58 protein-coding genes, 1 other RNA gene and 1 pseudogene (2 of these 60 running past the window's edge) are annotated in these 57,101 nt (G+C 39.3%); 31 read left to right on the forward strand and 29 right to left on the reverse strand.

The genetic code is table 11. From position 1 onward, the window contains the following. Together BQ7314_RS04640 and BQ7314_RS04645 are read left to right on the forward strand one after the other, a co-directional pair. On the forward strand, positions 1-878 hold the 3' portion of the coding sequence (locus BQ7314_RS04640; protein WP_174482542.1) for a thymidine phosphorylase family protein. Its footprint begins 658 nt before the window's first position; the window shows 878 of its 1,536 coding nt (coding positions 659-1,536); its start codon lies off the left edge, out of view; it ends in the stop codon at positions 876-878. Between the two features lie 15 nt (positions 879-893). Then, the gene (locus BQ7314_RS04645; protein ID WP_174482543.1) at positions 894-1,769 is read left to right on the forward strand and encodes a ribose-phosphate diphosphokinase; all 876 of its coding nucleotides are present in this window, start codon (positions 894-896) and stop codon (positions 1,767-1,769) included. Positions 1,770-1,861: 92 nt separating this feature from the next. On the opposite strand, the gene BQ7314_RS04650 is transcribed toward BQ7314_RS04645, so the two are convergent. The 3 genes from BQ7314_RS04650 to BQ7314_RS04660 form a co-directional block, all read right to left on the reverse strand. Further along, on the reverse strand, positions 1,862-2,590 hold the full coding sequence (locus BQ7314_RS04650; RefSeq protein WP_174482544.1) for a ceramidase domain-containing protein: 729 nt from the start codon (positions 2,588-2,590) through the stop codon (positions 1,862-1,864). A gap of 191 nt (positions 2,591-2,781) precedes the next feature. Next, the gene (locus BQ7314_RS04655) at positions 2,782-3,276 is read right to left on the reverse strand and encodes a LysM peptidoglycan-binding domain-containing protein (RefSeq protein ID WP_174482545.1); all 495 of its coding nucleotides are present in this window, start codon (positions 3,274-3,276) and stop codon (positions 2,782-2,784) included. 21 nt (positions 3,277-3,297) lie between these two features. Beyond that, on the reverse strand, positions 3,298-3,867 hold the full coding sequence (locus BQ7314_RS04660) for a DUF937 domain-containing protein (protein ID WP_174482546.1): 570 nt from the start codon (positions 3,865-3,867) through the stop codon (positions 3,298-3,300). Between the two features lie 351 nt (positions 3,868-4,218). On the opposite strand from BQ7314_RS04660, the gene BQ7314_RS04665 reads away from it, so the two are divergent. Beyond that, positions 4,219-5,487 (forward strand): DUF3754 domain-containing protein, encoded by a 1,269-nt coding sequence (locus tag BQ7314_RS04665; protein ID WP_174482547.1) that lies wholly within the window; start codon positions 4,219-4,221, stop codon positions 5,485-5,487. Positions 5,488-5,500: 13 nt separating this feature from the next. Further along, positions 5,501-6,685: an LBF_2804 family protein gene (locus tag BQ7314_RS04670; protein ID WP_174482548.1), complete on the forward strand. Its 1,185-nt coding sequence runs from the start codon at positions 5,501-5,503 to the stop codon at positions 6,683-6,685. Positions 6,686-6,804: 119 nt separating this feature from the next. On the opposite strand, the gene BQ7314_RS04675 is transcribed toward BQ7314_RS04670, so the two are convergent. After that, positions 6,805-7,365 (reverse strand): NUDIX hydrolase, encoded by a 561-nt coding sequence (locus BQ7314_RS04675; protein WP_174482549.1) that lies wholly within the window; start codon positions 7,363-7,365, stop codon positions 6,805-6,807. A 390-nt stretch (positions 7,366-7,755) separates the two neighbouring features. Beyond that, positions 7,756-7,956 carry a hypothetical protein gene (locus tag BQ7314_RS04680; protein WP_174482550.1) on the reverse strand — a complete coding sequence of 67 codons (201 nt, stop codon included), beginning with the start codon at positions 7,954-7,956 and terminating at the stop codon, positions 7,756-7,758. A gap of 405 nt (positions 7,957-8,361) precedes the next feature. On the opposite strand from BQ7314_RS04680, the gene BQ7314_RS04685 reads away from it, so the two are divergent. Continuing rightward, positions 8,362-8,661: a hypothetical protein gene (locus tag BQ7314_RS04685; RefSeq protein WP_174482551.1), complete on the forward strand. Its 300-nt coding sequence runs from the start codon at positions 8,362-8,364 to the stop codon at positions 8,659-8,661. Positions 8,662-8,703: 42 nt separating this feature from the next. Here BQ7314_RS04685 and recB read toward each other — a convergent pair whose 3' ends face one another. The 4 genes from recB to gshB all read right to left on the reverse strand — a co-directional run bounded on the left by recB (position 8,704) and on the right by gshB (position 17,260). Beyond that, positions 8,704-12,222, reverse strand: coding sequence for an exodeoxyribonuclease V subunit beta (gene recB, locus BQ7314_RS04690; RefSeq protein WP_245394912.1), 3,519 nt, complete (start codon positions 12,220-12,222; stop codon positions 8,704-8,706). Further along, positions 12,212-15,352 carry an exodeoxyribonuclease V subunit gamma gene (gene recC / locus BQ7314_RS04695; protein WP_174482552.1) on the reverse strand — a complete coding sequence of 1,047 codons (3,141 nt, stop codon included), beginning with the start codon at positions 15,350-15,352 and terminating at the stop codon, positions 12,212-12,214. The genes recB and recC overlap by 11 nt, the downstream gene beginning before the upstream one ends. 82 nt (positions 15,353-15,434) lie before the next feature. Then, positions 15,435-16,301, reverse strand: a complete 867-nt coding sequence (locus BQ7314_RS04700; RefSeq protein WP_174482553.1) for an energy transducer TonB — start codon at positions 16,299-16,301, stop codon at positions 15,435-15,437. A gap of 2 nt (positions 16,302-16,303) precedes the next feature. Next, positions 16,304-17,260, reverse strand: coding sequence for a glutathione synthase (gshB, locus tag BQ7314_RS04705; protein ID WP_174482554.1), 957 nt, complete (start codon positions 17,258-17,260; stop codon positions 16,304-16,306). A gap of 356 nt (positions 17,261-17,616) precedes the next feature. On the opposite strand from gshB, the gene rpmB reads away from it, so the two are divergent. Next, positions 17,617-17,853 (forward strand): 50S ribosomal protein L28, encoded by a 237-nt coding sequence (gene rpmB / locus BQ7314_RS04710; protein ID WP_174482555.1) that lies wholly within the window; start codon positions 17,617-17,619, stop codon positions 17,851-17,853. 12 nt (positions 17,854-17,865) lie between these two features. Further along, positions 17,866-18,021: a 50S ribosomal protein L33 gene (gene rpmG, locus BQ7314_RS04715; protein WP_009726077.1), complete on the forward strand. Its 156-nt coding sequence runs from the start codon at positions 17,866-17,868 to the stop codon at positions 18,019-18,021. Between the two features lie 358 nt (positions 18,022-18,379). On the opposite strand, the gene BQ7314_RS04720 is transcribed toward rpmG, so the two are convergent. Next, positions 18,380-19,753, reverse strand: a complete 1,374-nt coding sequence (locus BQ7314_RS04720; protein WP_174482556.1) for a cyclic nucleotide-binding domain-containing protein — start codon at positions 19,751-19,753, stop codon at positions 18,380-18,382. Positions 19,754-20,023: 270 nt separating this feature from the next. Here BQ7314_RS04720 and moaB point away from each other — a divergent pair, with 270 nt between their 5' ends. The 3 genes from moaB to pepN all read left to right on the forward strand — a co-directional run bounded on the left by moaB (position 20,024) and on the right by pepN (position 23,762). After that, on the forward strand, positions 20,024-20,548 hold the full coding sequence (gene moaB, locus BQ7314_RS04725) for a molybdenum cofactor biosynthesis protein B (RefSeq protein WP_174482557.1): 525 nt from the start codon (positions 20,024-20,026) through the stop codon (positions 20,546-20,548). Beyond that, positions 20,549-20,929 carry a DUF423 domain-containing protein gene (locus tag BQ7314_RS04730; protein ID WP_174482558.1) on the forward strand — a complete coding sequence of 127 codons (381 nt, stop codon included), beginning with the start codon at positions 20,549-20,551 and terminating at the stop codon, positions 20,927-20,929. Positions 20,930-21,122: 193 nt separating this feature from the next. Then, positions 21,123-23,762 (forward strand): aminopeptidase N, encoded by a 2,640-nt coding sequence (gene pepN, locus BQ7314_RS04735; protein WP_174482559.1) that lies wholly within the window; start codon positions 21,123-21,125, stop codon positions 23,760-23,762. A 111-nt stretch (positions 23,763-23,873) separates the two neighbouring features. Here the strand turns inward: pepN and BQ7314_RS04740 are convergent, their stop codons facing one another. Continuing rightward, the gene (locus BQ7314_RS04740) at positions 23,874-24,638 is read right to left on the reverse strand and encodes a YdcF family protein (protein ID WP_174482560.1); all 765 of its coding nucleotides are present in this window, start codon (positions 24,636-24,638) and stop codon (positions 23,874-23,876) included. Positions 24,639-24,811: 173 nt separating this feature from the next. Between BQ7314_RS04740 and BQ7314_RS04745 the strand changes: the two genes are divergently transcribed. The 3 genes from BQ7314_RS04745 to BQ7314_RS04755 are packed head-to-tail and all read left to right on the forward strand — an operon-like array spanning position 24,812 to position 28,292. Further along, positions 24,812-26,434 carry a sensor histidine kinase gene (locus BQ7314_RS04745; RefSeq protein ID WP_174482561.1) on the forward strand — a complete coding sequence of 541 codons (1,623 nt, stop codon included), beginning with the start codon at positions 24,812-24,814 and terminating at the stop codon, positions 26,432-26,434. Further along, entirely contained in the window at positions 26,431-27,771 is a 1,341-nt protein-coding gene (locus tag BQ7314_RS04750) for a sigma-54-dependent transcriptional regulator (protein WP_174482562.1), read from the forward strand. The genes BQ7314_RS04745 and BQ7314_RS04750 overlap by 4 nt, the downstream gene beginning before the upstream one ends. Then, complete coding sequence (locus BQ7314_RS04755) at positions 27,771-28,292, forward strand: ankyrin repeat domain-containing protein (protein ID WP_174482563.1); 522 nt, start codon at positions 27,771-27,773, stop codon at positions 28,290-28,292. The genes BQ7314_RS04750 and BQ7314_RS04755 overlap by 1 nt, the downstream gene beginning before the upstream one ends. A 266-nt stretch (positions 28,293-28,558) precedes the next feature. On the opposite strand, the gene BQ7314_RS04760 is transcribed toward BQ7314_RS04755, so the two are convergent. Next, on the reverse strand, positions 28,559-28,834 hold the full coding sequence (locus BQ7314_RS04760) for a ComEA family DNA-binding protein (RefSeq protein WP_174482564.1): 276 nt from the start codon (positions 28,832-28,834) through the stop codon (positions 28,559-28,561). A 156-nt stretch (positions 28,835-28,990) separates the two neighbouring features. On the opposite strand from BQ7314_RS04760, the gene BQ7314_RS04765 reads away from it, so the two are divergent. The 8 genes from BQ7314_RS04765 (at position 28,991) to BQ7314_RS04800 (ending at position 36,932) form a co-directional block, all read left to right on the forward strand. Beyond that, positions 28,991-29,458 carry a hypothetical protein gene (locus tag BQ7314_RS04765; protein WP_174482453.1) on the forward strand — a complete coding sequence of 156 codons (468 nt, stop codon included), beginning with the start codon at positions 28,991-28,993 and terminating at the stop codon, positions 29,456-29,458. Positions 29,459-30,038: 580 nt separating this feature from the next. Further along, a complete protein-coding gene (locus BQ7314_RS04770) occupies positions 30,039-30,611 on the forward strand; it encodes a GspH/FimT family pseudopilin (protein WP_174482565.1) in 573 nt (190 codons plus the stop codon). A gap of 17 nt (positions 30,612-30,628) precedes the next feature. Further along, positions 30,629-31,132 carry a type IV pilus modification protein PilV gene (pilV, locus tag BQ7314_RS04775; protein WP_342590394.1) on the forward strand — a complete coding sequence of 168 codons (504 nt, stop codon included), beginning with the start codon at positions 30,629-30,631 and terminating at the stop codon, positions 31,130-31,132. Beyond that, positions 31,129-31,851, forward strand: a complete 723-nt coding sequence (locus BQ7314_RS04780) for a PilW family protein (RefSeq protein ID WP_174482566.1) — start codon at positions 31,129-31,131, stop codon at positions 31,849-31,851. The genes pilV and BQ7314_RS04780 overlap by 4 nt, the downstream gene beginning before the upstream one ends. A gap of 12 nt (positions 31,852-31,863) precedes the next feature. After that, on the forward strand, positions 31,864-32,439 hold the full coding sequence (locus BQ7314_RS04785) for a pilus assembly PilX family protein (protein ID WP_174482567.1): 576 nt from the start codon (positions 31,864-31,866) through the stop codon (positions 32,437-32,439). Positions 32,440-32,472: 33 nt separating this feature from the next. Further along, positions 32,473-36,093 carry a pilus assembly protein gene (locus BQ7314_RS04790; protein WP_174482568.1) on the forward strand — a complete coding sequence of 1,207 codons (3,621 nt, stop codon included), beginning with the start codon at positions 32,473-32,475 and terminating at the stop codon, positions 36,091-36,093. 114 nt (positions 36,094-36,207) lie between these two features. Beyond that, entirely contained in the window at positions 36,208-36,495 is a 288-nt protein-coding gene (locus BQ7314_RS04795; RefSeq protein WP_174482569.1) for a hypothetical protein, read from the forward strand. A gap of 11 nt (positions 36,496-36,506) precedes the next feature. Continuing rightward, positions 36,507-36,932: a type IV pilin protein gene (locus tag BQ7314_RS04800; RefSeq protein ID WP_174482570.1), complete on the forward strand. Its 426-nt coding sequence runs from the start codon at positions 36,507-36,509 to the stop codon at positions 36,930-36,932. A 390-nt stretch (positions 36,933-37,322) separates the two neighbouring features. Here the strand turns inward: BQ7314_RS04800 and BQ7314_RS04805 are convergent, their stop codons facing one another. Further along, a complete protein-coding gene (locus BQ7314_RS04805; protein ID WP_174482571.1) occupies positions 37,323-38,144 on the reverse strand; it encodes a glycosyltransferase family 2 protein in 822 nt (273 codons plus the stop codon). A gap of 474 nt (positions 38,145-38,618) precedes the next feature. On the opposite strand from BQ7314_RS04805, the gene BQ7314_RS04810 reads away from it, so the two are divergent. Then, entirely contained in the window at positions 38,619-39,263 is a 645-nt protein-coding gene (locus tag BQ7314_RS04810; RefSeq protein WP_174482572.1) for a hypothetical protein, read from the forward strand. 44 nt (positions 39,264-39,307) lie between these two features. Here BQ7314_RS04810 and BQ7314_RS04815 read toward each other — a convergent pair whose 3' ends face one another. From BQ7314_RS04815 to BQ7314_RS04825, 3 genes are all read right to left on the reverse strand, one after another. Then, positions 39,308-40,132 (reverse strand): 5'-methylthioadenosine/S-adenosylhomocysteine nucleosidase family protein, encoded by an 825-nt coding sequence (locus tag BQ7314_RS04815; RefSeq protein ID WP_174482573.1) that lies wholly within the window; start codon positions 40,130-40,132, stop codon positions 39,308-39,310. Between the two features lie 13 nt (positions 40,133-40,145). Beyond that, a complete protein-coding gene (locus BQ7314_RS04820; protein WP_174482574.1) occupies positions 40,146-40,502 on the reverse strand; it encodes a SirB2 family protein in 357 nt (118 codons plus the stop codon). A 70-nt stretch (positions 40,503-40,572) separates the two neighbouring features. Then, positions 40,573-41,463: a hypothetical protein gene (locus BQ7314_RS04825; protein ID WP_245394913.1), complete on the reverse strand. Its 891-nt coding sequence runs from the start codon at positions 41,461-41,463 to the stop codon at positions 40,573-40,575. A 204-nt stretch (positions 41,464-41,667) separates the two neighbouring features. Between BQ7314_RS04825 and BQ7314_RS04830 the strand changes: the two genes are divergently transcribed. Then, entirely contained in the window at positions 41,668-42,591 is a 924-nt protein-coding gene (locus BQ7314_RS04830) for a branched-chain amino acid transaminase (RefSeq protein ID WP_174482606.1), read from the forward strand. A gap of 69 nt (positions 42,592-42,660) precedes the next feature. Here BQ7314_RS04830 and pyrE read toward each other — a convergent pair whose 3' ends face one another. From pyrE to BQ7314_RS04895, 13 genes and pseudogenes are all read right to left on the reverse strand, one after another. Beyond that, positions 42,661-43,302 carry an orotate phosphoribosyltransferase gene (gene pyrE, locus BQ7314_RS04835; protein ID WP_174482575.1) on the reverse strand — a complete coding sequence of 214 codons (642 nt, stop codon included), beginning with the start codon at positions 43,300-43,302 and terminating at the stop codon, positions 42,661-42,663. Positions 43,303-43,323: 21 nt separating this feature from the next. Then, positions 43,324-43,578 carry a Txe/YoeB family addiction module toxin gene (locus BQ7314_RS04840; RefSeq protein ID WP_174482576.1) on the reverse strand — a complete coding sequence of 85 codons (255 nt, stop codon included), beginning with the start codon at positions 43,576-43,578 and terminating at the stop codon, positions 43,324-43,326. After that, positions 43,575-43,745 (reverse strand): annotated as a pseudogene (locus BQ7314_RS04845) (type II toxin-antitoxin system Phd/YefM family antitoxin); the annotation flags it as partial. The pseudogene BQ7314_RS04845 and the gene BQ7314_RS04840, both read right to left, overlap by 4 nt. 1 nt (position 43,746) lies before the next feature. Then, positions 43,747-44,064 carry a CcdB family protein gene (locus tag BQ7314_RS04850; RefSeq protein WP_174482578.1) on the reverse strand — a complete coding sequence of 106 codons (318 nt, stop codon included), beginning with the start codon at positions 44,062-44,064 and terminating at the stop codon, positions 43,747-43,749. Continuing rightward, positions 44,064-44,309, reverse strand: a complete 246-nt coding sequence (locus BQ7314_RS04855) for a type II toxin-antitoxin system CcdA family antitoxin (RefSeq protein ID WP_174482579.1) — start codon at positions 44,307-44,309, stop codon at positions 44,064-44,066. Before BQ7314_RS04855 ends, BQ7314_RS04850 begins: the two co-directional genes overlap by 1 nt. A gap of 212 nt (positions 44,310-44,521) precedes the next feature. Beyond that, a complete protein-coding gene (gene hemW / locus BQ7314_RS04860; RefSeq protein ID WP_174482580.1) occupies positions 44,522-45,679 on the reverse strand; it encodes a radical SAM family heme chaperone HemW in 1,158 nt (385 codons plus the stop codon). A gap of 86 nt (positions 45,680-45,765) precedes the next feature. Further along, positions 45,766-46,500, reverse strand: a complete 735-nt coding sequence (locus BQ7314_RS15760) for an HvfA family oxazolone/thioamide-modified RiPP metallophore (protein WP_245394914.1) — start codon at positions 46,498-46,500, stop codon at positions 45,766-45,768. Positions 46,501-46,613: 113 nt separating this feature from the next. Then, positions 46,614-47,486: a succinate--CoA ligase subunit alpha gene (gene sucD / locus BQ7314_RS04870; RefSeq protein ID WP_174482581.1), complete on the reverse strand. Its 873-nt coding sequence runs from the start codon at positions 47,484-47,486 to the stop codon at positions 46,614-46,616. After that, on the reverse strand, positions 47,483-48,655 hold the full coding sequence (gene sucC / locus BQ7314_RS04875) for an ADP-forming succinate--CoA ligase subunit beta (protein ID WP_174482582.1): 1,173 nt from the start codon (positions 48,653-48,655) through the stop codon (positions 47,483-47,485). Before sucC ends, sucD begins: the two co-directional genes overlap by 4 nt. A 123-nt stretch (positions 48,656-48,778) precedes the next feature. Next, positions 48,779-49,549 carry a DUF3530 family protein gene (locus tag BQ7314_RS04880; protein ID WP_174482583.1) on the reverse strand — a complete coding sequence of 257 codons (771 nt, stop codon included), beginning with the start codon at positions 49,547-49,549 and terminating at the stop codon, positions 48,779-48,781. A gap of 227 nt (positions 49,550-49,776) precedes the next feature. Next, positions 49,777-49,954, reverse strand: a non-coding RNA gene (gene ssrS / locus BQ7314_RS04885) — 6S RNA. 11 nt (positions 49,955-49,965) lie between these two features. Continuing rightward, on the reverse strand, positions 49,966-50,265 hold the full coding sequence (locus BQ7314_RS04890; RefSeq protein WP_174482584.1) for a cell division protein ZapA: 300 nt from the start codon (positions 50,263-50,265) through the stop codon (positions 49,966-49,968). Next, entirely contained in the window at positions 50,262-50,483 is a 222-nt protein-coding gene (locus tag BQ7314_RS04895) for a TIGR02449 family protein (protein ID WP_174482585.1), read from the reverse strand. Before BQ7314_RS04895 ends, BQ7314_RS04890 begins: the two co-directional genes overlap by 4 nt. Before the next feature lie 282 nt (positions 50,484-50,765). On the opposite strand from BQ7314_RS04895, the gene BQ7314_RS04900 reads away from it, so the two are divergent. The 8 genes from BQ7314_RS04900 to pyrR all read left to right on the forward strand — a co-directional run. Beyond that, positions 50,766-51,311, forward strand: coding sequence for a UPF0149 family protein (locus BQ7314_RS04900; RefSeq protein ID WP_174482586.1), 546 nt, complete (start codon positions 50,766-50,768; stop codon positions 51,309-51,311). Positions 51,312-51,319: 8 nt separating this feature from the next. Further along, positions 51,320-52,624 (forward strand): aminopeptidase P N-terminal domain-containing protein, encoded by a 1,305-nt coding sequence (locus BQ7314_RS04905; protein ID WP_174482587.1) that lies wholly within the window; start codon positions 51,320-51,322, stop codon positions 52,622-52,624. Between the two features lie 31 nt (positions 52,625-52,655). Next, a complete protein-coding gene (gene ubiH, locus BQ7314_RS04910) occupies positions 52,656-53,870 on the forward strand; it encodes a 2-octaprenyl-6-methoxyphenyl hydroxylase (protein ID WP_174482588.1) in 1,215 nt (404 codons plus the stop codon). Continuing rightward, entirely contained in the window at positions 53,867-55,078 is a 1,212-nt protein-coding gene (locus BQ7314_RS04915; protein ID WP_174482589.1) for a UbiH/UbiF/VisC/COQ6 family ubiquinone biosynthesis hydroxylase, read from the forward strand. The genes ubiH and BQ7314_RS04915 overlap by 4 nt, the downstream gene beginning before the upstream one ends. A gap of 74 nt (positions 55,079-55,152) precedes the next feature. Next, the gene (locus tag BQ7314_RS04920; protein ID WP_174482590.1) at positions 55,153-55,707 is read left to right on the forward strand and encodes a hypothetical protein; all 555 of its coding nucleotides are present in this window, start codon (positions 55,153-55,155) and stop codon (positions 55,705-55,707) included. Between the two features lie 171 nt (positions 55,708-55,878). Beyond that, positions 55,879-56,445, forward strand: coding sequence for a YqgE/AlgH family protein (locus BQ7314_RS04925; RefSeq protein WP_174482591.1), 567 nt, complete (start codon positions 55,879-55,881; stop codon positions 56,443-56,445). Further along, positions 56,438-56,890: a Holliday junction resolvase RuvX gene (gene ruvX, locus BQ7314_RS04930; RefSeq protein WP_174482592.1), complete on the forward strand. Its 453-nt coding sequence runs from the start codon at positions 56,438-56,440 to the stop codon at positions 56,888-56,890. The genes BQ7314_RS04925 and ruvX overlap by 8 nt, the downstream gene beginning before the upstream one ends. A 3-nt stretch (positions 56,891-56,893) precedes the next feature. After that, on the forward strand, positions 56,894-57,101 hold the 5' portion of the coding sequence (gene pyrR / locus BQ7314_RS04935) for a bifunctional pyr operon transcriptional regulator/uracil phosphoribosyltransferase PyrR (RefSeq protein WP_174482593.1). It continues 314 nt past the right edge of the window; 208 of the gene's 522 nt are visible here — the first part of the coding sequence; it begins with the start codon at positions 56,894-56,896; the stop codon falls past the right edge of the window.

The following is a 57,101-nucleotide window of genomic DNA, read 5'->3' on the forward strand; positions in this document are numbered from 1 at the left end:
CTAATGTAAATATCGAACCTAGTCAGATGCTGGATATTGTGCGTCAAGAGCGGGGATGTTTATCATGGGGGGGAACGGCAAAATTGGCTCCTGTAGATGATTTGCTAATTTCTGTAGAAAGGCCCTTAGGTATAGATTCTCAAGGACAAATGGTTGCTTCTATTTTGTCCAAAAAATTAGCGGCTGGATCAACTCATTTAATTATTGATATTCCTGTAGGGCCAACGGCTAAAGTGCGTCATATGCGTCAAGCCTTGGCTCTACGTAAATTATTTGAATTTGTGGGTGATCATTTAAATATTCATTTAGAAGTGATGATTACTGATGGTAGACAACCTATAGGTAAAGGTATTGGTCCTGTATTGGAAGCGCGCGATGTTATGCAGGTATTGAATAATGATCCTAGTGCACCCGCTGACCTACGTCAGAAATCTTTATTATTAGCAGGTAGAATTATTGAGTTTGACCCTGATGTACGCGGTGGGCAAGGCTATGCAATTGCTCGAGATATTTTAGATTCGGGACGTGCTTATGCAAAAATGCACGATATTATCAAAGCTCAAGGTGAGAGTGAGATTGATTTACAGCTTGGAGAATTATGCTATCAAGTGTGTGCAGAGCGCGATGGAGTTGTTATTAGTATTGATAATTTTCAAATGTCAAAAGTTGCCCGCTTAGCAGGTGCGCCAATGGATAAAAAAGCAGGTGTGGATTTATTGAAAAAATTAGGAGATGAAGTGAAAAAAGGTGAGGCTCTATATAAAATTTATGCAGAATTCCCTGCCGATTTTAATTTTTCTACCAGTCTAGCACAACAGAACAGTGGCTATGTAATAGGAGAGAAAGAACAAATATTAAAACCATTGGTTGATTTTTAAGTAGGAATACTCATTATGTTAATGCTCATATTTCCTGATTATCAACTTCAGGCTGAACGCTTAGCGGCACGCTTAGCAATACCAACAGAAAATGTTCATATACATCATTTTCCTGATGGTGAAAGCTTAGTCCGATTACCCCCCTCATTGCCAGAGCATGTGCTTATTTGTCGTAGCCTGAATCAACCGAATGATAAATTAATTGAATTATTATTTTGTGCCAGAACTGCGCGACAATTAGGCGCAAAACGACTGACGCTGATTGCTCCATATCTCAGTTATATGCGTCAGGATATTGCTAATCAACCAGGTGAAGCAGTAAGTCAACGGATTATGGGGCAGATGCTAGCAGAGTTATTTGATGATGTTATTACCGTTGACCCCCATTTACATCGTATTAATTCCTTAGATCAGGCAATACCGATTAAAAATGCGATAAGTTTAACCGCTGCTAATGAGGTTGCTAAGTTTCTTCAGAAAAAATTAGACTATGCCTTATTGTTAGGCCCTGATAGTGAGTCAGAACAATGGGTCTCAGCTATTGCCAATAAAATTGGTTTTGATTTTGCTGTGGCGACAAAAATACGTCGGGGTGATAAACAAGTAGAAGTAAGTTTGCCTGATTTTGATTTTAGCAATCAGCCGGTGGTTATTATTGATGATATGGCTAGCACTGGTAGAACCCTATCTAAGGCAACTGAGCTACTACTAGAGGCTGGTGCGCAGAAAATTGATGCTGTGATAACCCACCCGCTATTTTGCGGTGATGCCGAAGCTCATATTTTGCAGGCAGGGGTGAAAAACATTTGGAGTACCGATAGTATTAGTCATTCGACGGCTTGTATTTATCTGGATAATTTATTGGCTGGAGCAGTTTGGGATATTTTGTAGTATTTAATTTGTTTGTTACCTCAACGATAGGAGAGGTCTTAGGTATTGTGGCCGAATGCAAATTAGAGTGTTGCAAGGACAAAATAGGGAAACTAATAACTGTGTCGTTTTTTTAGCATCAGATATACACAGTATGTCGCTGCTGCAGCTAGTAAATGTTTGATTGTATGACCGCTTAATAAGTGAGCTGTCAGCTCAAAGATAAAGCTATCATTGAGTTCAAAAACTTTGGCAAGCAGGTAGAAAAGTAAACCATAAAGCAGATAATAATTGTGGCTATACTGGCTTTTATATAAACTCAATATAAGGGGTATAGAAAGCAAAGCACCGAATTGAATAAGTGCATAAAATCGTAAATCATCCGTGTAGTACCAGTAGATGACACTAGATAAACCTAAGGAAATAGCTATAGGTAGAATAAATTTTTCATAATGGGAAGAAATGTTCTCTGCACATAAGGCTGAGAATAAACTCATAAAACAAATTGTCATCGGCAAACGATCCCAAAGCAGTGTTTGATTATTGGGCTGTAAATGGTAATAGCTTGAGCCGGGTGCAACCAAAAAAAGACCGATAAAGAATAGGTACCAAGAGATAGATATTTCTTTATTTTTCAAGACAAGAAATAAGCCTGATAGCCCAATAGTAGCGAAGGGTAGATTGCTGATAATATTGGCGAAGTTAGGTACTATAAACCACTTTCGTTGGTCAATTAAAAGGTGGTAAACAAGGTCCTGAGGAATAGGATCTGTGCTGATAACAAAAACTAGAAGGCCAGCGATAATAGTAAACAGTATAAGGCGTGGGATAGTAGATAACATTTTATAATCCCTTCTTAAGACTGAGGATGAAATAACCCCCGGAATTGGACAAAAAGACAAGTCAGTTTCGGGGGTATAAAAGTCTCAGTCCTTAGTAGTTGAATAGCGCTAGCAACTGATATTTGATAGTATTAGAAAGCACGGCCTGTCTCCAGAGGAAGGCTAGTGCTACATCAACTAAAGTGTTGCGCTTATTCATCCAAAGGAATTCTAATTTTTTGTCCTGGATAAATAAGACCAGGATCTTTAATAACTTCTTTATTAGCCTCAAAAATACGCGGGTATTCTGCCGCATTGTTATAATATTTTTTAGCAATTTTAGATAAAGAATCACCGCTTTGAATAATATAGTATTCGATATTAGCAGGCTCTAACGCGGCAACTATATCGACTTCAGTGGTAGCTTCTTCTCCTTCCTCTGTATCGGTGGTAACGTCGTTAATTTGAAATTTTGGTATGACTTTAGTAACGCCTTCAACATTTCCTGCCATTAATACGGCTATTTGTGCAGCCTCAAAAGTATTGGATTCAGCAATTAGAGTTGCTTCGCCATCTTTAAAGATGACACTAAGATTCTCTACTCCAGGATTGTTCGATAAGATATGATCGGTAATATTTTTAGCGGCATCTGCATCACTAGTAAAAAGTTTACTACCTATGTTTTTTGCAAAATCAAAAAGTCCCATATGTATCTCCGTGATAATAAATTAAAAGAATTTTTTAGCTAAATTTAGTAAATCATCAGTCACATCACCATCGTTATTTGAATCTAAAAATGAAGTGATCATACCGACAACAGGACTAGAATTACTACCCAGTAAGCTACTTAAATCTAAATTGCCTACGCCTCCGATAGAACTGTTACTGGTTTCTTTACTCAACGCCCCCATCATAGCGGTTGCGACTAAAGGTAATAATTGCTTAACGATGTCAGTACTCACTCCAGTAGATTGTGCAGTTTGAGTGGCAATATTTCGACTAACTTCTTTGCTGCCTAAGACATGTCCTAAAATTGCATTACCTTCATTGATAGCAGAAGCATCTGCTAAAGCTTGGGGGTCATCAATATACTGTTGATGGTTACCTTTACTTAAAGCACCGATTAACTGATCAATACCACCTGGTTGGCTAACATTAGCTTTAACTCCCTGAGAAAGAGCAGGTAATAATTGACCCATAACATTCTGCACATCAGTACTATTAATACCGCTATTTTTGGCTAGCTGAGCCACAAGTTGAGCACTTTGACCGCTTAAAAGTGTATCTAAAAGTCCCATTGAATCTCCTCAATATAAAAAATTTCTAGGTTATAGTCATTTACAGTGTTTTATAATTATTAAATTTAGCTTAAATCAAGAAAACACATTATTTGAATATAAAGCATTTAAGCTGTTTATACTAGCGCTATACTCAGGGGATACTGTAAAATTTTATTTATCCTAAGGGCTACCTCACTGTCATTAAGCTAAGAGCAATAGAATATGGGGCGCAGTGCTTTAGCCTGCTTTCATAGCTGAAAATAGCAGGCTAAAGCACTGCGCCCCAATGAGTTAATTCCTTAACTTAATGGCAGTGAAGGGCTACCTAGGTAGATAATAGCTTAATAAATGCACAAAATGAGGAAATTTATGCAGAATAACACCCAATATCAAGCTGATGTGTTGGAGCGCTTTATCCCGATTAGTTTAGATAGGTTGATTAGTGACTTATTAACTTCCGATTTACTACCCTTAGAGCAGCATCTTGAATTTAAACAATTCTGCTCAACTTATACCTCGTTATTCCATGCTCAATCTCACGCATATTTACAGGATTTAAAGCAACTGTATTTACCGTTTAATCCGGATCGAGATACTTTAATAAACCCTCAAGAAAATTCTGGTAAAAAGTTAGCGTACTTAAAAGATAAGCTGTACGCTATTTTAGAAGATGCTAATTATGAGCGAATTTCAGAGGATGATTTGAATGAGGCTCTAAATAAAATTTCGCCTTATGGTGTACAGGTTTCTGTTGATTTTGATGATTTCGCTGAAGTTGCTTTGTTTTATCGTGGCTCGGCAATACAGCAAAAATTGTATCGAAACTGGAAAAAACTCAGTTTTAAAAAACAGCCCATTGATATTCTAATTTATAAGCGTTTATTTGTTTTTCTACAGCCTAAAAATCGCCAACAGTGGGTAGAATATTTTATAAACAATAAAAAAATGTCGGCACAAAAAGCTGAAAAAGAAGCCGACAAAGCTTTAAAAAAATTTGCTATTAACAATGACAATGATGTCGTCTATTTAAAATTATTTAAAGATATTCCACGTGCAGATTTGGAAATGCAATTTCCTAACACACGAATAAAAATGCGTCTTTTCGATAAAATTAAATTAGCCGTAACGGGAGGAGGGGGGACAGCGGGGGGTGTCATGGCTACTATTGGCAAACTTAGTGCTACCATCGATCCCGTTTCGGCATTAATTGCTATTGGGGGGTTATTGGGTTTGTTATGGCGACAAATATCTAAAATTTTTTCACAACGCGCTAAATATAGTGCCACTTTAACTAAGAATCTGTATTTTTATAGCTTAGATAATAATATGGGGGCGCTGACTTATTTAGTTGATACGGCAGAAGCAGAAGAGTGTAAAGAAGCGATACTGGCGTATTTCTTTTTGTTGATCAAGGGTGAGACGAGCCGCGCTAGTTTAGATCAATGCATTGAAAATTATATTTACGAAAAATATGAGATTCCTATGGATTTTGAAATTGATGATGGCTTGGATAAATTACAAAAATCATCGTTATTATCACGTTTTGATCAACTGATTAAGACTATTCCCTTAGCTGAAGCAAATAGTCGATTAAGGCAACAGTGGGATCAGATCATTGATAGTAAAGAGATAGTTTAAATAAGGATAAAAAATGTCTGAAGTGAATAAACAAGCAAAAAAAGCGGCTTATAGTCGTGAAGAGGAAGCAGGGTTTTTAGAAAAAATAGGTGTTAGATATTACCGCTATTTGGCTAAAAAATCAGGCACTGCGGATATGGAAAATATCAGTATTGATGATTTGGCACCAGATATTACTTTAAAAACGCTGGCTGCCAATATTACTGCTTTTGCCGCAGTTATTGCGTTTGCCATTGGTGCTTTAACCACTTTTGTTACCATTTGGGTCGAATGGACTTATATGGATACCATGGATAGCACCTCTTATTATTTACTGTATGGTAGTGTGCTTATAGTGATGCTAGTTTTGGAAATGTCAGTATTATTTTGGCTCGGCATGAAAATAGTTTATAGCTTAGCCTGTTTAACGGGACATAATCAGGCAGTAAAAGGTTCGTGTTTACCTGGTGATGATGCCGTGCCAAATATTTTAGCGCGTGCGGCTTTGGAAGTTCCTGATCCTATTATTCATTACTTGGGAATTGATCCACTTAAACATTTATCTAAATCAAAACTATTGATGGTTGCTTTTTTATATAAAGCGAAAGTTATTTTAAGTAGTATGCTAGTGAAATTTATCTGTATTCGTCTTTTTGGTAAAGGTGAAGTACGACTTACTTTTAGCTGGGTTGCTATTCCTATTACCGGTATATGGGATGCGTTTACTTTATATAAAGTGGCTAGAGAAGCGCGTTTAAGACTGTTTGGTAATAAATTGGCGGAGCATATTATTAGAGATATCTTAACCGATGAATTGATTGAGAAGCTTGGGCCTAAAGCGCGCGAAGGCTCAGTGCGAGCAATTGCGACTATGATGGTATTAGCGCAGAATTATCATCCGAATATGTTGGTGCTATTAATTCGTTTATGTGACAAATTTAATATTGAAGAAAATAAAGAATACGATAATTGGGAAGACTTTCTTGTCCTTTTAGATGAGGTTTCAGAACAAGAGCGATATTTTTTACTTGATTTACTCAGTGTTTCAGCTGCTTTTGATGGTCACTTATCGCAACTAGAGCGTTTTCATTTGCCGCAAGCATTTAAAGAACACACCGAAGTGTATATGGTGCGTACAGAAAAGCTTAAAGACTTATTATTAAACGGCGAGCTACATGCAGCGAAAGAATTATGTGTTTTAGATTTTAAAGCAGGGTAGAAGAGTAACGGTAGGGACCTTAGTCTGTGAATATTTTCTCGGTCATAAACTCTGCTTACTGAGAAAGTCACAGCAGAGTTTTGTTGTATGTATTCCCAAGCAAGGGTTTGAGAATAAAATTAAAGCATAAAATCTTTCTGTATAGCTAAGATAACGTCTCTAGCATTTTCCAATTGTCGAACACGCTTCCATAATCGGTCTGGCTCAGATGCATAAATAGTAAGTAACTTATCAGCTCCAATCCAAACTAATTCACGTCGTTTTTTAAATCGTCCAGTCTGGTCATTTTTCCATACATAATTTAGGTCAGTAATATCTCGATAGGGAAATTTGATAAAGAAGCTTTGCCAATCTTTCGGTTTCAGCTGATTGACAGTGGCGCGTTTGCAGTAGTAATCAGGGTGTTCTACGAGAGTTTTATCAAACAATGCTTTAACAATAGGTATTTGGGCATTAACGCTTTCAATAGATCGTTTTGCAAGCTGTAGATCATTTGAGAAATACATCGTTTCAGTTTCTTCGACAAACTCCCTAATCGCAGCTTCTTGGTAATTTTCACCCGCACCAAGACCACCACCGAAATCAATTAGATAACCCGTTTTTCGACCGGAAAATACGGTTTGAAATAAAAAATAGATATTTTTATCGTGTACAGAAAAAGGTATGACTCCAGCGCCCATTGTTATTCTTCCCCTTGTGAATTCGTATAGTCAGTGTATAAGTTCTGAAAATAACGAGTAGTGACAATAAATAAGCGGATAAAAGTTTGTCTTGTTTTTATTTATTGTTCCACGTGAAACAATAATCCAGTTTTCGAAAATAGTGATTAAACTCGATATTCTGCATAGCTTAGAGATATAAGCCTATATAATGATAATAGAAATACAACCAGAAAAGTAAAAGGTAGATGGGGGGTGTTTTATCCTTATGCTCTTTTTTAAAGGAAGAGCATAAGTTAAGGAATACTTATTTTATAATATCTAAAACTTTGGTTATACAGAGCAGCACTAGCCCTTTGAGAACTAGTGCTGCTTTTAGATATTCGATTCCTAAAGAGCAGCTTTAAAGGGTTAAGCTACTTTTTTTAAGGCTTTTTTAGCTACTTTTAGAGCAGATTTTTTGTTAGATGGTTTTTTCTTTAAAGTAATTTTAGTTACTTTTTTTAGTACTGATTTAGCATTTTTTTTAGCAATAACTTTTTTAGAAACTGCTTTTTTAGTGATTTTATTAGCTACTTTTTTTACTGATTTTTTCTTAATCATTTTTGACATAATTTACACCTTTGAAATAGTTGTCTATAGAAATAAACTATTACATATAGTAATAATTTATGGTGATAGTATATCTTTTATTGGTATTGGTCAATAAAAATAGATATAAGCTATAATAAGCCTTTCCTTTATCCTAATAAAATAAGTTGAATCGCGAATTTATAGTGCAAGATGCTGGTTTCAAAGTACTTGTAAAAAATCTTAGTTTAATCCACAGGATAAGCTAAGATTTTTTGAAGGCATTAAGAGCTTGTGCTAGAAGCCGTAAGCAACTGATTTTCTAGGTTTATAAAATGTAGCTGTTCAAGTGCCTTAATTTAATAGTCATGGCTAACCCAATGCCATTACCTTCTTTTATTAGGAGAACCTGAACGGTTATTACAAAACTGCTTAAGGTAATTGCTTATGACCTTTATAGAATTTAAAAAACAGTTACTTGATGCTGAAATAAGCCTGCCAAAATTTAGTAAACTGATAAAAGTCAGTGAAAAAAATATTCAGGCTTATAAAAAAAAAGGCGAGGTACCAAATACCATTGCAGCCATAGTCACTTGTTTTGTGGCTATGCATAAATCAGGGCTTGATTACCGTAAAGTAATTAATGACCTAGAGCTTGAAGCCAAAGTTAAAAAGGGAGCAGGGTTCGCAAAAAATATTAAAAGTGACCAGGCAAAGGAGGGTAAAGTTGATAATTTTAGCGAGTGAAAGCCTTTTTCTAATTTGAAGAGGTAGGCTCAATATTTACATTTATGATGCTGTCAGGATTGCGACTAATTCATTCAGGCGTGTTTGATCAGGTAGATCGCTAAACACACCACTCATTGCTTGGTTGGCTTGCATACCACGCAGGAATAAATAGCGCACACCACCAAAATGCTTATCAAACTGATAATTAGGTAAACGCTTTTGTAAATAAATATGTAAAACAACACTATAAATCCAGTATTGCAAGCCGTAATTATGCTCGCGCATGGCATGTATTAAAGTTTCTGGGTGATAGTCTGGCAAGGCATTACTTTTATAATCCAGAACATAATAGCGCCCTTGGTAAACGAAGATTAAATCAATAAACCCAGTGAGATAGCCTTGCATTTGTTTTTCTGACAAGCTTTTATACGTAGGGCTATCTTGCAGAAGATAATTAATTGCTTCAGTGGAAAAATCAGCGAGTGTTAAATAGAACGGCATTTCCTTTAGGCAATGTCGGTCATTAAGGTTGGCTAGGGTAAATTTTGTATCATCAAATGCAAGTGGAGTCGTCACTGCTTGATAAAGTAGTTCATCAATGATTTCTGGTTGCTCTACTTTTAGACCGTAACGCTTACAGGTATTATCGCGTCGCTCACTAATGTCTTCGCGTAAGGCTAGTTTGCTAAAGGCAATATTTTCTAATAAGTCATGTAAGACATTACCGGTATGCGCGCCTTTGGCTAAGGCTAAAGGTTCTTGCTGTGTACCTTGGTGAGTAGGGTCGCTGGTTTCTTCAGCCTTATCTAAAGGTAATTCAGGCGCATCATGTAGGCTTAAATAGGATAAAGCGGTATAACTGCTCATTTGCCAAGTGCTATATAAATAGCGTTTTTGTTGGTGTGCGGATAAATCTTGTTCCGCTTTGCTTACTTGGTAACTGCCTTGTAAGGTGTTGTCTTTATCGATTAGTTGGTAACTAAAACTCGCAGGGTAGTCGTTGCTTAATTGCTTTAAGCTTGCTTGTTGTTCGGCAAAACTCATGTCAGCAAAGGCTTTTTCACCGCTTAATAAATACGCGAAGGCAGATTGATTAGGCTTTTTTTCAGAACGCTCATTAACCCAGGGTAGATAGCAACGATATTTAGCACGGGTCAGTGCTACATATAAAATGCGTAAATCTTCGGCGAGTTCTTCTTGTATGGCAATTTTTCGGTGTAGCTCAAATTGATCAGAGCCTAAATCGGCAATCATTTCACCTTGCGCATGACAGGTAATTAAATGTTTTTCGCTGGCTAATGTATTGCGCTTATACCAAAGGTAAGGGCAGAATACGATAGGGTATTCCAAGCCTTTTGAGCGATGCATAGTAATAATTTTCACCGCATCGGCATCACTTTCTAAACGCAATTGTTGTTCATCACCGGCATTTTCTGCGGTAATTTCTGTACGTAGCCATGCGATAGTTTTATGGATACCTAAATGATCATCGAGGCTGGCTTGTTGAATTAGCTCCAATAAATGATGCAGGTTGGTGATTTGTCTTTCGGCATTCTGCGTTTTGGCGATATGTACGCGTACATTTTCTTGGCTCAATAAGCGCAACATCATTGCCATAAAGCCATTTTTTTGCCACAGTAAATGGTAATCTTGAAAGCGATTCAGCCAAGACCCTAGTTGTACTTCGTCACTCAGTAATTTATGTAGGGCTTGCCCATCTAAGGCAAACCACGATAAAGTCAGTGCTTGTCTGAGTAAAGCCATATCGCTGGGTTGTGCTAAAGCCTGCATCAGGATATGTAAATAACTCGCTTCATCACTTTTAAAAACCGACTCGGTACTATTTAAAACAGCAGGAATGCCAGCCTCTTTTAAGCATTGTTGATACTGTTTTGCATGGCTATTTGTGCGTACTAAAATGGCAATATCGGCGGGTTTTAAAGCGCGTGATTTATCTTTTATTTTTAATTGAGTTGGCCCTGTTAGTAGTTCAACAATTTCATTGGTAATGGCGATTTTTAATGCTTCAGCGGCTATGCCTGAAGTCCAATACCCAGATTTTTTTTCGCTCTCTGCCAATTGCCATAAAGCTAAAGGTGGCAACATCGTGTCATCATTATACAAGCTGCCATCTTCTGAACTGAGTGCTGGACTGACCGCATTAAAGTTTAAATCCTCAAAAACAAAAGGATTGCTATTGAGTTGAAAGAGCTGATTAATCGCTTCGACTAAATCGGGATGTGAGCGCCAATTATGACCCAGCGTGTAATGTTGTTTGGCTTGTGTTTTGGCAGATAAATAAGAGTGTATATCGGCGCCACGAAATTTATAAATGGCTTGTTTTGGGTCACCAATGAGATATAAAGACTGCTCTTCGGCAGCGAATAAATGTGCAAAGATATACCACTGCGTTTGATCGGTATCTTGAAATTCATCAATTAGGGCAACACGATATTGTTGGCGAATTGCGGCAATTAATAATTCACCGCCAGTATTAGCAAGAGCTTCAGCAGTACGGGTGATTAAACTGTCATGCGACATGACATTCAGTTGTTGCAGGCGAATATCTAAATTTTCTTGCAAAGTTTGGGCTAAGGCGCGGCGTAAAACAAGGCTGACTTTATTGACCGCATTAGCGAGCGTATCAAATACCGTGCTATCAAAAGTGAGTTGCTCTTTATTGGCAACACGAATTTCTTTGCTTAAAGTGTTGGCGCTAAAATCTTTAAAACAGTTGGCACTGGGTAGGGTGCATTTGAAGTGTTTATCGGCCTTGACGGTTTCGTTTAGCCATTGACTTAATTGTTTATAATTTTCAGCAAAGCGTTTTGTATAGGTTTGTTTGAAATATCCTGCATTAACACATTCACTTAATGTGTCGCCTTGATTAGCTAAGCTCTCTTGTGCTGTGATGGCCAATTTTTTTATAGTGTCCAATAAAGCATCTATATCTTCAACATCAGGAAATATGGTAAGAGTATTGGCAACATTATCTAAGCTTTTTAATAAAGCATCGGGAGTTTCGTATTCATGGCAAAGCAATGAAACCTCCCAAGCACTGCGTGGATAAATTTGTGTCCGCCAGAAATCGTCTGCCATTTGTTGACGGACAGTAGCGACTTCATCACTTAATTCAACATCAAACATTTGCCCACTTTCTAAGGCATGTTCTTTTAATAAGCGTTGGCAAAAACCGTGGATAGTAAATATGCCCGCTTGATCGATACTTAATAGTGCATTATTTAAACGCTTGATTGCTGTTGCTACGCTAATCTCACCCGTGGCTATAAGTTGTTCTGCCCATAATCTAATATTGTCATCGATATTTGTGCTTTGTCCTGAGAAGTATTGTTTAGCTTCGACTAAGCGTGCGCGAACACGTTCTTTTAATTCTTTAGTAGCGGCTCGGGTAAAGGTAACGATTAAAATTTGCTCTATATTTAATTCTTTTTCGACCACAAAACGCAAAGCTAACATGGCAATTGCGTAGGTTTTACCCGTGCCTGCGCTGGCTTCTAAAAGGTTAATGCCTTGTGTTAGTTCAGTCTTAATCGGATTGAAATTTTGCTCAGAGATCATGTGTAGCCTCCCAAGCAGCTAACAATAAAGTGTTGGAATAATGCTCAAAATCGGCATTTAATAAGGTATCGACATCCGCTAGATTTTTATACAGTAACTTTAGTTCTGGCTCATAGCTTTGTTCTCGCGCTTTGTTTAAGGTTTCTTTTGCGGCTTCAATAGCAGGTTTTGAAGAGCGAGCTTTGGGTTTATTTAAATTAGCTTGTTGTTTGGCGTAACTAAAAGCGGCTTCCGTAAAAAATGCCTCAGGCTGATTTTTCCCTGCCTGATAATAAGCAATAAATTGTTCTAATTCGTTGCCTTGGATATGCTCGGGTAAAAAGCTGATAAAGTCATCTTGACTGACTAAATGGGTGATATGTTCATGCTTTCGATTGATAATTAAATGCTGTAACCAAGCGATAACAAAATCTTTACCTTTTATCGGTGCATAACGATAAAACAAACTTGCATGGTTGTATGTGTTAGCAAGTGCCCCTACTAAACGGACAGAGCCTATATTTAAATCAATGGCTAAAGGGTCGAGTGCAGTACCTGCTTCTTTGGCGTGAATTTTCTCCACAAACTGATCAATTTCCTGCTCTTTTTTTTCAAAAGCAACTTTACCTAACTCACCTGAAAGCCAGCGACCTTGAGCTTTTAACTTTTCCAGTGATAGATTACGCCCATGCAGTTTAGCTTCAATCCATTGATGGTTAATGCGGTAGCTATCTTCTAAATCAAATGGTTCACGCTCTGGTTCTTCGCCTTTAATTTGTGCAAAGCGAATATTTAGCCTGTGTTGTAAGAAGTATTTTTGTGGGTGACGGAAATAAGCAAAAAGGTCACTAATTTCTAGTACTTCTTGCTCTTCGTGGGCTAATTCTTTTTGCCACCAAGGTTCATTAGTGGGTTTGTATTGTTTTAAAGCTTTTGCCGTTGCTAAATCGGTTTGGTTGTAACTAATAAGGTCGGGGGTGTTGCTAAAATAGCGAGAGCTAAAACTTTGTAAAGGGTGCTTAATCACTAGATCAGTCAATTGATAATGGCTATGCATAATATCCAGTAATTCATGAATCACGACGGAAGCAGGAATGTCTTCATTTTCGCTGATCGATTGGCCGATATAAGTAATGATTAATTGCTTACGTACTGATAACAGAATTTCCAGAAACTGATAACGATCATCAGCACGACGGGAGCGATCACCTGGTTTAAAATCTTTGCCTAATAAATCAAATGTCAGGTGATGGTCAACATGTGGAAATTCGCCTTCATTCATGCCTAATAAGGCAATGACTTTAAAAGGAATCGAGCGCATCGGTAACATCGAACAAAAGGTTAATTGGCCGCGCAAGAAGCCATTGGCGGATACGGTTTCTTCCACTCGTCCTTCCAGCCATGCTGAAATAACAGCTAAGGAAACAGGCTGCTGATGAAGCTCTGAGGCTGTGTCGCTTAGTTCCAGTAAAATTTCATTAATCTGTTGTTTGCCTGCTTGTTGCACGGCATCCATGTTTTCTGCAGGAAACAATAAATCAACATAATAAAGTAGGCGCTTTGACCAGGACTCTAAGGTGTAAGCTTTGGCTAATTCTTGACTGGCTCTAAACAGCAAGTTAAGAAAATCATATAAGCCACCTAAGGCTTGGGCAGAGGAACCTTCAATGTCACTATAAGGTAAAACGCCCGCAAAAAAATCCTCCTCAGTACCGACAGCATAACCCATGAGCAAACGCTCTAAACCAGCTTGCCAAGTATTTTCGGGGGATTCAGGTAAGTTCAGTTGTTTTTTATGTGCAGCTGATTGCCCCCAGCGTATGTTTGTTTCAGCGACCCAATGGCTAATCAGCTCCAGATCTGTTTCGTTTAAACCAAAGCATTGATAGACTTCTTTTTGCTTGAGTAAATCCATTACCGCCTGCCAACCAAAGCGGCCTTGGGTTAAGCGTAGAAAACGTAAGTAAGCATCAAAGGTGGCATTACTACTGCGTAAACTGCGATCAGCAATACTGTGTTGTATGCTATCAAAAACGGCACTGATAAAAGGCGTGTATTGTTGAATATCCGGTGCCATAATAACAATATCGCGTAGTTCGATGGAAGGATCGTTCTCCAGTATTTGTAATAATTGATCTTTTAACACTTCCACTTCACGCATACGGGAATGGCAAGAGTGTATGCTAATCGAATTGTCGCGCTCTACAGGGGCGGATTCGCTTAAGTTATTTAGGATGTCATTTTGTACTTGCTGCAATAGACTGAGTTCGACTTCAACTTCCTCAAAACTATTCAGTTCGACGGCAAATTCATGGTCGAGTAACATTTGCTGAAACTCTCGTCCTTGTTGTCCCAAGCTAGCTAATAAAGGATGGCCATTTTCAAATTCATCTAAATCTGCTTGTTTTCTACTCACCATATCCGCCCAAAAGGCTTGCGCTGGATTGAGCAAATAAAAATGTACATCGGTATGTTTAGCCAAGCCTTGTAAGAATTCCATAAACAAAGGTGGCATGGTATTTAAACCAAAAATTGAAATTCGTTCGGGTAATTGTTCGTTTAATGCGCCTTCGGCGAGTTGGTCAAATTGAGCGATAGTTTGCAACCATAATGCACCACGATGCCGTGTGCCAGTTTGCGCGGTTAATTTAAGCCATAAAGCTTGCTGCCATTTTTCGGTATTAGTGGCATAGAGTAGCTTACCCTGCTGCCAAGTATCGAGCATTTGCGGGCGCATTATTTGATATTGGTCAAAAACTTGTGCTAAATGCGTGGCTAACTGAAAGCGTTTTAAATCAGTGTTTTCGCCATTGAGATATTGAGCTAGTGGAGAAAAAACAGGCTCGTCTAGTTCGCGTAAGATTAATTCAAAACGCCAAACCATTAATTCACGGGCAAATTCATCAGATTGTAATTGCTGCTGAATTTGCCTTGCCATTTGGCTAAAAAATTTACTGGGGAATAAGAATTCGAAATTAGCAAAGGTCTTAAATTTTGTTGCTAATTGTTGCGCTAACCAGCGCTCCATGCCTTGACTTTGGATTAAAAAAATTTCTTTAGAGAAGGGAGAGTCTAAAGGGACAGTATCAATAATTGTCGCTAAATGTTCTAGCAAGTTTTCTGTTTTATTCGAGCTATGTAGGATAAACATGATTTTTATCGCAGGTAAGAGGGTATGCGTTGATATGGGGCTACACTATCATTTCTAGGGCGTTGTAGACTACCCATACATATCAACGAGTATGTAAGCCGGTCTCGTCAGAGAACTTCCAGACGCGAGTAATCACTAAAACATCGAGTTCTTGAAGCAAGTCTTTAGGTAAAGGTGGAAAAGGAGCGCTAACACGCACGATACGTTTTGCTGCTTCATCTAGGGCAGGGTAACCGGATGATTTTCTGATACGCATACTATAAAGACTGCCATCAGGTTTTATGCCTACATCTAAAATTAAACTGCTGGAAAACCCAGGTCGCTTAGCAAAAGCTGGATAATTAAGATTACCAGTACTTTCAACTTTACGTTGCCAGTCGGTGATGTATTGTGCTGCAAGGTATTTATGTGCACTGACGGAATTAACAAATTTAATGCGATTTTTCTTGCTACTGGGCTTTTGGTAACGTATTTTTGCACCTAATTCTGATACTTGTCGGCGTAAAGCGTCCATAGATAATTTTGGTTTAGATTGTTTGCTCGTTTCTTTGGCTTTTTCCGTTAGTTGAATTTTTTGTTCAGCCGTTTTTTGAGTTAGTATTTTTTGGCGTTTTATGCTGGGCTGTTTGAGTACTTTTTGTCTAGGTGGTTGTTTGCTATGTGTGCCTGAGCTAGCTATTTTTTGTGCAGCTGGTGTTGGTTTATCTCGTTTTTCACCAGCACCAATTTGATTACTTTGCGCTAAAAATTCTGCCTTTTCAGGTGCTTTTTTTGCTTTATTAGTGATCAGTGTGATTTCTATAGATTTGCTAGTTTTATCAACTTTAGGTTTAGTAAAGTTAATACCTAAAATAAACGCAGTATGAATAATGGCGGCAAAAAAGATACAAACTAGTAGAGTGTCATTATTTGATAGAGGGGAAGAGGTTTGAAAGCTTTGTTCAGACATTTTTATGCAGATTTTGGTAACATCGATTCAATATGATCCATCAATTGAGCGCAGATATTGAGACCAAATTGATTATTCAGTTCTTGTACGCAAGTGGGGCTAGTGACATTGATTTCGGTTAAGTAATCGCCAATAACATCAATCCCCACAAAGACTAGCCCTTTTGCTTTAAGCGTAGGGCCTACTTGTTGAGCAATCCAGTAATCTCTTTCTGTTAAAGCTTGTCCTTGTGCACGTCCACCAGCGGCAAGATTACCACGACTTTCACCTTGTGCAGGAATACGTGCTAATGCATAAGGAATAGGTTCACCATTGATTAATAATATACGCTTATCTCCCGCTTTTATTTCTGGTAGATATTGTTGTGCCATGGCGTAATTTGTGCCGTGTGCGGTAATGGTTTCTATAATAACGCTGATATTGGGATCATTAAGGCGTACATGAAAAATAGAGGCACCACCCATGCCATCTAGCGGTTTGAGAATGATTTCCTGATGCTCTTGGAGAAATTCGCGTATTTGTTCGGCTTTACTGCTGACCAAAGTGGCAGCACAACACTGCGGAAACCAAGAGGTGAATAGTTTTTCATTGGCATCACGTAAGGATTGTGGTTTGTTTGCAATATAAACACCCTGTTTTTCTGCTTGTTCCAATATATGTGTGGCATAAATATATTCTTGATCAACGGGTGGATCTTTACGCATAATAATGCTATCCAGTGTTGCCAAAGGAATGCTTTGTTCGCTGATAACTTCGTACCACTGATTGGCATCACGCTTTACGCGGATATGTTTGGTATGTGCGTAAGCTCCTCCATTCAGTAAGGATAAGTCACTTAACTCCATATAATATAATTCCCAGTTGCGCGCTTGGGCTTCTAGTAGCATGGCAAAGCTGGTGTCTTTTTTGATGTTGATGCGGTCAATTGAATCCATGACCATGCCAAGTTTAATCGTCACAATGCTTGTCTCTTTGATAGGTAATGAGTCAGTGGTTCCCTAGGTAAGGAATGCGTATGAAATAATTTCGACACAATGGGGGAGCGGATTTTTAGTCCGCTTTATAAAATCCAGAACTTTAGGTTACATAGCACTGCCAGTCCTTTCGGAGATTATTTAATTTTGCTTCCTAACTAATTACATGATTAATATTATTTTGCCTGCGAGTATAGCCTGTTTTTTACTTTAATAGTGTGAATATTTAATGGGGTTCAGTGCATTTTAGCGACTGCGTAAATATATTATTGTTTACCTTTGTGAAAAAACTTGGTATAAAGACGGGCTAACTTTGAATAAAGGCTCATTAGAGGTGAATCATGTCTAAAATTTGTCAGGTAACGGGTAAACGCCCTATTACTGGTAACAATGTATCGCACGCGCATAATAAAACAAGAAGGCGTTTTAATCCAAACTTACACCACCATAGATTTTGGGTGGAAAGTGAAAACCGTTGGGTACGCTTAAGATTAACCGCAAAAGGTATGCGTATTATTGATAAAAAAGGTATTGATGCTGTTTTAGCTGATATACGTCAACGTGGCGAAAAAGTTTAAGGGGATATACTCATGCGCGATAAAATAAAATTAGTTTCTTCTGCTGGTACTGGACATTATTATACAACGGATAAAAATAAACGTACTATGCCGGAAAAAATGGAAATCAAAAAATTTGACCCTGTAGTACGTAAACATGTTATGTATAAAGAAGCAAAAATAAAATAGCACGATTGTTCTCTTTTGGTTGCCTTCGTTGTAAGTAGCTTCTCATTTTTAACGAGTACAAAGAGTGTCGTAGGATGTACTGAGGAACGAAACGCATCGTTTACATGATGTGCTTGCTATCGTCAGAACATCCTATATGTTCTTGATACTTCATACCTGCGGATAATGAGAAGTTATCGTTGTAACCTTCTACAGCTGTTTTTTAGTCTAGTAACAGTACCTCTTAAATTTGTGATATAAAAAAGTATAAGTGTGCTTTTAATTAATAGTGTTATTACTTTATTGCTTATTTCGAGGATGCTGTACTAGTTATATAAGTGTGATAATCTTTTTAGGAGGTTGTCGTATTGCTTATTTGTCACTTTGAGCTTTTTAGCTTGTCTAGTATATCTTTTAGTTTTTCAGTTTGTTTATACAGCATTCGGTATTGCTTTTTAGCACTATCTAATTCATTGCTTAAGCGTGTATTTTCTGCTTTTAAGTGTGTATTTTCTTTTTGTAAATCGAGTTCTGTCTCTTGATTTAATGAACCAGGATTATTAGTTCGTTGATCTATAGTGCTAGATATATCTTCAGAAGCGGTCTCATCTCTCTCAAAAAAGATATGACTTTTTTGGTCATTATCATCGATGGTAAAAGTTGCCTCACCTGTGTGGCTGGTATTTTTAGGGACATTTTGCATGCCGCCTTTTAATATCACTGCATCAATTTTATTTTTTATTAGAGTAAAAGCAGCAGCTTCGCTTAAAGTACCATCTGCACAAATAATAATAATTTTTTTAGTTTCTTTTTTTAAGTCTTTGAGTTGCATGCGCAGGGAAAAGAAAGGAAGGTTCCGGCTGCCTTCTATATGTGTTTCATTGTATTTATTGACTGGACGTATATCTAATATAAGTGGAGCTGTATCTTTAGCTTGCTCCTCTAATAGCTTCGGGTAAGTAATATATTTTAATGCAGGGGTTTTAATCAGCTTAATAAAGCGCTCTTTATCAATACGGGATAGCACCATATCGGTAGCAGCAGTAATAGTCATGCTTCTAGGTTCGCCAGAGAGCAATGCGTCTTCGCCAAAAGTCTCGTTTTCCCCCAGCTCAGTTAATATAATTTCTTTTGCCCGTTCAGTGGCTTTACGGCTTAAAGTACAGCGTCCTTCTCTGACTAAGTAATAATAATCGCCAATATCACCTTGGCGAAATAATACCTCTCCTTTATTTAGCTTGATCTCCTGCAGGCTCATAATGACTTGCTGTAAGTTCATTGCAGGTAAGCGTTGGAAGATAGGCGACTTTAATAATGTTGACATCCAGTCGCCCTTACTTTTAGCTTCTTTTTCTGAACCTTCATTATCTATCATATAAACACTTTCCTTTTCTTCATACTGTACTTCTTTTTGCTCAAATGCATTGAGATTTAAACTAATATAGCGGACATTGTTAATAGCTCGTGCGGATATTTTACGAGGAAATTGATGAGCTAGTGCGAATTTAGCTGAGTCAGAATCAGCATTTATGATTTCTACTTGCAGTGTTCCTGCTTCTAAAGAAATGCTACCATCAATAAGGTATATAAAACTTTCGGTACTGTCATGTCTAGTAAATATAAAATTTCCTTTAGGTATTTCAGATACACTAATTTCAGCACATAATAGATTAAACTGCTGTGCAGGCATGGTGACCAGCGGAAAAGATTTGCGCAGGTTTTGACCTTCTAGTGAATTAGGGTCTACAGCCATTAAAATTCTTTATTATTGAGAGTACGAGTTTTAATTATAGGTTTCAAATCCATCTTGTGCTAGTGAATAATTTTTTAGAGATATGGCTATAAGGAATAGAGATTTTATGACTTATGCATTATAACGCACATCAAACACGCCCATCTCTAAGCTATGTTTTACTTATGGGACTTGGTATAGCTGTTAATATAAGGTCACTAATATTGGTTATACCGTAGCTTGGTGTAAAATACTGCGAATAGCTTTGATAAAATTAAAATAGGTTTTTATATGTCCGGTAATGAAAGGCAGTTTCTTCCACTTAATATAGCGTTATTGACCGTTTCAGATACGCGTACAGAAGAAGAAGATATTTCAGGTAAAACTTTGGTGGAACGTTTAGAATCGGCTGGTCACCATTTATTTAGTAAAGCTATTGTGGCTGATGATATTTATCAAATTCGAGCAATCGTTTCTTCATGGGTTGCGGATGAACAAGTGAATGTTATTATTAGTACGGGTGGTACTGGCGTAACAGGTCGAGATGGTACGCCTGAAGCAATTGAGCCTTTATTGGATAAAGCCTTATCCGGTTTCGGCGAGGTATTTAGAATGCTATCTTACCAAGATATTAAAACCTCAACGATACAATCACGCGCTGTGGCAGGCGTAGCGAATGCGACTTATATTTTTTGTTTGCCCGGATCTGTTGGTGCTTGTCGTACAGCTTGGGATAGTTTGATCAGTGAACAGTTAGACTTTAGAACCAAGCCATGTAACCTAGTACAATTAATGCCGCGACTTTTGGAGAAATAAATGCATCCTGTAACGCTTTTTTTAAGTGCTTTATGTGCCTTTATTGCTGTGGCAATGGGCGCATTTGGTGCACATGGCTTAAAAACAATTTTAACGCCTGATATGTTAGCCGTGTATAAAACTGCAGTCACCTATCAGATGTGGCATGCGTTTGGACTAGGTTTGATAGCTCTGTTACGTGCACAAAATCCAGACGTTAATTTATTAAAATATGCTGCATGGGCTATGTTTTCTGGCATTGTTTTATTTTCTGGTAGCTTATATTTATTAAGTTTATCGGGCTTGACATGGTTAGGCATGATTACGCCGCTGGGTGGTCTATGTTTTCTAGCTGCATGGGGATTAGTTATGGTTGTTTCTTTCAAATCTTTTAAATCGTAGTTAGCATGGATAAGCGTAGTCATGTTAAGTCAGTACATAATGCTGATGACTGTTTTTCTAAAAATTATTGTTTTTGATTTTAATCAAATTAGCCCTTTATATATTTTTGTGTGGTTTTGGCATTAGGTATTACCTATAGTCTGATTTCACCCAAGCCCAAGAAAGTCGATACCGAGCATAGAGAGTAATAGATATGACAGACACCAAACCTCAAACCATTTACCTTAAAGATTACCTCGTGCCTGAATATTTAATTCAGACAGTCGATTTAAATTTTATTCTCGATGTTGAGCATACGCGCGTTGTTTCGCGGTTAACGCTTAATTCTAACCCAGACAGTCAAGTTAAGCATGCGCCTTTAGAATTATTAGGCGAAGATTTGAATTTAGTCAGTATTGTCTTAGATGGTGTGGCGTTAACTGAAAGCCAGTATCAGTTAACAGATGAAGCGCTAACTATACAACATGTACCACAAGACCAAAGCTTTACATTAGAAATTGAAAATAGCATTAACCCGAAAGCCAATAGCGCTTTAGAAGGTTTGTATATATCTAATGAGATGCTATGTACCCAATGTGAAGCGCAAGGTTTTAGAAAGATTACCTATTTTTTAGATAGGCCCGATGTGATGAGTCGATTTACGACGACTTTAGTGGCAGATAAAACGTTATATCCCGTTTTACTCTCTAATGGAAATAAAGTCGCGCATGGTGAATTAACAGAAAACCGCCATTGGGTGACTTGGGAAGATCCCTTTAAAAAATCTTGTTACTTATTTGCCTTAGTTGCTGGACAGTTAGAATGTATTGAGGATCACTTTACAACTATGAGTGGCCGAGATATTACCTTGAAAATTTTTGTGGAGGCACATGATATAGATAAATGTAGCCATGCCATGCAGTCTTTAAAAAATTCTATGCGCTGGGATGAAGAGACTTACGGCCGTGAATATGATTTAGGTTTGTATATGATTGTTGCTGTTGGCCATTTCAATATGGGCGCGATGGAAAATAAAGGCTTAAATATATTTAATACTAAATTTGTATTGGCGCGACCTGATACAGCAACCGATATGGATTATGAACATATTGAAGGGGTTATCGGGCATGAATATTTTCATAACTGGAGTGGTAATCGTATCACTTGTAGAGACTGGTTTCAGCTCAGTTTAAAAGAAGGTTTTACCGTGTTTCGCGATCAGGAATTTACTGCTGATCAAACTTCTAGAGCGGTGAAACGAATTGATGATGTGATTGCCTTGCGTACTCGTCAATTTGCTGAAGATACGGGGCCTTTAGCCCACCCGATTCGTCCTGAAGCGTATATAGAAATTAATAATTTTTATACGCTGACGGTATATGAAAAAGGTGCAGAAGTAGTACGTATGATTCAAACTCTATTGGGCGCAGAAAATTTCCGCAAAGGTTCGGATTTATATTTTCAGCGATATGATGGGCAAGCAGTGACCTGTGAACATTTTGTTCAAGCGATGGAAGATGCAAGTGGCAAAGACTTAAGTCAATTTAGACGTTGGTATGCGCAAGCAGGAACGCCGGTATTAAGTGTTGAGGCAAGCTACCATGCAGAACAGCAAAGTTTAGCACTGACTTTAAACCAAAGTATTCCAACACAGAGTAATGCAGCTATTTTACATATTCCCGTGAAAGTCGCTTTATTTACTGGTGATGGCTCAGTAATGACGTTGAATATTGCAGGCTGTCAAGAAACCGATAATGAAGTGACACTGGAATTAACAAAAGCCAGTCAAACCTTTATCTTTGAAAAGGTAGCAAGTGCTCCACATATCTCAGTATTACGTGAATTTTCCGCACCGGTTAAATTAAAGATGGAACGCTCATTAACCGAGTTAGCCTTTTTATTACAGCATGATAATGATAGCTTTAATCGCTGGGAAGCAGGACAACAACTTAGCACGGCTATTATTTTTGGTTTAATAGATGCACTGAAGCAAGGTCAAACATTAATTTTGCCTGAAATTTTATGTACTAGCTTTAAAACGGTTTTAGAACAATCGTGGACTGACTTATCGTACTTAGCTTGTTTACTGTCTTTGCCTAGTGTGAATTATTTGGCCGAACAAATGGCTGTGGTTGATGTACTTGCTATTCATCAAGCGCGAGACTTTGTTAAACGCAGTCTTGCCGAACAATTGAATGAGCAATTTAGTGCGCTTTACCAAGAGAACCATAAAGAAGAATCAGGGCAACTGAGTGCAAAAGCTATCGGCCACCGTAGAATCAAAAATATCTGTTTGGATTATTTAAGTCAGTTAGAAACGGAGAAAAGTTATCAATTGGTGAATAAACAATTTGCCAGCGCTAAAAATATGACGGATCAAATTGCGGCTTTGGGTGCTTTGGTCAATAGTCAAAACCCTGAAAAATCAGCTAGCTTAGAGAGCTTTTATCAACAATGGGAAAATGAAGGCTTAGTGATTGATAAGTGGTTTAGTTTACAAGCGATGAGCACTCAAGCGGATACTTTCAGTGTGGTACAACGCTTATTACAGCATGCTGCGTTTGATTTAAAAAACCCGAATCGTGTACGCGCTTTAATTGGTGCTTTTAGTCAATCTAATCCATTACACTTTCATGCTGAAAATGGTCAAGGCTATCAGTTTTTAGCCGATCAAGTTATTGCTTTAAATAAAATTAACCCGCAAGTAGCCTCGCGTATGGTGGGTGCTTTAACTCAATGGCGACGTTTTGACGAAGCACGCCAAACTCTGATTAAGCAGCAGTTAGAGCGCATTATTAATACCGAACATATCTCTAAAGATGTCTTTGAAATAGCGAGTAAGAGCTTGGGCTGAGAGATAAAGATAAGGTGTGGGAGGGGCTTTTAGCCGCGACTTGTATAAAATCGCGGCTAAAAGCCCCTCCCACAATATATTCTCTTTTTGGCATATTTCACTTAACTCCCGTTAATAACGCAACTTATACCAAGCACGCCCCATGATTTCATGGATAACTAATGAATTTTTTTCTAGTGCTTTGGCTGAAGGTAAAAAGCTAAATACATCGATTTTTCCTGACCCCGATAAAAATTCTGTCGGTGCCGCCAGAACTTGTAGGCCTTGCTGTTCAAATTGCTCAACGGCTCTACGCATATGTAAAGCATGAGTAACGAGAAGAATGCGTTGTATGCCTTCTTGGTGTAAAATTTTTTGTGTATAGCGAGCATTCTCAGCTGTATTTCGGCTGCGATGCTCTCGCCAACGCACTGATTGATGAAACTCATTATTGAGTATATCGCTGATTACTTCAGCTTCAGAAGGAAGTTCTGAATCAAGCACCATTCCACCACTGACTAGTAAGGGTAAATGCGTTTGTTTTGCTAGTATTGCACCATAGCGTACGCGTACTAAAGTGTTATCTTTTAAAGTGACTTGCTGTGTATACTCAACTGCGGGCTTACGTAAGCCACCACCTAGTATAACGATTGCTTGTGCAGAGAAATTTTCTAATGCTTTATTATTTAATGGCGGGTAAATTTCTTGTGTAGCCGCTAAATATCTTGTGACTAGCGGTAAGCTAAGCAGCCATAGCGTAAGAAATGAAAAACTGATTAGCATTATTGCAAAATTCCGGTTCTGATCTAATAAATATAGTCCACTAACCCCGATAACCAACAAGCTAGATAGTGGTAATAATAAGGTTTTGATAACATATATAATAAAAATATCCATACACATATAATAGCAGCTAAGTTATTAAACTAGTACAGTAGCCCTTAAATTTACAATATAAAAAACGTTATAACTGGCTGTTTTTAAAATATTATTTTTCTTATGGTTTGTGTCTTATTTCGAGGCTGCTGTACTAGCCTGGCATTTATAGCTAACCAATGTAAACAACGCTTATGCAAACTGATGCTGATATGCTTTCACCTTGCCCTTTTTCTAAGGGCTATAAAATACCAGTCCGACAGGCCTGGTTTCTATTAAAGGGATTTTATGTTTATCGTTTAGTTTTATCCGGCTTGTTTTTGAGCTTATATTACTCGCGGATAGGCCAGCTTATTATTCTGCCTGAGTACACTCAGTTGTATTTACTCACCAGTTTTAGCTATTTAAGTGTGACTTTAATAGGTTGGGTCATTATTTTTAAGCGAGTTGCGAGCTATGCAACGCAAGCGCAGTTACTTATTTTTAGCGATATTTTTCTAATTACTTTGATTATGCATGCTTGCGGCGGGATTGCTAGTGGTATAGGGGCGTTGATGTTAGTCTCTACCGCCGCAGGAGGGCTGTTAATTGGTGGGCGGTGCGCGATGTTATTTGCTGCTATTGCTAGCTTATTTATTTTTGCCGAACAAGCCTATGTATTTCGAATGGGAGAATTTAAAAGCGCATATTACCCTTATGCAGGTATGTTGGGTGCAGCTTTTTTTACCATTGCCATGCTGTCTTATTTTCTAGCTAAACGGACCGAGCAGACGGCTTTAATTACTTCGCAACAGCAAGAAACGATTATCTCTTTAGAGGAGTTAAATCAATATATTATCCAGAATATGCAGTCGGGAATTATCATCACTGATCAGCAGCAAAGGATTACTCGCTATAATCACGCTTGCCAACGTTTATTAGGACGTAATAGTTTGCCAGATACGTTAGCGGATATCTCGCTTTCATTTGCGCATGCTTTTGAGCAGTGGGCTGCTAATCCAAGCAAGGATTTTTTGCGTATTTCTGTTCTGGGGCAAGCCGATTTACATGTGCATTTTACTTCCTTGCCTACTCAGCATACGCTTTTTTTTATGATTACTCTGGATGATGTTGCCTTATATAATCAGCGGGTACAGAAAGGAAAATTAGCTTCTTTAGGAATGTTAACTGCTAATATTGCTCATGAAATCCGTAACCCCTTGGGTGCAATCAGTCATGCGGGTCAGCTATTAGCAGAGTGCCCAGACTTATCAAAAGCGGATTTACGCTTAGCTGAAATTATTCAAGCCCATGCTTTAAGAGTAAACTCCATTATTGAAGATATTTTGCAGCTTTCGCGTAGAACGGATTCAAAGCAAGAACGGATTCATCTGGCGACATGGCTGCCAGAGTATTTAGCGCTTTTTGAGATAGAAAATCGTGGGCATATAAAACAATTTACTCTCTCAGTAGCAGAGGAGGTGCAAGATATACTCTTTGACCCTGGACATTTAACGCAAATTCTAAATAATCTCTGTGAAAACGCTTTAAAATACGGCTATGCTCCTGATCAAGATATTGAACTTAAAGTGACCACTTTTTTTAATCAACCTTGTTTGCAAGTCATTGATCACGGAAAAAATATCTCTAAAGCAACAAAAGAACATTTGTTCGAGCCATTTTTTACCACCTCTAATTCAGGTACGGGCTTAGGTTTGTATATTTCTCGTGAATTAGCTGAACTAAATCAAGCCTCATTAAGTTACCAGGCTTTAGCGGATGGCAGTTGTTTTCGTTTATGTTTATCAAGTGCAGAGCAGGATGAAATTAAATTATGAATAAAGCGCAAGCCCTAATTATTGACGATGAAGCGGATATCCGGGAACTCTTAGAAATCACCTTAAATCGCATGGACATAGAAACGAAAACGGCTGAAAACTTAAGCAGCGCGCAGGTCTTATTAAAAGAACAGACTTTTAACCTCTGTTTAACAGATATGCGTCTGCCAGATGGTGATGGCTTGGATTTACTCTCTGTCATTCAAGCTGAATTCCCTCAACTCCCTGTTATTGTCATTACTGCACACGGTAGTGCTGAGGCAGCAGTTAAAGCAATGAAACAGGGCGCATTTGATTTTTTATCTAAACCTGTTGACCTAAAAGTATTACGCCAATTAGTTCGCAATGCCCTAAAAGCTAATTTTTCTCCTACACAAGATAGACGCTCAAGAAATACCTTATTAGGCGAGTCTGAGGCGATGTGTCAAATTCGGGCAAAAATCAGCAAAATTGCTCGCAGCCAAGCTCCCGTTTATATCAAAGGTGAATCAGGATCAGGTAAAGAATTAGTTGCTAGTTTGATTCATAAAAAAAGCGCTCGTTCTGATGCCCCCTTTATTGCCGTTAACTGTGGCGCGATTCCCGCGGAGCTTATGGAGAGTGAGTTTTTTGGTCACAAAAAAGGTAGTTTCACCGGCGCAAATGGTGATAAACAAGGTCTATTTCAAGCGGCAGAGGGGGGGACATTATTTTTAGATGAAGTGGCTGATTTACCTTTAGTATTGCAAGTTAAATTATTACGTGCGATCCAAGAAAAGAAAGTTCGCGCCATCGGTAGTCAACAGGAGGAAGCGGTTGATGTCCGATTATTAAGTGCCACACATAAAGATTTGGCGCAATTGGTTCAAGAAGGAATCTTTAGGCAAGATTTATATTATCGCATCAATGTTATCGAGCTGAATGTTCCCGCATTACGCAATCGTAAAGAAGATATTATCCAGTTGAGTGAATTTTTTCTTAGTAAAATTGCCAGAAATAATCAGTTCAGCGCGTTAAAATTCTCATCCGGTGCATTAAAGGCATTGAAGCAATATAAATTTCCTGGCAACGTTCGTGAATTAGAAAATATTTTGGAGCGGGCGGTTGCGCTGCATGATGGTGATATCATTACAGAACAAGACTTAGATTTACGTTCAGAGGCAACTGAGCTACCTGACTCAGAAGCCTATGATCCAATGGTGAGTTCTTTGGAAGAGTATTTAGAAGAGATAGAAAAGCAAGCAATTAGTGATGCGCTAGAACAAAATAAATGGAATCGTACCGCAACGGCCAAGCAGCTTGGCATGAGTTTTCGCTCTTTGCGTTATCGATTAAAAAAATTAGGGTTAGAGTCATAATGAAAAACACTATGTTAACGGTAATACTAAATTTAGCTATGTACAGTGGCACACTGCTTGCAGAAACAGGGCAAGATTTATTTATGGCAGCTATTCAAGGTCAACCACCAAGAGTACACACAATCCTCTCGTCAGGCGTTGATGTTAATAGCAAAGTTGCTGGCGGGCGTACCGCATTAATGGCCGCTGCATACAGTGGTAATTATCGTGTTATGCAGGTATTAATTGCTTATGGAGCCAATGTGAATTTATATGATAATCAAGGGTCTACCGCACTTATGGATGCTATTATCTTTGGTGATCCGCGTTTAGTTAATTTATTAATTAGTGCGGGAGCAGATGTTAATGCAGCAGATAAATTGGGTATACGCGTCTTAGTTAAAGCTAAGAAGGCAGGGCATACGCAGTTGCTTAAGATGCTTGAAGAGGCTGGAGCCAAAGAGCAGGAAGAAGTTAAAGTCGAAGCAGAGCCAGCTGAAAAGAAAGCTGACGAGAGTATAGAAAAGCAAAAAGTCGAATAGGTTTTTGCCGTCGCTTACGTCGGGTCGAGCATAGTTTGTTAAAACCTCATTCCCATGCCCTGAAGCACGGCTATTAAGTTAAGGAATTAGCGCATTGGGGCGCAGTGCTTTAGCCTGCTATTTTCCGCTATTGAAAGCAGGCTAAAGCACTGCGCCCCGCCTGTTAATCATGACAAATAATATTATATTCAATATAACTCATTGATAAATATTAAATTAATACTTTAACAGCTTCAGAGTGAGGGAACTAATGAGTGAGTGATCCCTTATTTTTTCTTAGTCTTTTTCTTATCTTTACTGATTTGTAGATTACCCTTATTTTTGGCAATCGTTTTCTTGCCTATACCTTTGACGCTAGCCAAATCATCAATACTGGCAAAAGGGCCATTTGCTTTACGATAGGCAACAATTGCCTTAGCTTTTTTTAAGCCCACCCCTTTTAAAGACTCAGACATTTCCTGAGCGCTCGCCTTATTTATATCAACAGGTGCCGCAAAAATATTAAATGACACCAGTAGTAAAGCCCATAATAATTGTTTCATGCATAATCTCCATCTATATAGTTAAACTGTGAGTATAGTTCAAAGAGAGAGCTTGGCAAGCTAGAGGGTAAGATATGTGGCGTTTTTTTAGAAAAATTGACAAAAATTACAATAAATACTAGACTTTAAATCAATAAATAACTGATAAATAAGAAAATGTCTGAAAATACTGACACAAATACATTTACGCAAAGAGACTTATTGCAGCATTTGCTACAAGCGGCTCAACACTCGGTCACACGCGAAGAAATGGCCAGTCAATTTGCACGTGCGGAACAACTCAATCTAGAACGCTTTGAGCATGCTGAAAAAGTGACCTTAGAGCGCTTTGATCAATCAGATAAAACGGCATTAGAGCGTTTTGAACATGCCAAACAAACGACATTAGAACGCTTTGAAGAAGTCGATAAACGATTTGAACAAGTCGATAAACGATTTGAACAAGTGGATAAACGATTTGAGCAGGTGGATAAACAGTTTGAGCGGGTGGATAAACGGTTTGACGAAATAAAGCTAGAAATTAGAGAGCAGGGAAAAAAACATGACCGCCTTTCTTGGGCTATCTTTTCAGGTATGTTGGCGATCTTGTTTAAAGATATTATTGTTAAAGCATTGGGCATTTAAACTTCACTATTAGATGTCCCGATTTTAGACTGGTAGTCTTTGGAATCGAATTCAATAATATCTGAAACCATACACATATTAAAAACTGTAGGGCTAGGCGCGCCATCCTACCTCATGAAATACTTGGGACTCCTGTCGCCAAATATTCATTCACATACGGAGCGGCTGGATAAGCCCCAGTACGCCCTGCGTCCACTTTACAACGCACAAAAGCCGCTACGTTAAAGCTACCCCTCAAATGGCTTGACGGCTTCGGGATAACTACTAGCCTCCCTTGCGCATTGCTATCGCTCGGATTGGCGACAACCCTGTCGCCTACTGCGGACTAAAAATCATCACTTCGCTATCGCTCCGTTTCCCTGATTTTCAGCGGTGGCTTTAGCCCGCTAATACCATGCGCCTATTCTAAATGCGGGCTGAAGCCACGCCCTACAAATATAACTAATATCCCGTCTTAAATGAGTAGCAAAAAATTTAGCTTATTTGTATAGAAAATCACAAATAAGCTAAATTTTTTGTACTAAACTTCTTTCAAGCTTAAAATAAAAAGCTTATTTTTCATTAGGATAAATCAAGCAATATGAAACATTTTAGCGAAAACAAGTCAGGTTTTACTCTAATAGAACTGATGGTCACCGTTGCAATTGCCGGTATTGTTTTAAGTATTGGCATCCCTAGTTTTAAAGAATCAATAAGGAGCAGTCGGTTAACAGCGACCGCTAATGAATTGATCTCAGCATTGAACTTAAGCAAAAGCGAAGCGATTAAACGTGGCGTACAAGTCACCATGAGGCGTAAAGGTGCCACTTCAAAACACTGGGAAGATGGCTGGGATGTTTTTGTCGATAGTGATGGCAGTAATGCCTTTAATGATGATGGTGATGCTACATTATGTGAAACTAATGCTGATGGCTCACCAAAAGAAGATTGTTTATTAAGAACGTATGATGCGTTACCCATCGGTTTGACTTTAATTACAGGGGCGAGCTCATTTAAAGATTATGCCGCCTATTTACCTACTGGAATGAGTAAAGGTGGTGTCGGGGATACATTTCACCTATGCCAAAATAACGATATCGCTAGTTCAAGAGAAATTATCCTTAATACTGTAGGTAGAGCTTATGTCAAATCTCCAGGCACCGCTTGTTCATAACACGGAGTGATTTATCTATGATGAAATTTAATAAAAAAACAGGTTTCACCTTAATAGAGGTTTTAATCGCAATGGTTGTGTTAGCCGTTGGCTTATTAGGCCTAGCAGGTCTACAAGCAACAAGCTTAAAAAATAACCAAAGCGCTTATAACCGTAGCCAAGCAACGCAGCTCGCTTATGATATTGCCGATAGAATGCGTGCTAACGCAGCACCCGATCCAGCATCAGGCACTTCTATGGCTCCTTATGGTTTTGCAGCAAAGTATTTAACTACCTTTATGACACCAGCCGCCGCCATTCAGGCTAACTGCAATACTGTTACGTCTTGTACACCCACAAAGATAGCCGAAAATGATTTATTCGAATGGAATGCAGCAATAGGTCAGGCTTTACCAGGTAGTGCGGTAGGCAGTATTACTGTGGTTGGCGATGTTTATACCGTTACCATCAATTGGGATGATAATCGGGATGGCGTTGTGGATGCGAGTGACCCCAGTTTCCAAACGAGTTTTCAATTATGATAAAGCAGCAGAAGCAACAAGGTATGACCTTGATTGAGATTATGATCAGTTTATTGATTGGCGTCTTTTTAATCGGTGGTGTACTGCAAATTTTTATTAATACACGGCAAACTTACCGTATGCAATCAAACCTATCGGGAATGCAGGAAAACGGCCGTTTTGCGTTGAGTTTTTTCGGTAACGATATGCGTATGGCAGACTTTCGAAAGTGCCCGACTTCACCTAGTGATCCGACAGCAGTCGCAGGTACTAATGATGCTGGTTTGAATGGCTCTGACACGATAACGGTTACTTGGCAGGATAACGTATGTGCGCCACCTCCGCCACCGCCACCGCCACCGCCCGCACCCGCACCAATAACAAGAACTTATAGCATTCAAGCGGGTGCAAGTGGCCAACCTGGCTTATTTAGAAGTGTGAATGGCGCAGCGGCAGATGAATTAATCGAAGGCATCGAAAATATGCAAATTCTCTATGGTGAAGACACCGATGATGATGGTACGCCAAATTATTATGTTCCTGCGAATGACGTGGTTGGTATGAGTAGGGTAATCAGCATTAGAGTTAGTCTATTAGTACGCTCCATTGATGATAATCTAACCACAGCCCCCAGAGCCTATAATTACCCACTGCCATCATCTACCGCGATAACGCCGGGTGATAAGCGCCTAAGAAGAATTTTTACCTCCACCATTGCCCTGCGTAATCGATTACCTTAAAGGAGCCAAGCTATGTTTATCTTATCGACACCACTTAAGCAACAATCGGGCGTGGTCTTAGTGATTAGTTTAGTGATGTTGCTATTATTAACCTTAATCGGCGTTACATCTGTGCAAACCACTAGCCTAGAGGAAAAAATGGCAGGTAATATGCGCGATCAAAATATGGCTTTCCAGTCGGCAGAAGCGGGACTAAGGGCAGGGGAGCAACGTATAGAACAAATATGGAATAATGGAGCTGGTTCTATTCAAACTTTTTGTAATGGTACGTCAGGGGTCTTTTATAAGGCGGCAACTGCAAATGTGTGTGATGGGGCATGTACCGCGCCTAGCTGCCCAGCTCCCTCTGCAGGGGATTCAAGCACCTGGACAACAGCAAGTAAATCAGTAGTCGCTGTGACAGGTAATACTCAAGTTGCTAGTGAACCGCGATATTACATTACTTATATTAGTAATATTCCAGATATAGCTGGAGTAGCTCCACCAGAGCTCAGCTTTATGATTACTGCCCGAGGAACTGGAGGGCAGAACAATACTCAAGTTATTTTGCGTAGCTATTATGGCGGCAAAACCAAATTCCAACCATAGCACTTAATTTATCTCTATCATTTGGAGAGGAACATGACACAGTACAGTAATACTTTATATGCAAAAATCATTTTAATAATGGGATTATGTTTAAGTCCAGTTTTGCCAACCTTTGCTGCTCCAGGAGCTTTGGTAGATACCCCTTTGTTTGCAGCCAGTAATGTTCCTCCTAATATTTTCTTTGAGATTGATGATTCGGGATCTATGGATTGGGAGATTTTAACTAGAAGGCATTGGACTTATTGTGATTATGATAGGGATGCCTTTGGTTTTAGTGGAAGTAGTAGCTGTTTTGGGCGTGTTGATAATGGCTTATATATAAGTTACTCGGGAACCGGTTGGTATTATTTTATATACAATTATAACAATAGCGATAATGCTTATGGGAGTGGTTGTGGGAACGCTTTAGAGCCCTGTCCTGCCAATACGCTAAATGCTGATTGGCGTATCAGATCCTCAGATCTAAATATACTCTACTTTAATCCTGTAATAGATTATAAGCCTTGGGATGGCACAGGGATGGTCAACGCTTCGTTTACGGTAGCAAGAAGTGATCCGCAGTCGGGCACTACAGGTTATCCCCTGACGCGTGATTTAAGTGGTTTTATTTACGAAGTTTGGCAGGATACACATGGTTATTCTGGGTCTCAACCTAGACGAGGCACTAGTATTAATCGAACTTCGGGGGCTAATAGTGAAGTTGATTTATGGGATGAACACTTTCGCTATACAGTAACAAACAGTCAAATAACTGTTGAAAGGATAACTTATGCGCCAGATAGTTCTGGTGCGTTAAATGAAACCGCAACAACAATCGCAACGCTTTCAGGCGGTGGTTCATTTCCGCAACTAGGTGGAAAAACCATTACGCAAGTTCAGCAAAATATAGCTAACTGGTATCAATACTCGCGTCGACGTTCATTTGTTGCTAAATCTGCAGTATCCAACGTTATAGTAGATAACCCAGACTATCGCTATGGTTTGAGTGTTATTAACCATCACAACGACTTGTTTGATGAAGTTCCTGTCGGTTTATCAGGCTTTGCCTCTCACAATACAAGTTTATTAAATAATTTCTTTAGTTTTGACTGGCCTGCTGCGGGCACACCGCTTAGGAGAGGCTTAAAACGCACAGGAAAGTATTTTGATAATGATGATAGTCGAACTGATCCAATTGTTCAGCAGTGTCAGCAAAATTTTGCGGTATTATTTACAGATGGTTATTGGAATGGCGGGGGGCCCTCAGTAGGTAATACAGATGGCGATAGTCATTCTGATACACTTGCTGATGTCGCTAAATATTATTATGACAAAGATCTAAGTTCTTTTCCTGATGTCGTCCCGACAAATGTTTTCGATTCTGCAACCCACCAACATATGGTGACATTTACGGTTGCTTTTGCAGTAACAGGGTTATTGACAGATACCGATGGCGATGGCTGGCCAAGTAATGCTCCTGGCTTAATAGAGAGTGACAATTGGGGGAATCCATATAATAGCGATTTGGAAAAAATTGATGATCTTTGGCATGCTGCCTATAACGCTAAAGGGACTTATGTGTCAGCGCGCACACCGCAAGATGTATCTGATTCTCTAACGGCGGCACTTGCTAATATTGGCAGTCGAGTAGGGAGTGCAGCATCTGTATCCTTTAATACCACTACGCTAACAGGTAGTAGCTCTGTTTTTCTGGCACAATTTAAGAATGTTAGCAACAGCTGGACTGGAGATTTGTTGTCATTTCCTTTGAATGCGACTACTGGAAATGTTTCGACCACACCTAATTGGCAAGCGGCCAACTTATTAGATGCTCAAAGTTCGCCAGCAACCACAAGGACGATTTTTACATTTAATGGCACACAGGGAATTCCTTTTCGTTGGCCATCTTTAACGGCATCTCAACAAGATGACTTAAGAATTGAGCCCAATGGGACATCAGGATCAAGTTCTAAAGCAGAAGCGCGCGTTGATTATCTCCGCGGTGCTAGAACGAATGAAATAGGGAAAGGCGGTCCTTATAATTTTCGGGTACGGAGTAAATTACTCGGTGATATTGTGCACTCTGACCCTGTATTTGTTGGCAGTGCAAATTCTAACTGGCCAGATACAGCCCCCTTTCCTACAGCTAATAAGTATAGTGCTTTTGTTTCTGGTTTAAGCCGAGATGAAGTAGTTTATGTTGGTGCCAATGATGGCATGCTACATGGTTTCAGTGCGAGTACTGGTGATGAACTGATGGCCTATATTCCGAATAATGTATTTTCATCAAGTAGTGCAACGACAGGGTTGCATTATTTAACAGACCCCGCTTATACCCATCGTTATTATGTTGATTCGCCCTCTACGGTAGAGGATGCGTATTTTAATACGGGTGCAGGAGACGCTTGGCATACTGTGCTGATTGGCGGAAATCGTGGTGGCGGAAAGGGTATATTTGCTTTAGATGTTACTAATCCTAGTCTTTTTTCTGAAGCTAATGCCGCGCAGATTGTATTATGGGAGTTTGATAGTAATGATGATGCTGATATGGGTTTTTCTTATAGTCAACCTACTATTAGGATGATGAAAAACGGGCGTTGGGCTGCAATTTTCGGCAATGGCTATAATAATAATGGGAGTGGGGAAGCGAAACTGTTTATTCTATTTTTAGATGGCGGTTTAGATGGCGTTTGGACTCCAGGCAGTGATTATATTAAATTATCAACAGGAGCTGGCTCGATTGTTTCAAGTGACTGTTCAAATGTAGCGAGTAACTGTAATGGTTTGTCAACACCACAAGCAGCAGATACTGATGGCGATTATATAGTCGATAGGATTTATGCAGGGGATCTGCAGGGCCATTTATGGGCTTTTGATGTGTCTGATGCTAGCACGACTAATTGGGGCGTTGCTTATTCAGGTAGTCCTTTATTTACGGCTCCTGCTGGCCAACCTATTACTAGTAAACCGGCAATAGCAGTGAACCTAGCTGTGACTGGTGGTAGCCCACCTAATATTATGGTAGCTTTTGGCACGGGACAATACTTAGTTGCTAGTGATATAGCATCATCAGGAACGCAAAGCTTTTATGGTGTATGGGATAGTGGAGTGGGTTCAATTACGACTAGTAGTTTAGTAGAGCAAACATTTTTATCAGGTCCATTTTTTAATAATGCAACTAATGTCTCTACCGATTTCAATGTATTAACTAATAATGTTGTTGATTTTACGGGAACAAGCCCAAAACAAGGTTGGTATATTAACTTAACTCAGAACGTAGGTGAGAGAGTTATTGTAGATCCAGATATAGTTAATAATATTGTCTTTTTTAATACATGGATTCCTGATAGTTCACCTTGTAGTACCGGTGGATCTGGATTTCTAATGTCAGTTAATTTATTTACTGGCGGCAGGCCTGATGGTGTTGTATTTGACCTTAATGGTGATGGAATTGTTGATTCTGGTGATTTTCTGAATGATGGTGGTTCCCCTGCTATTAATTATGCCGCGACAGGACAACGGTTTACCAAAGGTTTTCCAGCATCCTCTAGTTTCCTGAATGATAATCAATATACGCCTGGGACTAATGGTGGTTCAACTATTGAAAAAAGAAAAATTGGTTTTTTTACACTAGGTTCAGGAATGAAACGGACTGCTTGGCAGGAATTACGGTGAGTCTACCATCTGGCCATAAATAATTGCATTCTGACACTTTCCTCAGAGGGGTGCCAGAATGCAAAAATTACATAGGCAATAGCTTTTAGAATGGTTAAATCTTAGGAGAATAATATGTCAAAATTTATTAAAATAATACTTTGTTCTTTTGTTTTTGTGGCGGGAGCAAGAGCTGAATATACAACTCTATCTGGGGCAGTCGATAGTGTCGATTTGCGTAATAATGCGATCGTAATTAATAGTCGATCTTATATAATTACAGATAGAACTAAAATAATTACTAATAGAGAGAAATTAAAGCGGGGCAGCGTTGTCGATTTTACTTTGAATAGTGATAAGATGATCAAACGGCTGGAAATTAAACCGAACCTACATATTATTCTTCCTCCGATTAACAGTTAAATAAGCCAAACATGAAAAATAGCACAATGAAAAATGGTTTCACCTTAATAGAGCTAATGATCGTGGTTGCTATTATTGGTATATTAGCAAGTATTGCGTATCCTAGTTATCAAGAGAGTATATTAAAGTCACGTCGTGCCGATGCGAAAGGGGCGTTACTTGGTTTTGCTAATGCGATGGAGAGACACTTTACTGAGACGAATGGTTATGATAAGGCGGCTGTGAGTGCTGCAGATACCGGTCTACCTGCAATATATTCTCAAAAAAGCCCTGTTGATGGTTCAGGAAATTATTATACGTTAACTATTCATGCCGCTACGGCAAGTTCTTATACTTTACGCGCCACCCCAACGGCTGCTCAGGCTAACGATAGCTGTGGTACTCTCGAAATTACTCAGACGGGCGCTAAATCACCAACAACTGCTGGGTGTTGGTAAATAGCAGGGTACGCACTGCGTACCTTTCGGAGCTGCTTTTTTATATTGAAAATATGCCATTGTTCATAGAGTGCCAAAAGTAGTTTGTACTTTTAGTGCCTATTTAATAGGTTTCGTGGGAGTGGCTTTAGCCCGCTAATGCCATGCCCCTACTCTAAAGGCGGGCTGAAGTCACGGCCTACAAGTATCACTATCCCCCATCTTAAATGAGTAGCTAAAGAGAAGTAACCACAGGTATTTAAGATATTAACGCCATAGCGTAGGATGTGCTGACGATAGGAAGCGCATCGTTTTGTGATGCGCTTCGTTCCTCAGCACATCCTTGTATATTAAACATACCTACAATACGCTTTAGCACCTGTTAAAAATGAGAATTTACAAAGAGAAAGGTTAAGTTTCATAGCGTTCAATCAATGCTTGGTAATAGTCAACTGACTCCGTTTTACCTCGTTTTAAAGCACCTTTTTGGAAGATACGCGCTTTTTTTAGTAACATATTCTTTGCTGCTATTTTGTTTTCATTGCTTAAATCAGACTGCCTAAGTAGCTTATCTAAGGCCTGTATTCGGAAGCGATCCATTCCCCAGTATTGATGCGAAAGCTGATCTTTATGACCGCCATATTTATTAATTAAAGCTTGCTCTAAAAATAATACGGGGTATTTAGCGCTAATGCGTAGCCATAAATCATAGTCTTCGCATGCTGGCAGGGCTTCATCAAACAGGCCGACATCAGCAAAAACTGAGCGGTGTATCAAAGCTGAGGAGGGAGATATGGCACATAAAGGCAAGCAGTGGGTAAATATCCAACCACCGTATTTTTTGTGTTTATTCATGGCATTGACTCTTACACCATGACGAATCCATATTTCTTCAGTGTGACAGAGTTTTATTTCAGGTGCTTGTTGTAATGCTTTTATTTGTCTTTCTAGCTTCTCTGTAAACCAGGTATCATCAGAATCTAATAATGCAATCCACTCTCCTTTTGCCTGTCGTATTCCCTTATTTCTGGCAGCACTGACACCTTGATTTTCTTGATAAATATACTGTACTTGTGGAAATTCAGTGTTGATCATTGCCGCGCTTGCATCAGTTGAACCGTCATCAATAACAATAATCTCATCGGGTAATAAGCTTTGCTGTAAAACGGAGTCTAGCGCACGTTTGAGGGTTGCTTGCCGGTTAAAGGTAGGAATAATAAGAGAAATCGTCATAGATAGGGGGGTAAGGGATTAACTTTAATAATATCAGAAAGCATTGCCAGTTCTCTCGGGCGTTATAAAAAGTTCCTTCCGAATAACTGAAAAATAGTTATTTTAGCGCAAGTGCTGCCGTTAGAAATGACTCGTTAGATAAAATAATAAAGAGTGCCTATTAAGTGTCATTACGGACAATTTTCATTAATAGGTTATATGCCTTAAAGAATTAAGGGATATCACTTATTTGTAGCTAGGAATAGCTTTAAAATCATTGATTTTGTTGATTTTTTAATAGGCAAAACAATTTAATAAAGCAGTTACTATGCCAAAAGTAGCGACAAATTGTCGCGCGTCAAAATGACACATTTTCAGAGGCAAAGAATACGCATAAACTAAGTCCAACTTTGAATGCGCTCCTTTTTTGGGAAATCAAAGCTACTTCCTTCCTCTTATGCGGCTTCTGGCCGCATTTTTTTTTAGGACACCGCTATGCAACGTACCTATTATTTTCCTAATGCCCCTACCACCGCCTCCTATCAAGAGCGTTATAAGCATATTGCCTATCACGAAGCGGGTCATGCTGCGGCTATTTATATTCGTAATCGTGAGCTGCAGTTACCACCGATCTACTTTGCAATAACCTTTAATCGCCACGAGTGCGCGGAAGCCTCTTTTTTTGCCAAAATTGAAGGCGGGCGCTTAATTGACAATTTACCCGTTGCTGAAATTGAAAATACTCATTTAAATTTTGGCGCAGAAAAACAAAGCTTACAGCAAGCTTATGAAGCCGATGTTATTAACTTACTCGTAGGTCCTTTAGCAGAAGCTAAATTTGTTGCGCTACGTGATGATGAAGTATTTAATCCACAGCTAGTGAATATTAAGGCTTTAAATAATTACGGTGGGCACTCTGACTTAGAGCAAGCTTATGCTTATTTGGCGTATTTTATTGGTGATGCGAGAGAGCGAGAATTAAAAATAGAATACCTTTTTATAAGTGCGTTTCAATTTGTTAACCAGCCTAAAAACTGGCGGAGCATCGAGCATTTTGCTAACTATATTTTAAGTAACGGACAAGCTAATATTTCATGTGAAGAGGTTAGCCTTGTTTTTGATGAACTGGTGGCAAATTGATTTTTCGTTTATTTCGTTATCGGGGAGATTATTGGACAAAAGCGCTAAAAACCACCGAAGGCAAGAGCATCAATTTCATTACGCAATAAATTCAAAATGTCTTTGCCTGTTGCTGGTGCTGGTGCGGACTCGGTTAAATCAAGTCTTTTATCTCCCACTATAAGTTTTCTTTTATTCAATAAGCTTTGCAATTGCATTTTTTCGTGACTGCTAAAGCGCCATTGGCTAATCAGCTCTGTATATTCTGTTATATCTGTCGCTTGAACTAGGTTCGCTAATTGACTTAGTTGCTGGCAATAGTTATCAATAATGGGTAGTGCCTTTTTGATCCACTCACTGACCTGGGCGGGCTTAATTTGTGTGCTGGCATTCTCTTTATTATCGGAAATAACCTTAATACAGTGAATTAATTCACTGGAACTAAAGCGGATGGCTGTTTCGTAGAAGGCAGAGGCTTCCATTTCATAAAGCGTATCAGTAGAGTAATTTAATTGTGCCTGGCTCACTGTGGTGATCTGTTGTGTTGCGCAAGGTGGAAAACTAACTAATTGTGGATAAAAACTACGTTCGCTGTCATGATCAATAATTTTGTGTGCAGCAAATACTTTACCTAAAGCATAGTCTCTATGTCCGGCAATACCGATATTTAGCATGAGGGGCAAAGAGACGGCAGGACATAAAGCTAAAGTATAGCCTACACCTGCAGCCATTGCTGATTTTCCTAAGCCTGTTACTGTGAGCGTGATATGTGTGCCTCGATAAATAGTGAAGGCGCTTACTGATAGTTCTTTTTTTAATTTAAAGTGCTCAATTAAGGGCTTGGCTTCACAAGGCAAGGCAACAAAGAAGTAACAGGAAGGTTGGGGCATCATGTTAGCAATATCAGATAAAACCGTGCTTACTAATAGCTATAAATAAAATATAGCCAAAACAGGCTAAAGCGCCAACAAAATAACTCCAGCGTTTCATACCTGTATTACGCATAGCCAGTACACCTAAGCCGATATAAACCAATAAGATAATAATTTTACTAATAATCCAGCCATACTCTCCCGCTAACCAATTGCCTTGAAAAACCAAAGTTAATCCTGTCAGTATTAAAAGTGTATCGATAATATGGGGAGCAATTTTAGCTAATTTGGCTTGTAATAGAGTCGGCTTAAATTCTGCCAGCATAATGCGAGAAATAAAACCACTGACCGATAATATGGCGAATAGCATATGTATTGATTTAATCATTATTTTTTCCTTTCGTTTTTAGATGGAGCTACGCACACTAGGTCAGTGTACGTAGTAAAGCATACCAAGCTTATTTCATTTTATTATATAGCCAAGAAAATCCATCTTTTATTAGAGCAAACATTTTAGGAAAAAATTCTCTTCTTAATTTACCACCAATAAAAGCAAGACTATTTAAGCTGAAGCCAGAAATGACTTTTAAAGCTCGCTGACAGGGTGAATTAGGCTCACAAAACCATGGATTATTGATAAACCACATTTCTTTTATAGAAATAATCCACATAAAAGCAAATGAAGCGCCCATACCTGCACCCGCAATCATAATCAATGAGGCAAACATGGGGTGTAACTTTGTTAGCCACCAAGATAATATATCAACAATAAGAAACGCATACGGCATACCGATGGCGATGCTTTTATACTGGCTTGATGCGGTGGTTGAGAAGCTAAAAATAAGCCCAACAAACATAAAAATAAAACTGATACCAAATAAATGGATATGGGAAACGCGTGTTAATGAGGAGAAGGTTGCGCCTTCATCTTCTTTAGTCACTTCTTCTATATTTTCATATTGAGTAAAATCTGGAATGCCTGATGCACCTTCGTTATGACACATAACACATTTTTTATCGATGATTTTATCAATTTTTAAATTGGTGAATTCATCTTCATCCGCACCATCACGCACCCATTGCATAATTTTAAAGTTCTCTTGCTCGGTCGCTTTGTCTTTCATGGAGCCTGTTAGTTTTTTTTCTAACACCGTTCCAGAACGGTTACCGTAATAACTATATACGATATCATCTATAGATAGGCCAAATTTTCCATCAGCCATACCGTGGGTAAATAAAATTTGAATTAAGGCAAAAATATAACCGATAGCCACAGTCGTTAAGTAGCCAGTAAAGAGTACTTTTACAGGCGTATCAAGTTCACTCAAGGTGATTTTAAAGTTAGTCATAGCCGGATAGATAAAGTTGTATATTAGAAAACTCTATTTTAGCTTATATATAGAATTTCAGCTAAAATTCATTGTCTTATCTGAGTTATAATTTATTATAAATAGCAACTAAAATGCGTGATTAGCAGGGAATGCCAGTATAATATCGGCTAATGACAAGCAATACTTTTTACGAATATAGGTGTAATAACAATGATGACAATGATGACAATGGATGATAGAGACGGCAAAATCTGGATGGATGGCGAATGGGTTGAATGGCGCGATGCGAAAGTTCATGTTTTGACCCATACTTTGCATTATGGTGCTGGAGTGTTTGAGGGTTTAAGAGCCTACCATACCGATCAAGGGCCTGCTATTTTCAAGCTAGAAGAGCATACTGATCGTCTATTTCGTTCGGCGCACATCATGAATATGACGATTCCTTTTGCTAAAGAAGAGATTAATCAGGCGCATAGGGATGCGATTAGTAAAAACAACTTAGATAGTGCCTATATCCGTTCTATGTGCTTTTATGGCTCTGAAGGCATGGGCTTACGCGCTGATAATCTTAAAGTTCATGTTATGATTGCAGCGTGGAATTGGGGCGCTTATTTAGGTGCAGAAAGCATGGAAAAAGGCATCCGTATCAGAACCTCCTCTTATACTCGTAATCATATCAATAGCACGATGTGTAAGGCTAAAGCCAACGGTAATTACATCAATTCTATTTTAGCTTTACAAGAAGCTTTATCTGCTGGCTACGATGAAGCGTTATTACTTGATCATCAAGGTTTTGTTGCTGAGGGTAGTGGTGAGAATTTATTTATCGTGCGTAATGGTATTCTTTATACGCCCGAAACAACGTCAGCATTAGAAGGTATTACTCGCGATACTATTTTGACAATTGCTCAAGAGCAAGGCATAGAAGTTAAAGAAAAAAACATAACTCGTGATGAAGTATATGTCGCTGATGAAGCCTTTTTTACGGGATCTGCAGCGGAGGTGACCCCGATTCGTGAATATGATGATCGTAAAATCGGTTCAGGGTCTCGCGGCCCTGTGACTGAAAAAATTCAAACTTTATATTTTGATTATGTACATGGTCGTCGCTCTGATCATGAAGAGTGGCTGGCGCGAATTAAATAAAGTACAGGGTGTACACAGAAAGCACAGAGAAAAACATAATTTCTGTGCTTTCTATAGTTGTAATTTTATTTAAAGTCCATACTGCTGTTGATACGCTTTAATGGTTTCGATATTTATTTTGTAAGCATCATCATTCTCAATAAATTCAATAATATGCTCTAAAGCAATAATTGAAACCACTGGCATATCAAAGCGGTCACTTACTTCTTGTATTGCCGAAATATCATTTTTACCTTTTTCTTGGCGATCTAGCGCAATTAATACGCCTGCGGGTGTTGCCCCTGCATCGTTAATAATCACGACTGACTCGCGTACCGATGTTCCGGCAGTAATAACATCATCCAGAATCAAGACATTGCCTTTTAAAGGCGCACCCACTAAATTTCCGCCTTCGCCATGATCTTTTACTTCTTTACGATTAAAAGCAAAGGGGATGTCGCTGTCTTGCCTATGTGCATAAGCGATAGAAGTCGTACAAACTAAAGGAATACCTTTATAAGCTGGGCCATATAAAATATCGACTTTTATTTTTGCATGAATGAGTGCTTGAGCGTAAAACTCACCTAATTTCGCTAATTGAGCGCCGGTGTTAAATAAGCCAGTATTAAAAAAATAAGGACTGATACGACCCGATTTTAAATGAAATTGTCCAAATTTTAAGACGCCACATTCAAGCGAGTATTGAATAAATTGTTTTTGATAATCAAGCATTAAAAATCCTTTGTTATGTGTTTAGTCGTGATAACGTAATTGAGCCATCATAATAGTATTATCAGTTACTTTGTATACAATTCTATGCTCATCATTTATGCGCCTTGACCAAAAGCCAGATAAAGCATGCTTTAAAGGTTCTAGTTTGCCAATGCCTTCAAAAGGGCTGCGCTGAATCTCTTTAATGAGTGTGTTAATTCTTTTGACAGTCGCTTTGTCAGTTTTTTGCCAGTAAAGGTAGCTGTCCCATGCTTTAGGTGCAAAGCTAAGGTTCATTCAATGAGTTCTCGCTTAACGCTTTTACCCGCTTCAAGTTCTGCAATAGACTCCAGCAAATTGCGCGCATTCGCAGGGGAACGAAGAAGATAGTTTGTTTCTTCCATCGCTTGATAGTCCTCTAAGGAAAGCATAACGACAGGAGATTCTCGTTTTCTGGTAATAATGTTAGATGCCTGTTAACAGTAGGTCTATAGCACCTAAAATATCATATCTATAATGCTCGAGTGAGGTTACCTTATTCTTTAAAGTAGAGTAAGGTACTGAAGTCATTTGATGTGTAAGTAACACAAATACACCTTCATCAATTTCGATAGTAGGGCATAGTTTTTTTGCATTCAAGTTGTCCAATGTTTCTTGTGCGGATAAAGGAATTACCAGCCTGGAATTCAAGTCAACCAAAAGATCGCTTTGAACATCAATAAAATATGGGTAGGCTTTTTTTGAGTTTTTATTTTCATTTTTGTAAAGCGTAAATTGTGGCATCATAATTCCCTAAATGAATCGGAAAACAGTCCATTATTTTCAACAAGCTCATTTAGAGAAATTATTGCTTTTTTATTTTCTTTTAGCCATTCTTCACGTGCTGAGAGACGAACTTGAACTTCAAGGGCTGACTCTAAGGTGGCGGATAAGTTAATTTTTAAAATTCTAGCTTTTGTGAGTAGATCACTGTTGACACTAAGGTTTGTTGGTTTTTTAGGGGCGCTATGATTATAAATATGATGCATGTCGACAACCTCGAATATTATGCGCATAGTAAATGCGTATTAAAATATAGCATAAGCATCTAACAATGACATCCATCTGACTGTAATAAGCGTCATTTTTTGCTTTAGCAAAAAAAATCGCCCCTTATTACGTCAGCTGATGCAGGCGATAGGCGCATGGTCATTGCATACTTGCTCATAAATTTGCTCGCGCAACAGTATAGCTTATAGCATCAGGCACCAAGAAATTTTTCTAAAATGCTATCCAAAAAGTGCCAGCCTTTTTCTGAACAATAATACTGTTGTTGGTGTTGAATTAATAAGCCTTGATTTAGGCAGTGAGTTAAAGCAGGCTCTAGTGTTTGTGCGTTTAAACCGGTTCTTTGCGTATAAGTATCAAGGCTAAATCCCCCTTTTAAGCGTAAATTATTCATCACAAATTCGAGCGCTAAATCATTGCTATTTATCGCGAGGGCAAAGCGCTTACTTTTGTCTTGCTTAAGGTACTGCTCTGGCTGTTTTGGTTTTGTTGTGCGGACAATATTATGTGGCGTATTTTGAGTGATTTTACCATGTGCGCCAGCTCCTATACCTAAATAATCACCAAATGACCAATAATTAAGGTTGTGGCTGCATTGCTTATCTGCTTGCGCATAAGCTGAAATTTCATATTGCAAATAGCCGTGTTGTGCTAATAATTCCTGACACGCTAATTGGCTATTAAAAATAGCATCATCTTCAGGTAATACGGGCGGATATTTATGAAAATAGGTGTTGGGTTCTAAGGTAAGTTGGTAAAAAGAAATATGACTGGGCTGTAGAGTAATGGCTTGGCGTACATCATTAATGCTATCTTGCTCGCTACTTTCGGGTAAGCCGAACATTAAATCTAAATTAAGATTCTCAAAGCCAGCCTGCTGGGCAATGGTTACTGCGCGTATCGCTTCTTGTGCTGAATGAATACGCCCTAAGCGCTTTAAGTGCTGTTCATGAAAGCTTTGTATGCCAATAGACAGACGATTAATGCCTATCGCTCTATAATCAGTGAATTTTTCACTCTCAAATGTGCCAGGATTTGCTTCCAAGGTTATTTCTATATCATCAGCAAAATCGAGTTGTTTTTGAACTCCTTCTAGCAAATGTTGTATATGTTGGGCGGAAAATAAACTCGGTGTACCACCCCCCATAAAAATGCTTTGAATAGGGCGTGTTTCTGAAAATTGCGCAATATCTTGCGCTAAATCAGTGAGTAAAGCATCAATATATTGGTTTTCTGGCAAAATGCCACTGGCCTTATGTGAATTAAAATCACAATAGGGGCATTTTTGAATGCACCACGGGAAATGAATATAAAGGCTAAGAGGGGGAAGGTTTGAGGCGCTAGTGAGCATCTAAATAGGAGATTGGTGCTTTGTTGTAAGAGGGCTTTAGTCCGTTACCGAGACTAAAGCCCTCTTATAATAAGGTTACTTCGGGTTTATTTACCAGCAGCTTGCTCAGGCGTTACCATAACGCCGCAACTTGCTTCTTTGCCTTTCATATTCATACCCTTCATATCGCCACCTTGTTTTCCGTTCATTTCTTTCATGCCTCCCATTCCCTTCATATTACCCATGCCACCTTGCATATCCATGCCTTTCATGTCGCCCATGCCACATTTACCTTCTTTGCCTTTCATCATAGCGCCACACATCTGCTCCATGCCTTTTTTCATTTTTCCACCTTGCATCATACCACCGCACATGCCTTGCATGCCTTTCATATCCATTCCTTTATCCATGTTCATGCCATTTTTCATGTCCATGTTTTTCTTCATTTCCTTAGCTTTGTTTTTGCCCCAACCCGATGTGTTGACGGAATAGCCTTTATGCTTTGCTTTTCCAGAGGATGCTTTTTCTTTCATATCACCGCAAGCGCCTTCTTTACCTTTCATCATAGCGCCGCAAGCTTGCTCTAAGCCTTTTTTCATTTTGCCATTTTCCATCATGCTGCCACATCGACCTTCGCCACAAGCAGCCTCTGATTTTTTATCCATTTTCATTTTAGAGCCGCACTTCATTTCACCGGCCTTATCTGATTGTGCAAGCTGCATATAGCCGCTATCTAATTCAGTCATCGCAAATGGGTTGCTCTCAGCATTAGCAGCAGATACAGCGAATGAAGATGCTAAAGCGGTACCAATGGTAGTTAAAGTTTTAGTTGTTTTTTTCATATTCTTCCCCTTAGATTATTTATTATTATTTGTTAATATAGTCCTTTTTTCTACACTCATTGCCTTTCCTTTGCAAGGTTTCTCTCGGTACTAAACCGTTTTATAAGAACTTACTACGTCAATAGTCGTTCCTTCATTGCTATGCCCATTGCTGAGGGAGAGTTAACTACTTCGACACCGGCAGATTTTAGTGCGCTAACTTTGCCTTCAGCTGTGCCTTTACCACCAGTAACAATGGCTCCGGCATGGCCCATACGTTTTCCCGCTGGCGCTGTGAGGCCGGTAATATAAGAAACAACAGGTTTGGTAACGTGATTTTGAATATATTCAGCGGCTTCCTCTTCTTCACTGCCACCAATTTCACCCACCATAATAATACCTTGGGTGCTTTCATCCGCTTGAAATCGGCTGATGACATCAATGAAGTTCATACCATGAATAGGATCGCCACCAATGCCAATACAAGTACTCTGGCCTAAGCCTTGTTGGGTCGTTTGGTGTACTGCTTCATAAGTTAAAGTGCCTGAGCGCGAGACAATTCCAATCGAGCCGGCTTGATGAATATTGCCGGGCATAATACCAATTTTGCATTGCTCAGGAGTAATAATACCCGGGCAATTAGGGCCAATTAATAAAGCACCGCTTTCCTGCATCGCAGCTTTAACACGCAGCATATGTAATACGGGAATGCCTTCTGTAATACAAACAATTAATTTAATGCCTGCATCCACGGCTTCTAAAATCGCATCAGCAGCAAAAAAAGGCGGTACATAAATAACACTCGCATCAGCTTGTGTTGCGTCATAGGCATCTTGTACTGTATTAAATACCGGTAAACCTAGATGTTCAGTGCCACCGCGTCCTGGGGTGACTCCGGCAATTAACTTTGTGCCGTAATCTAAAGCGTGCCGTGCATGAAAAGTGCCTTGTTTGCCGGTAAAACCTTGGCAAATTACTTTGGTATTTTTATCAATTAAAATACTCATGCAGCACCTCTGGCAAGGGCGACAGCTTGTTCCGCAGCATGATCTAAATCTTCCGCAGGGATAATATTGGGCGCGACATTATTATGTAATAGTGCACGACCTTCTTCAGCATGAGTGCCTTCTAAACGAACAATCACGGGTAAGTCGGTTTTTATTTGCGCTAATGCACCTAAAATACCTTGGGCAATCACATCACAGCGCACGATGCCGCCGAATATATTGACTAAAACGGCTTTGACATTTTTATCTGAGATTATCAATTTAAACGCTTCTGTAACTTTTTCTATGGTTGTCCCACCGCCTACATCAAGAAAATTTGCCGGCGTGCCGCCTTTTAATTTCACTAAGTCCATCGTTGCCATTGCTAATCCCGCACCATTGACCATACAACCGATATTGCCTTCTAAGGTAATATAATTAAGATCGAACTGTTTGGCGGTATTCTCTTTTTCACCTTCTTGACGAGTATCACGCAAAGCCAAGATATCCTTATGCAAGGCACAGGCATTGTCATCAAAATTAATTTTTGCATCTAAAGCAAGTAATTCGCCGGTCTCTGTTTCAACTAAAGGGTTGATTTCAATTTGGCTTGCATCTTTATCTAAAAATAGCTGCATCATGCCAGCCATTAACTGATGTAGGGCTTTTAATTGTTCGCCTTGCAAGTCAAATGCAAAGGCAATTTGTCGACATTGATAAGCTTGTAAACCCGCAGCCGGATGGATAAATAGGCTAATGATTTTTTCTGGCGTTGCCGCGGCAACGGCTTCAATATCCATTCCTCCTGCTATTGATGCGATAAAACATAATTTTTCTGCATGGCGATCAATAATCAAGCTTAAATAGAATTCACGTTTAATCGCAGTTGTTTGTTCTATTAAAATAGAATTAATGGGTAAGCCTGCTGCTGTTGTTTGTTGTGTTATTAACTGTTGGCCTAACATCTGATTGACTGAGTCAACGACTGCGGCGGTTGTGTTAGCTATTTTAACGCCACCTACTTTGCCACGCCCCCCTGCATGTACCTGTGCTTTAACAGCCCAACTATCACTGGGAAGAGCGTGCACCGCAGTAAATGCTTGTTCAGCAGAAGTGACAACACTACTTTCGGGAACAGGTATTTTGTAGTCTCTAAAGAGTTGTTTTGCCTGAAACTCATGAATATTCATCGTTGGCCTTATGCGCTAGTGCAAGGAGTAGATTAAAATTTTTCCAGTATATACGTAGCCAGCTTATATTTCAGTATTTTTTAGTGCTATTTAAGTGGCATAGTTTGCTTTTATAGGAAGTTATTAATAATGACTTAACCACCCATAGATACGTTTAACAACTAAAGTCTGGTCCTGCCAATAAGGCGAACTAGCTCGGTTTAATTGGAATTGACGGTACTGTTTATTATTGCGTGCAGAAATACGCCGCTCTCTCGCGCTGTAAACAACATCTTCGGCATCCTGCTCACCATAGATATCGTAAAAGGGAATGCGAAGTTGTTTAATTAATTCGAATGTTTGTGCGTTTTTATTGTCTGTTTCAGGCGCATTTAAGCCAATAGTGACTAGGGCCTTTATTTCTGGCATAGGCTCATTTGCTTGGGCGTATAAAGCCATTAAAGCGCCTAGTTGGTGACCTATTAAGACTATAGATTCTGCACCATGATCCGCTAAATGGCGTGTTGCTTCATTAATTCTTTGTTTTGCTTCAGGAAATAATGAGTAATAATCTACCGCTGGAGCACCTATCTCGCGCAAGGGCATTTGTAATGCAAAGGTTGCCCAGTTATGTTTTGCTAATTCACGTCTTAGCGTATAAATAAGAGGGTCGCTATCAGGGTGGCCGCCCATGTGATGCAGTAAAATGGCGGTCCCTTTAAAGCCTGATTTTTCTGACTCTCTATAGAGTACTAAGAAACGCTTATTAGGCTCGCCTAGCCAAATGACTTCATCTCGGGCATTGCCTGCGGAAATTTCTCTAGCATACTGAGCTTCGCGTGCTGCATCAGTGGCATAAAGATTAAGGCTGATAAGGCAAAAAATTAAAGTAATGGTTATTTTTCTAATTAACATACTTAGGCCTTTTGTGTCTTTAATGGACTACCCTTTTGAGCGGATACCTAACAGCTGAAAGGCATGCAATGCGTACTTTAGCAGAATGTCCTGTCTTTAGCGTATAACCGGTTTATGTAAAAGGGGGTCGTACACGTTTGTATGATTAATTGAAGTAGGATGTAAATGTGAGATTAAGACGGCGTAATCATTCAGAACGAAGGCTAACATAGTTGAGCAATAAAAGTGTATCTCCCGTATGTGCCGATGCGAAGCATCGTCCTTGAACCGAATGGTTCAAGTGGGAATCTATCTTGCATTTCAGGCTTTCCGCAAGCGGACATGCACACCAGTACACGAGTCGACTCCCTGGGTAATTACAGGTCCAAGGAACACCCACTCCACTGTCGAACACGACAGGAGATACGCGGGGTATTCTAAACGTTTTTTAATGCAGTTTCGATCTTAAGATACATTTTATTTAACTGCTTGCTTACGGCAGAACTATCAGGTATGACATTTTTCTTGGCCTGCATGAGTTCATGGGTTAAATTCAATGCGGCAAGTACAGCGGTACGTTCAGCACCCGAGACTTTACCTGTTAAGCGAATCTGACGCATTTGCTCGTCTAATTGTTTTGCTGAATCCACTAAATCTTCCTGCTCTTCGACAGAGCACATAATTTTATATTCTTTGCCCAAGATAGTGAGTGAGACGGGGGCTTGTTGCTTGCTCATGAGCCATGTTCCATTGTTTTTAAACGACTAATCATTGCTTCTACACGAGTGCGTGCTAAGTTAGTTTTTTCAACTAGTTTTGCTTTTTCTTTCACTAATTCATCTTGCTTTACTTTTAAGCTAGTATTTTCTTGCTTAATGGAATTGTAGCGCTGAATTAACTCTTCTAACTTATCTTCAAGTTCTGTAATATCAAATGATTGATTTTTTGTACTCATTAGACGACTCATTAATTAAACCAAAACCGGCCTATAACAACTAAAAAAGCGCTATACTGGCTGACTGTTTTTTCTGAAAAGTTTATAACATTAATATCTATGTTAGCATAGCTACCCCAAAAAAATTAGCGCTAGTACAGCAAACCCTGAAATTTTTAATATAAAAAATCGCTATAACTAATTGTTTTTAAATGGCTAATGGTTTTATGGCTTATTTCGGGGTTGCTGTACTAGTGACGCTAACCCTACCCACCACTGATATTAAATTTACTCTACAACGCAATGAGCTATTCTGAAGTTAATTCAATCATTTTACAAAGAGATGCAGCCGAGAGTGCTGCCGAAGTGCATGGTATTGCAACGGCTATGTTATGCCTTGATTCTGCTGCGGAAGCAAGTTCATGGATGACGGAGGCTTTTTTTGAAGATGCGCATTTATTGGAAGAAGATAAATATGCTTTGATAAATTTATTCGATGAAACCAAGGCGCTATTAGCAGGTGATGAATTTTTGTTTGATTTGTATTTACCTGAGGATGAAGAAGCTAGTCTAACTGTTCGTTGTACGGCTTTAATTCAATGGTGTCGTGGCTTTTTATTTGGCTTAGGTCGAGCTAGCAACCCTGAGCAGTGGTCTAGTGGTATCCAAGAAATTCTTAAAGATATAGTTGAATTTACCAAGCTTGATACGGATATAGAGGAGGGTGATGACGAGGCAGAAGGCTCGTTGGTTGAAATTCAAGAGTATTTGCGCGCCTCTACAATGCTAATTCGTACTGAATTAACGGATATTGTTCAAGATGTCGCTAATAATAAGACTTTGCATTAGGAGCAACAATGGAAGCACAAGAATTTCAAAAGCGCCGCGCACAACTAATGGCGCAAATAGGGAAAGGTAATATTGCTATTATTGCCAGTGCCAATACACGCACTAGAAATCGTGATGTTGATTATCCTTTTCGCCAAGACAGTGATTTTTATTATCTGACCGGCTTTAATGAGCCTAATGCCTTAGCTGCTTTTATCCCAGGCCGTGAGCAAGGTCAGTATATTTTATTTTGCCAAGAGTTTGATGAGAAAAAAGCCTTATGGGAAGGCGCTCATGCCGGGTTGGAGGGGGCGACTGAAACCTATGGCGCAGATGATTCTTTCCCCATTACTGATTTAGGTGATATTTTGCCGGGTTTATTAGAAAATAAACACAAGGTTTTTTATCCTATGGGGCGTGATTCCGAGCTAGACCATCAGCTGATGGACTGGATTACGCATATTCGTAGTCAAACGCGTAGTGGTGTGAATGCGCCAGGCGAGTTAGTTTCATTAGAGCATACGCTGCATGAAATGCGTTTAATCAAAAGTCCCGCTGAGATTAAACTGATGCAAAAAGCCGCTGATGTTTCTGCTAAAGCGCATATTCGTGCTATGCGTAATTGCCAGGCGGGTCGCTATGAATATCAAGTGGAAGGCGATATTATTCATGAATTTATAGATAATGGTCTGCGCGCTGTCGCTTATCCATCTATTGTTGCGGGCGGTAAAAATGCCTGTGTATTACACTATGTAGAAAATAAAGCAGTGTTAAATGACGGTGATTTATTGTTAATTGATGCCGGAGCCGAATGTGATCATTATGCGGCAGATATTACCCGAACTTTTCCGGTGAATGGTGTCTTTTCTACAGAACAAAAATTACTTTACCAATTAGTTTTAGATGCTCAGTTGGCGGCCCTGGCTGAAATAAAACCCAGTGCACCATGGAATAAAGCACATGATGCTTCCGTTGCAGTATTAACTCAAGGCTTGGTCGATCTTGGTCTACTTGTTGGCGAAGTAGATAAATTAATTGCAGATGAAAGCTATAAGGTCTTTTATATGCATCGTATTGGCCATTGGTTGGGCATGGATGTCCATGATGTTGGAGACTATAAGATAGATGATGAATGGCGTGTTTTAGAGCCTGGCATGGTTTTAACCATTGAGCCAGGGCTGTACGTACCGCATGATTGTTTAAGTGTCAATGCAAAATGGCGCGGTATCGGTATCCGCATTGAGGATGATATTTTAGTGACTGAGCAAGGCTATCAAGTTTTAACGTATGCAATTCCTAAAACCATTGCTGATATTGAAGCAATTATGCAATAAGCTTTTCCCATAGCTAAAAGAGAACTTAAACATGAAGCAAGATTATGATGTATTAATTATCGGTGGCGGTCTCGCAGGGAATTGCTTGGCATTAGCTTTACAAAATAGTGACTTAAAAATTGCTATTGTGGAGGCCAATACGCGCGAACAATTGCATGATTCGCCTGCTGGAGATCGTGCTTTAGCCTTGGCAAACGGGTCAATACGTATGCTTGATGCCTTAGGTATTTGGCAATATGCACAAGCGCAAGCAACACCGATTAAGCAAATACACATTTCAGATCAAGGGCATTTTGGCAAAACACGTCTCTCGGCAAAAAAAGAAGGTGTTGATGCGCTAGGCTATGTCATTACTGCGCGTGATTTAGAAGCTGTTGTCGCTGACCTAGTCAAACAAGCAGGCATAGTGCAAATCTGCCCCGCTCGAGTTATCGGGGTTGCTGCAGATGACCAATTTGCACATATTAGCTTAAAGCAACAAGAGGCTGCACTTAACTTATCTGCCAAATTAGTCGTTGGGGCAGATGGTGGGCAATCAACGATCAGAAAACTATTGGATATAGAGCAAAGCATTACCGAATACCAGCAGAGTGCAATCGTCACTACGATTAAAACTGACGTGGTGCATGATAATACTGCTTATGAACGCTTTACGGTGGCAGGGCCGCTGGCCTTGTTGCCGATAAAACAAGACTATGCCGTTGTTTGGACGCGCAGCACCGAAGAAGCTGAGCAATTAATGATGGCTAGCGAAGAGGAATTTATTGCCAGTTTACACGCATGTTTTGGTTATAAATTAGGGCAATTTAGTCTAGCAGCACCGAGGCGGTCTTTTCCATTACGCCTTATTCGCGCGCAAAGCATGTATTCAGGGCGTACTGTTATTATAGGTAATGCCGTACATCAACTGCACCCTGTCGCGGGGCAAGGGTTTAATTTAGGTCTCAGGGATGTCGTGCAATTAGCGGAAATTATTCTTGAGACTGCCGCAAATGGTGCTGATATAGGTGCTCATTCGGTCTTGGAACGCTATGCCGAGCAGCGTAAAAAAGATCATGATACGGTGATTAACTTTACCGATAGCGTTGTTAAGTTATTTTCTAATGAATGGCTATCACTTGCTGCTGCAAGAAATGCAGGGTTAGCCTTATTAGACAGTATTCCTAGCGCTAAGAAACACTTGGCGCGCTATGCCATGGGCCTAAATACACGGATGCCACATATCGGTAATCGGAGGCGAGTATGAGTAAAAAATACGCGGTCATTATTGTGGGTGGCGGTATTGTTGGTGCAACTGCCGCCTGTGCTTTAGCACAAGCGGGTATTGATGTTGCTTTATTAGATGCTAGAAATCCTGCGCGTACATGGCCAGCAGATCCGGTTGATATCCGTGTCTCAGCTTTAACACGAGCTTCGCAAAATATTTTACGTGCTGTTGGTGCTTGGGATGCAATGGAGCAACGTGGTATCGGCCCATATGACCATATGCATGTTTGGGATGCTGATAGCGCGGGTGTTTTGCATTTTGATGCCGCAGATACTGAATTTTCTGAGCTAGGATATATTGTCGAAAATCGAGTGATAGTCGCTTCTTTATGGGACCAATTAGAGTCACTGCCTAGTGCAACGATATTATGTCCAGCAAGCATAATGGATTTGCAGCTTAGTGACAATAGCACACAAATAACCCTCAGTGATGGTACGGCACTGGAAGCTGATCTAGTGATTGCTGCGGATGGCCGTGATTCAGCTTTACGTCAGATGGCAGGTATACAAACAACAGGCTGGGAATATAAACAAGATGGCTTGGTGGCAACGATCAGTAGTGAAAAAAGTCATCAATTTACTGCGTGGCAGCGTTTTTTACCTGAAGGTCCACTGGCGCTTTTGCCTTTAAAAAATGGCCAATGTTCTATCGTTTGGACCTTAAAACATGATACCGCACAAGACTATTTGCAATTGTCTGATGCTGAATTTTTACAAACTTTAGAGCATGCTACCGAAGGTGTCTTAGGGAAAATACTAACAGTCGGGCCACGAGGTGCTTTTCCTTTGCGTTTTCAGTATGCACAACAATATAGCGCGGATCATTTTGTCGTCATTGGTGATGCCGCGCATGCTATGCATCCATTAGCGGGGCAAGGAGCCAATGCAGGTTTGTTAGATGCTGCAGCGATTGCAGAATTAACGATTAAGGCGGATCAAGTAGGCAGGCCCATTGGCAGTCATAAAACTTTGCGTCAATATGAGCGCTGGCGTAAGGGCGATAACCTGGCGATGATGAGCAGTATGGATGCCATTAATAAAATGTATACGACAGATAATGAAGTGTTGCGTCAGTTACGTGGCACAGGTATGAGCTGGGTAAACCATACGGCTTGGTTAAAGAATTACTTTAATCGCTATGCGATGGGCTTGCGTGATGATCTGCCTGCGTTGGCGCGTGGTATTTAGGGACATAGATTAACTAGCTCAAAAAACAGAGATTATTAGACTCTATTATTCGGCTAATAGTGAGAGCCTATATCATGAAATTTTTTAAAAGTGCATGGAATATTTTTTTGGTCTCTATTATTCTTGTCCTGGTTTCTACAAATATTCTGTCGGTTACTAATGCAAAGTTTCACGATCATCTCTATGGGTTGTTTTCACATTTGCCATATGGCGAGCTCCTTTCACAGAGTAAATCAAGGAAATATCAGTCACTTTCTGCTGATAATGAACGTCTGCGGAGACAGAATGAGCTATTTAGTAAAAAAGAAAAAGAACGCAAAGTAAAACTAGTAAAAGCCCAAAAGATATCTAAAAATATAGCTCGCAGAACAACAAAAAATGTAGCTCTTAACGTTTCTGCCGTTATTCCTGAATCGGTGCCTTATTTTGGAGTAGCTCTAATTATCACGGTTACAGCAGCAGATATATATGCAGGATGTGAAACGATGAAAGATACAAACGAACTTCTGCTAATGCTTGGGGGGACTCCAGCGTTGAGTGATGAGGCAACGGTATGCGGTATGACGCTTCCAAATGTGGAAAATGCTACGGATACGCTAGGTATCAGGTTTTATGATTTTCTACACTAATTTATTGACGGGTAAAAACTGTTAGGAATCAAAGGTAACTGGCAGCCTATCGGCGAAGAAAAGTACAATAAAGTCTATTAAGTGCTCATAAAACATTATATTGTCATCTTATGTAGCCTTATATAACGTTATAATTACTCTAATAAATAATCATTTAGGAAATAAAGGTTTATGCAAGAAACTAGCTCCTTTAAAAATCAATTGCTGATTGCAATGCCTAATTTAAAAGACCCCAACTTTTTTCATGGTGTAACTTTCATCTGCCAGCACAATAGCGAAGGGGCTTTAGGACTGGTAATTAATCACCCGCTACAAATGAGATTAGGTGATATTTTGGAGCAAATGGATATTTCTGTTGAAAATGAAAAAATAGCTAAACTACCGGTTTTTGCAGGCGGCCCCGTACAACAAGAGCGCGGCTTTGTTTTGCATCAAACTTCAGAAGAACTTTGGGAGTCGAGTATCTCTGTATCAGATACGCTTTCGCTAACAACATCACGCGATATTTTACAAGCCATTGCTGCCGGTCAAGGTCCACAAAAGTTTTTAATTGCTCTCGGCTATGCTGGCTGGGGAGAAGAGCAGCTAGAAAGAGAAATAAAAGAAAATGCTTGGCTGAATACGCACTATGATGAAAGCGTTGTTTTTGATACGCCCATTAGTCAGCGTTGGAACACGGCAGCATATAAAATGGGCTTAGATATTAACTTATTAAGTACGCAAACAGGCCATGCATAAAAAAGACCCTATTCTGGCGGGGTTACAATCGGAAACTTATCTAGGGTTCGATTTTGGTAATAAAAAAATAGGCACGGCTGTTGGTCAATTAATGACTAAAACAGCCAGCCCACTGATGACGATTCGCTCGCTCAATCAAACTCCCGGTTGGGATAAAATTAGCGCATTAATTAGCGAATGGCAGCCGACTGGTTTAGTCGTTGGCGTGTCTCGTCAAGCGGATGGTAGTGATAATATCATTACTCCCAGAATGTTAAAATTCTGCCGCCAATTAAAGGGTCGTTATCATCTCCCTGTTTTTCAAGTAGACGAGGCTTTATCTACCTTTGAGGCAAAACAAATGCTGTATGATGATTTGCATGTCAATGCGAGTAAGCTCTGGGAAGTCCAAGATCAATTGGCAGCGCAATTAATTCTTCAAACTTGGTTAAATCAACAAAAATAAAAAATGGCTATTGAACACATTGAAATTCCCGTTTTATTCAATCAGTTAGAGTCATCTCTTATTGAGCTTATGGAACAGCGCCAAATTACTGACCCTATTGTTATCGGTATTCATACCGGCGGTGTTTGGGTTGCAGAAAAAATACATAATTGGCTAAATATTAAAGAGCCTTTGGCACTATTGGATATTTCTTTTTATCGAGATGATTTTT

The organism is methanotrophic endosymbiont of Bathymodiolus puteoserpentis (Logatchev) (assembly GCF_900128525.1).
GTDB lineage: Bacteria > Pseudomonadota > Gammaproteobacteria > Methylococcales > Methylomonadaceae > Methyloprofundus.

Excerpts from the sequence above, each read along its gene's own strand:
- BQ7314_RS04645 (WP_174482543.1), top strand. The coding sequence starts at position 894 with ATGTTAATGCTCATATTTCCTGATTATCAACTTCAGGCTGAACGCTTA.
- BQ7314_RS04650 (WP_174482544.1), bottom strand. The coding sequence starts at position 2,590 with ATGTTATCTACTATCCCACGCCTTATACTGTTTACTATTATCGCTGGC.
- BQ7314_RS04655 (WP_174482545.1), bottom strand. The coding sequence starts at position 3,276 with ATGGGACTTTTTGATTTTGCAAAAAACATAGGTAGTAAACTTTTTACT.
- BQ7314_RS04660 (WP_174482546.1), bottom strand. The coding sequence starts at position 3,867 with ATGGGACTTTTAGATACACTTTTAAGCGGTCAAAGTGCTCAACTTGTG.
- BQ7314_RS04665 (WP_174482547.1), top strand. The coding sequence starts at position 4,219 with ATGCAGAATAACACCCAATATCAAGCTGATGTGTTGGAGCGCTTTATC.
- BQ7314_RS04670 (WP_174482548.1), top strand. The coding sequence starts at position 5,501 with ATGTCTGAAGTGAATAAACAAGCAAAAAAAGCGGCTTATAGTCGTGAA.
- BQ7314_RS04675 (WP_174482549.1), bottom strand. The coding sequence starts at position 7,365 with ATGGGCGCTGGAGTCATACCTTTTTCTGTACACGATAAAAATATCTAT.
- BQ7314_RS04680 (WP_174482550.1), bottom strand. The coding sequence starts at position 7,956 with ATGTCAAAAATGATTAAGAAAAAATCAGTAAAAAAAGTAGCTAATAAA.
- BQ7314_RS04685 (WP_174482551.1), top strand. The coding sequence starts at position 8,362 with ATGACCTTTATAGAATTTAAAAAACAGTTACTTGATGCTGAAATAAGC.
- recB (WP_245394912.1), bottom strand. The coding sequence starts at position 12,222 with ATGATCTCTGAGCAAAATTTCAATCCGATTAAGACTGAACTAACACAA.
- recC (WP_174482552.1), bottom strand. The coding sequence starts at position 15,352 with ATGTTTATCCTACATAGCTCGAATAAAACAGAAAACTTGCTAGAACAT.
- BQ7314_RS04700 (WP_174482553.1), bottom strand. The coding sequence starts at position 16,301 with ATGTCTGAACAAAGCTTTCAAACCTCTTCCCCTCTATCAAATAATGAC.
- rpmB (WP_174482555.1), top strand. The coding sequence starts at position 17,617 with ATGTCTAAAATTTGTCAGGTAACGGGTAAACGCCCTATTACTGGTAAC.
- rpmG (WP_009726077.1), top strand. The coding sequence starts at position 17,866 with ATGCGCGATAAAATAAAATTAGTTTCTTCTGCTGGTACTGGACATTAT.
- BQ7314_RS04720 (WP_174482556.1), bottom strand. The coding sequence starts at position 19,753 with ATGGCTGTAGACCCTAATTCACTAGAAGGTCAAAACCTGCGCAAATCT.
- moaB (WP_174482557.1), top strand. The coding sequence starts at position 20,024 with ATGTCCGGTAATGAAAGGCAGTTTCTTCCACTTAATATAGCGTTATTG.
- BQ7314_RS04730 (WP_174482558.1), top strand. The coding sequence starts at position 20,549 with ATGCATCCTGTAACGCTTTTTTTAAGTGCTTTATGTGCCTTTATTGCT.
- pepN (WP_174482559.1), top strand. The coding sequence starts at position 21,123 with ATGACAGACACCAAACCTCAAACCATTTACCTTAAAGATTACCTCGTG.
- BQ7314_RS04740 (WP_174482560.1), bottom strand. The coding sequence starts at position 24,638 with ATGGATATTTTTATTATATATGTTATCAAAACCTTATTATTACCACTA.
- BQ7314_RS04745 (WP_174482561.1), top strand. The coding sequence starts at position 24,812 with ATGCAAACTGATGCTGATATGCTTTCACCTTGCCCTTTTTCTAAGGGC.
- BQ7314_RS04750 (WP_174482562.1), top strand. The coding sequence starts at position 26,431 with ATGAATAAAGCGCAAGCCCTAATTATTGACGATGAAGCGGATATCCGG.
- BQ7314_RS04755 (WP_174482563.1), top strand. The coding sequence starts at position 27,771 with ATGAAAAACACTATGTTAACGGTAATACTAAATTTAGCTATGTACAGT.
- BQ7314_RS04760 (WP_174482564.1), bottom strand. The coding sequence starts at position 28,834 with ATGAAACAATTATTATGGGCTTTACTACTGGTGTCATTTAATATTTTT.
- BQ7314_RS04765 (WP_174482453.1), top strand. The coding sequence starts at position 28,991 with ATGTCTGAAAATACTGACACAAATACATTTACGCAAAGAGACTTATTG.
- BQ7314_RS04770 (WP_174482565.1), top strand. The coding sequence starts at position 30,039 with ATGAAACATTTTAGCGAAAACAAGTCAGGTTTTACTCTAATAGAACTG.
- pilV (WP_342590394.1), top strand. The coding sequence starts at position 30,629 with ATGATGAAATTTAATAAAAAAACAGGTTTCACCTTAATAGAGGTTTTA.
- BQ7314_RS04780 (WP_174482566.1), top strand. The coding sequence starts at position 31,129 with ATGATAAAGCAGCAGAAGCAACAAGGTATGACCTTGATTGAGATTATG.
- BQ7314_RS04785 (WP_174482567.1), top strand. The coding sequence starts at position 31,864 with ATGTTTATCTTATCGACACCACTTAAGCAACAATCGGGCGTGGTCTTA.
- BQ7314_RS04790 (WP_174482568.1), top strand. The coding sequence starts at position 32,473 with ATGACACAGTACAGTAATACTTTATATGCAAAAATCATTTTAATAATG.
- BQ7314_RS04795 (WP_174482569.1), top strand. The coding sequence starts at position 36,208 with ATGTCAAAATTTATTAAAATAATACTTTGTTCTTTTGTTTTTGTGGCG.
- BQ7314_RS04800 (WP_174482570.1), top strand. The coding sequence starts at position 36,507 with ATGAAAAATAGCACAATGAAAAATGGTTTCACCTTAATAGAGCTAATG.
- BQ7314_RS04805 (WP_174482571.1), bottom strand. The coding sequence starts at position 38,144 with ATGACGATTTCTCTTATTATTCCTACCTTTAACCGGCAAGCAACCCTC.
- BQ7314_RS04810 (WP_174482572.1), top strand. The coding sequence starts at position 38,619 with ATGCAACGTACCTATTATTTTCCTAATGCCCCTACCACCGCCTCCTAT.
- BQ7314_RS04815 (WP_174482573.1), bottom strand. The coding sequence starts at position 40,132 with ATGCCCCAACCTTCCTGTTACTTCTTTGTTGCCTTGCCTTGTGAAGCC.
- BQ7314_RS04820 (WP_174482574.1), bottom strand. The coding sequence starts at position 40,502 with ATGATTAAATCAATACATATGCTATTCGCCATATTATCGGTCAGTGGT.
- BQ7314_RS04825 (WP_245394913.1), bottom strand. The coding sequence starts at position 41,463 with ATGACTAACTTTAAAATCACCTTGAGTGAACTTGATACGCCTGTAAAA.
- BQ7314_RS04830 (WP_174482606.1), top strand. The coding sequence starts at position 41,668 with ATGACAATGGATGATAGAGACGGCAAAATCTGGATGGATGGCGAATGG.
- pyrE (WP_174482575.1), bottom strand. The coding sequence starts at position 43,302 with ATGCTTGATTATCAAAAACAATTTATTCAATACTCGCTTGAATGTGGC.
- BQ7314_RS04840 (WP_174482576.1), bottom strand. The coding sequence starts at position 43,578 with ATGAACCTTAGCTTTGCACCTAAAGCATGGGACAGCTACCTTTACTGG.
- BQ7314_RS04850 (WP_174482578.1), bottom strand. The coding sequence starts at position 44,064 with ATGCCACAATTTACGCTTTACAAAAATGAAAATAAAAACTCAAAAAAA.
- BQ7314_RS04855 (WP_174482579.1), bottom strand. The coding sequence starts at position 44,309 with ATGCATCATATTTATAATCATAGCGCCCCTAAAAAACCAACAAACCTT.
- hemW (WP_174482580.1), bottom strand. The coding sequence starts at position 45,679 with ATGCTCACTAGCGCCTCAAACCTTCCCCCTCTTAGCCTTTATATTCAT.
- BQ7314_RS15760 (WP_245394914.1), bottom strand. The coding sequence starts at position 46,500 with ATGAAAAAAACAACTAAAACTTTAACTACCATTGGTACCGCTTTAGCA.
- sucD (WP_174482581.1), bottom strand. The coding sequence starts at position 47,486 with ATGAGTATTTTAATTGATAAAAATACCAAAGTAATTTGCCAAGGTTTT.
- sucC (WP_174482582.1), bottom strand. The coding sequence starts at position 48,655 with ATGAATATTCATGAGTTTCAGGCAAAACAACTCTTTAGAGACTACAAA.
- BQ7314_RS04880 (WP_174482583.1), bottom strand. The coding sequence starts at position 49,549 with ATGTTAATTAGAAAAATAACCATTACTTTAATTTTTTGCCTTATCAGC.
- BQ7314_RS04890 (WP_174482584.1), bottom strand. The coding sequence starts at position 50,265 with ATGAGCAAGCAACAAGCCCCCGTCTCACTCACTATCTTGGGCAAAGAA.
- BQ7314_RS04895 (WP_174482585.1), bottom strand. The coding sequence starts at position 50,483 with ATGAGTACAAAAAATCAATCATTTGATATTACAGAACTTGAAGATAAG.
- BQ7314_RS04900 (WP_174482586.1), top strand. The coding sequence starts at position 50,766 with ATGAGCTATTCTGAAGTTAATTCAATCATTTTACAAAGAGATGCAGCC.
- BQ7314_RS04905 (WP_174482587.1), top strand. The coding sequence starts at position 51,320 with ATGGAAGCACAAGAATTTCAAAAGCGCCGCGCACAACTAATGGCGCAA.
- ubiH (WP_174482588.1), top strand. The coding sequence starts at position 52,656 with ATGAAGCAAGATTATGATGTATTAATTATCGGTGGCGGTCTCGCAGGG.
- BQ7314_RS04915 (WP_174482589.1), top strand. The coding sequence starts at position 53,867 with ATGAGTAAAAAATACGCGGTCATTATTGTGGGTGGCGGTATTGTTGGT.
- BQ7314_RS04920 (WP_174482590.1), top strand. The coding sequence starts at position 55,153 with ATGAAATTTTTTAAAAGTGCATGGAATATTTTTTTGGTCTCTATTATT.
- BQ7314_RS04925 (WP_174482591.1), top strand. The coding sequence starts at position 55,879 with ATGCAAGAAACTAGCTCCTTTAAAAATCAATTGCTGATTGCAATGCCT.
- ruvX (WP_174482592.1), top strand. The coding sequence starts at position 56,438 with ATGCATAAAAAAGACCCTATTCTGGCGGGGTTACAATCGGAAACTTAT.